Below are 56064 nucleotides of genomic sequence, written 5' to 3'. Positions count from 1 at the left end.
CACGCTATTTCTACTGTTGTTCCGTCCCGTCCGGTATCTCATCACAGCAATAACGCTGGCGGCGGCACTGGTAGTAACTACCATCATGGCAGCAACGCGCAGGGTTCTTCAACGCCGGCGCAGGACAGCGACGAGACCGAATAAGGTTTCGCACTGTTATCCACACGGGGAGCCAGGGATCCTGCGTTCCCCGCTGATCTTTTTAGAGAGGTTTACGCTTGTTTGACCGTTATGATGCCGGTGAGCAGGCGGTGCTGGTACACATCTATTTTTCGCAAGACAAAGATATGGAAGACCTCCAGGAGTTTGAATCTCTGGTCTCTTCTGCCGGTGTCGAAGCAATGCAGGTGATTACCGGTAGCCGTAAAGCGCCGCACCCAAAGTATTTTGTTGGTGAAGGTAAAGCAGTCGAAATTGCGGATGCCGTAAAAGCAACCGGCGCGTCAGTCGTGTTGTTTGATCATGCGCTGTCTCCAGCCCAGGAGCGCAACCTGGAAGCCCTTTGCGAATGCCGTGTTATCGATCGCACGGGATTGATTTTAGATATTTTTGCTCAGCGTGCGCGTACCCACGAAGGTAAGCTGCAGGTTGAACTGGCGCAGTTGCGCCATCTGGCAACGCGTCTTGTGCGTGGCTGGACACACCTTGAAAGACAAAAAGGCGGGATTGGTTTGCGCGGCCCGGGTGAAACCCAGCTCGAAACCGACCGTCGTTTGCTGCGTGGCCGTATTACCCAGATCCTCTCACGTCTGGAAAGAGTTGAGAAACAGCGTGAGCAGGGACGTCGGGCGCGAACGAAAGCCGATATCCCGACGGTGTCGCTGGTGGGGTATACCAACGCCGGTAAATCCACCCTGTTTAACCAGATCACCGAGGCCCAGGTTTATGCCGCTGACCAGCTGTTTGCGACCCTGGACCCGACGCTGCGCCGTATTGACGTTGCTGACGTCGGTGAGACGGTGCTGGCGGATACCGTAGGGTTTATCCGTCATTTGCCGCATGACCTGGTGGCGGCCTTTAAAGCGACGTTGCAGGAGACGCGACAGGCGACCCTGCTGCTGCACGTGATTGATGCGGCAGACGTGCGCGTTCAGGAGAACATCGACGCGGTGAACGTGGTGCTCGAAGAGATCGACGCCCACGAAATCCCAACGCTGTTGGTGATGAACAAGATCGATATGCTGGACGATTTCGAACCGCGTATCGACAGAGATGAAGAGAACAAACCGATTCGGGTCTGGCTTTCTGCCCAGACCGGTATCGGTGTGCCACTGCTTTTCCAGGCTTTGACAGAACGTCTTTCCGGTGAGGTCGCCCAGCACACGCTGCGATTGCCGCCACAGGAAGGCAGGCTGCGCAGCCGGTTTTATCAGCTTCAGGCGATAGAAAAAGAGTGGATGGAGGATGACGGCAGCGTGGGGATGCAGGTGCGTATGCCGATCGTTGACTGGCGTCGCCTCTGTAAACAAGAACCTGCGCTGGCGGACTATATCGTCTGATCAGAAAGGGGAAGCCTGAATAATTCGCCCTTGCATAACAAATATGGAGCATATACATGGCGTGGAATCAGCCCGGTAATAACGGACAAGACCGCGACCCGTGGGGAAGCAGCAATAATCAAGGCGGCAACTCTGGGGGAAATGGCAACAAAGGTGGTCGCGAGCAGGGGCCGCCGGATCTGGATGATATCTTCCGCAAGCTGAGCAAAAAGCTCGGTGGCCTTGGCGGAGGAAAAGGTTCTGGCTCGGGTGGTAATTCCACTCAGAGTCCGCGCCCGCCAATGGGTGGCCGCGTAGTGGGCATTGTGGCCGCTGCGGTGGTAATCATCTGGGCAGCCAGCGGGTTCTACACCATTAAAGAAGCAGAACGCGGCGTGGTCACTCGTTTCGGTAAGTTCAGCCATCTGGTTGAACCGGGCCTGAACTGGAAACCGACCTTCGTTGACAACGTCACCGCGGTTAACGTGGAGTCCGTCCGTGAACTGGCGGCATCTGGCGTGATGCTGACCTCTGACGAGAACGTCGTGCGCGTTGAGATGAACGTGCAGTACCGCGTAACCGATCCTGAGCGTTATCTGTTTAGCGTGACCAGCGCTGATGACAGCCTGCGTCAGGCGACCGACAGCGCCCTGCGTGGCGTGATCGGCAAGTACACCATGGACCGTATTCTGACCGAAGGTCGTACCGTTATTCGTAGCGATACCCAGCGCGAGCTGGAAGAGACCATTCGTCCATACAACATGGGTATCACCCTGCTGGACGTCAACTTCCAGGCTGCGCGTCCGCCGGAAGAGGTGAAAGCCGCATTTGACGATGCGATTGCTGCACGTGAAAACGAACAGCAGTACATCCGTGAAGCGGAAGCGTACACCAACGAAGTTCAGCCGCGTGCTAACGGTCAGGCGCAGCGTATTCTGGAAGAAGCACGCGCGTATAAGACGCAGACCATCCTGGAAGCACAGGGTGAAGTGGCTCGCTTCGCGAAGATCCTGCCGGAGTATAAAGCGGCACCGGAAATTACCCGCGAGCGTCTGTATATCGAGACCATGGAAAAAGTGCTGAGCCACACCCGCAAAGTGTTGGTTAACGACAGCAAAGGCGGAAACCTGATGGTCCTGCCGCTGGATCAGATGCTGAAAGGCGGTTCTGCACCGGCTGCGAAAGACACCAGCGGTGCGAATAACCTGCTGCGTCTGCCACCAGCCTCTTCAGGCAGCGCCAGCGCGAACACAACGCCTTCTTCGAACGATGGTGACATTATGGACCAACGCCGTGCTAACGCGCAGCGTAACGACTACCAGCGTCAGGGGGAATAAGGATGCGTAAGTCAGTTATTGCGATCATCGTCATCGTACTGGTCGTGCTGTATACCTCGATCTTTGTGGTGAAAGAAGGCGAGCGTGGGATCAAATTCCAGTTCAGCAGCGTCGTGCGTGATGGTGACAAACGCCCGGTGATTTACGAACCGGGTCTGCACTTCAAGGTGCCTTTCATTCAGTCAGTGAAAACGCTTGATGCGCGTATCCAGACCATGGATAACCAGGCCGACCGTTTCGTGACCAAAGAGAAGAAAGACCTGATCGTTGATTCCTACATCAAATGGCGTATCAGCGACTTCAGCCGTTACTTCCTGGCAACGGGCGGTGGCGATGTTTCTCAGGCAGAAGTGCTGCTGAAACGTAAGTTCTCTGACCGTCTGCGTTCTGAGATTGGTCGTCTGGATGTGAAAGACATCGTGACCGACTCCCGCGGCCGTCTGACGCTGGAAGTACGTGATGCGCTGAACTCCGGTACAGCGGGCACGGAAGACGAAGTGGAAACGCCAGCAGCGGATGACGCGATTGCTAAAGCCGCTGAACGTGTTCAGGCTGAAACCAACGGTAAAGTGCCGGTGATCAACCCGAACAGTATGGCCGCGCTGGGTATCGAAGTCGTTGACGTGCGTATCAAGCAAATCAACCTGCCAGCGGAAGTGTCCGAGGCGATCTACAACCGTATGCGCGCCGAGCGTGAAGCGGTAGCCCGTCGTCACCGTTCACAGGGTCAGGAAGAGGCTGAGAAGCTGCGTGCCGCTGCGGACTACGAAGTGACCAAGACGCTCGCAGAGTCTGAACGTCAGGGTCGTATCCTGCGCGGTGAAGGCGATGCCGAAGCGGCGAAGCTGTTTGCTGATGCCTTCAGTCAGGATCCAGACTTCTATGCCTTTATCCGTAGCCTGCGTGCTTACGAGAATAGCTTCCAGAGCAACCAGGATGTGATGGTGCTCAGCCCGGACAGCGATTTCTTCCGTTATATGAAGACGCCGACTAACGCAACGCGATAAACTCAGGTCCGTTTGAGTATTCAAACCACCGCTCTCAACGGAGCGGTGGTTTTCTTTTATAAGGACTAAAAATGAATTCAACGATCTGGCTCGCGCTGGCCCTGGTTTTGGTGCTTGAAGGTCTTGGACCGATGCTTTATCCGCGCGCCTGGCGTCGAATGATCGCGACGATGAGCCAACTGCCGGATAATATTTTGCGTCGTTTTGGCGGCGGTCTTGTGGTTGCAGGTATCGTTATCTACTACATGTTGAAGAAAACGATTGGCTGATCAAAAAGTAGGCGCAATCGGCGTATTTTGAGGTCAAAAAGTGCTGTATATCTGAAAAAGCGATGGTAGAATCCATTTTTAAGCAAACGGTGATTTTGAAAAAAATGGGTAACAACGTCGTCGTACTGGGCACCCAATGGGGTGACGAAGGTAAAGGGAAGATTGTTGATCTTCTGACTGAACGGGCTAAATATGTTGTACGCTACCAGGGCGGTCACAACGCAGGCCATACTCTCGTAATCAACGGTGAAAAAACCGTCCTCCATCTTATTCCATCAGGCATTCTTCGCGAAAACGTCACCAGCATCATCGGTAACGGCGTTGTGCTGTCTCCTGCTGCGCTGATGAAAGAGATGAAAGGTCTGGAAGACCGTGGTATCCCTGTTCGTGAGCGTCTGCTGCTCTCTGAAGCCTGCCCGCTGATCCTGGATTATCATGTGGCGCTGGACGTTGCGCGTGAAAAAGCGCGTGGCGCGAAAGCGATCGGTACCACCGGTCGTGGTATCGGCCCGGCTTACGAAGATAAAGTTGCACGTCGCGGTCTGCGCGTGGGCGATCTCTTCGACAAAGTGACCTTCGCTGAAAAACTGAAAGAAGTGATGGAATATCACAACTTCCAGCTGGTGAATTTCTACAAAGCTGACGCTGTTGACTACCAGAAAGTGCTGGATGACGTCATGGCGGTGGCTGATATTCTGACCGGTATGGTTGTGGATGTGTCCGATCTGCTGGACCAGGCGCGCAAGCGTGGCGATTTCGTCATGTTCGAAGGTGCGCAGGGTACGCTGCTGGACATCGACCACGGTACCTATCCGTACGTAACCTCCTCTAACACCACCGCGGGTGGCGTGGCAACCGGCTCTGGCCTGGGTCCACGCTATGTGGATTACGTTCTGGGTATCATCAAAGCGTACTCCACTCGCGTGGGTGCCGGTCCATTCCCGACCGAGCTGTTTGATGAAACTGGCGAGTTCCTGTGCAAGCAGGGTAACGAGTTTGGCGCGACCACCGGTCGTCGTCGTCGTACCGGCTGGCTGGATGCGGTCGCAGTGCGTCGTGCAGTGCAGATCAACTCCCTGTCTGGCTTCTGCCTGACCAAGCTCGACGTACTGGACGGCCTGAAAGAAGTGAAAATCTGCGTTGGCTACCGTATGCCAGATGGCCGCGAAGTGACCACCACTCCGCTGGCTGCTGACGACTGGGAAGGCATCGAGCCAATCTACGAAACCATGCCGGGCTGGTCTGAGACCACTTTCGGTGTGAAAGAGCGTAGCGGCCTGCCGCAGGCGGCGCTGGATTACATCAAGCGCATTGAAGAACTGACCGAAGTGCCGATCGATATTATTTCTACCGGCCCGGATCGTACTGAAACGATGATCCTGCGCGACCCGTTCGACGCATAATCTTCGTGACTGCTGGCCTGCGGGGAGACCCGTAGGCCGGATAAGCGTAGCGCCATCCGGCGACCGCTCCTGGATCTCCGCTTTTTCGCCCCGTCTGTCAAATAAATTAGCCCCTAACTATCTGGCTGGTTTATCATCATTAATGAATATCTCTGCGGTTTCACCGCGTTTTCCCTTTTTCCCTGAGGTTGATGTGCAGTTAACGAGTTTCACCGATTACGGCTTACGCGCCCTGATTTACATGGCGTCGTTACCCGATGGAAAGATGACCAGCATCTCTGAGGTAACAGAGGTCTATGGTGTATCCCGTAATCATATGGTCAAAATAATCAATCAACTTAGCCGTGCCGGATACGTTGCTGCCGTCCGCGGGAAGAATGGTGGGATCCGTCTCGGTAAACCGGCACAGAGTATTCGCGTTGGGGATGTGGTACGTGAACTGGAGCCGTTGTCTCTGGTGAACTGCAGCAGCGAGTTCTGCCACATTACCCCCGCTTGCCGCCTGAAACAGGCGCTTTCTAAGGCCGTGCAAAGTTTTCTCATGGAGCTGGATAACTACACGCTGGCCGATTTGGTTGAAGAGAATCAACCGCTTTATAAATTATTGCTGGTGGAATGAAGAAAATTTCCACCGGAGCTGACAACGGAGGAACCGACATGTCACATGATCCTTTCCAGGAACGCGAAGCCGAAAAATACGCGAATCCTATCCCTAGCCGCGAGTTCATCATTGAACACTTAACAAAACGCGAAAAACCCGCCAATCGTGAAGAACTTGCCATTGAATTAAACATTGAAGGTGAAGAGCAAATTGAAGCCCTTCGCCGCCGCCTGCGCGCGATGGAGCGTGACGGGCAACTGGTCTTTACCCGCCGTCAGTGCTACGCGCTGCCAGAACGCCTCGATCTGCTGAAAGGGACCGTCATTGGTCACCGCGATGGCTTCGGCTTCCTGCGCGTGGAAGGCCGCAAAGACGATCTATACCTCTCATCTGAGCAGATGAAGATGTGTATCCACGGCGATCAGATCCTGGCGCAACCGCTGGGCGCGGACCGTAAAGGCCGCCGCGAAGCGCGCGTGGTGCGTGTGCTGGTGCCAAAAACCAGCCAGATTGTTGGCCGCTACTTTACCGACGCGGGCGTGGGCTTTGTGGTACCGGACGACAGCCGCCTGAGCTTCGACATTCTGATCCCACCTGAAGAGGTGATGGGCGCACGCATGGGCTTTGTGGTGGTAGTAGAACTCACCCAGCGCCCAACCCGTCGCACCAAAGCCGTAGGTAAAATCGTCGAAGTGTTGGGAGATAACATGGGCACCACGATGGCCGTTGATATGGCGCTGCGTACCCATGAGATCCCTTACGTCTGGCCGAAAGCGGTTGAAGATCAGATCGAAAGCCTGCGCGAAGAAGTGCCGGAAGAGTCTAAGGTGGGCCGCGTGGATCTGCGCTCCCTGCCGCTGGTCACTATTGATGGCGAAGACGCCCGCGACTTTGATGATGCCGTTTACTGTGAGAAAAAACGCGGTGGCGGCTGGCGTCTGTGGGTTGCTATCGCTGACGTAAGCTATTATGTCCGTCCGCATACGCCGCTGGATAACGAAGCGCGCAGCCGCGGTACGTCGGTCTACTTCCCGTCTCAGGTTGTGCCGATGCTGCCGGAAGTGCTCTCTAACGGTCTGTGCTCCCTGAACCCGCAGGTTGACCGTCTTTGCATGGTCTGCGAGATGACCATCTCGACCAAAGGGCGCTTAACCGGCTTCAAATTCTACGAAGCAGTGATGAGCTCGCACGCGCGTCTGACCTATACCAAGGTCTGGCATATGCTGCAGGGCGACCAGGATCTGCGCGAGCAGTACGCGCCGCTGGTCAAACACATCGAAGAGCTGCACAACCTCTACAAAACGCTGGAACAGGCGCGCGAAGAGCGCGGCGGGATCTCGTTTGAGAGCGAAGAGGCGAAATTCATCTTCAACGCCGAACGCCGCATTGAGCGTATTGAGCAGACCCAGCGTAACGACGCCCACAAGCTGATCGAAGAGTGTATGATCCTGGCGAACATCTCGGCGGCACGTTTCGTTGAGAAAGCCAAAGAGCCAGCGCTGTTCCGTATTCACGATAAGCCGACCACGGAAGCCATTACCTCATTCCGTTCCGTGCTGGCTGAACTGGGCCTGGAGCTGCCGGGTGGCAACAAGCCAGAGCCGCGCGATTACGCCGAGCTGCTGGAATCCATCGGCGATCGTCCTGATGCAGAAATGCTGCAAACCATGCTGCTGCGCTCCATGAAGCAGGCGATCTACGATCCGGAAAACCGCGGCCACTTCGGTCTGGCGCTGCAGTCTTACGCCCACTTCACGTCGCCGATCCGTCGTTATCCTGACCTTTCCCTGCACCGTGCGATCAAGTATCTGCTGGCGCAGGAGCAGGGCCACAAAGGGAACACCACCGAAACCGGCGGCTACCACTATTCGATGGAAGAGATGCTGCAGCTGGGCCAGCACTGCTCCATGGCCGAACGTCGTGCCGATGAAGCAACACGTGACGTGGCGGACTGGCTGAAGTGTGACTTTATGCTCGATCAGGTGGGTAACGTCTTTAAAGGCGTGATTGCCAGCGTGACCGGCTTTGGTTTCTTCGTTCGTCTGGACGAGCTGTTCATCGACGGTCTGGTGCACGTCTCCAGCCTGGATAACGACTACTACCGCTTTGATCAGGTCGGACAACGCCTGATTGGCGAGTCTGGCGGCCAGACATACCGTCTGGGCGACCGTGTGGAAGTGAAGGTCGAAGCCGTGAATATGGACGACCGTAAAATCGACTTCAGCCTGATCTCCAGCGAACGCGCGCCGCGTAACGTCGGCAAAACCGAGCGTGAGAAAGCGAAAAAAGGCGGTAACGGTAAACCGGGCGGCGGTAAACGTCGTCAGGCGGGCAAGAAGGTAAACTTCGAGCCGGACAGCGCGTTCCGCGGCGAGAAGAAACAGAAGCCGAAGGCGGCGAAGAAAGAAGCTCGCTCAGCGAAAAAACCGTCCGCTAAAACGCAGAAAATAGCTGCCGCCACCAAAGCGAAGCGTGCGGCCAAGAAAAAGCAGGCGGAGTAAATTCTCCCCTCACCCTGACCCTCTCCCCTACGGGGGGAGGGGAAATACTTATTACGAGAACCATCAATGAGTGAAATGATTTACGGCATCCATGCGGTGCAGGCCCTTCTCGAGCGCGCACCGGAGCGTTTTCAGGAAGTCTTTATTCTGAAAGGGCGTGAAGATAAGCGTCTGATGCCGCTGATCCACGCGCTGGAAGCGCAGGGCGTGGTGATCCAGCTGGCAAACCGTCAGTTCCTGGATGAGAAAAGTGAAGGTGCGGTACACCAGGGCATTATTGCGCGCGTGAAGCCGGGCCGTCAGTATCAGGAAAACGATCTGCCGGATCTGATTGCCGAACTGGATAACCCGTTCTTCCTGATCCTCGATGGCGTTACCGATCCGCACAACCTCGGTGCCTGTCTGCGTAGCGCCGATGCGGCGGGCGTACACGCGGTGATTGTGCCGAAAGATCGCTCCGCGCAGCTGAACGCGACGGCGAAGAAAGTGGCCTGCGGCGCGGCGGAAAACGTTCCGCTGATCCGCGTGACCAACCTGGCGCGTACCATGCGTCTGCTGCAGGAAGAGAACATCTGGATCGTCGGTACCGCCGGTGAAGCGGATCATACGCTGTACCAGAGCAAAATGACCGGCCGTCTGGCGCTGGTGATGGGGGCGGAAGGCGAAGGTATGCGTCGTCTGACGCGCGAGCACTGTGACGAGCTTATCAGCATCCCGATGGCGGGCAGCGTGTCGTCCCTGAATGTGTCCGTTGCGACGGGTATCTGCCTGTTTGAAGCGGTGCGTCAGCGAGGGTAGTCTGTTGTGCCGGGTGGCGGCTTCGCCTTACCCGGCCTACAAAGGCACGGTACCGTAGGCCCGGTAAGCGCAGCGCCACCGGGCATTAACCTCACTCCTCCAGCGACCGCAAATGGTCATCCTTTCTCAGCGTCATCAGGGCAAAGATACTCACTACCGCCGTCGCCATCACGTAATACGCCGGAATATCCAGGTTGCCCGTCTGCTTAATCAGCCCGGTAATGATTAACCCTGCACATCCCGAGAAAATCGCGTTCGACAAAGAGTAGGCCAGCCCCAGCCCCGTATAGCGCACGCGTGTCGGGAACATCTCAGATAGCATTGCCGGGCCCGGCCCCGCCAGCATCCCGACCAGACCGCCCGCAATCAACACCACAACAGCCTTCACCGCCAGCGTACTCGACTCCGCCTGCAGGATTTTCAGCAGCGGCAGGGCGAGGATCAGCAAAAGCGCGGTGGCGATAATCATCACCGTGCGGCGCCCGATCCGGTCGCTCAGGATCCCCGACGGAATAATCGTCAGCGCAAACCCAATATTCGAAATCACCGCTATCAGCAGCGCCTGGTTAAACCCGGTGTGCAGCGCCGACTGCAGATAGGTCGGCATAATCACCAGGTAGGTATACCCCGCAGCAGACCAGACCATCACGCGCCCAATCCCCATCACGATGGCCCGGAGCGTGGCGGCAGTATCCGCCTGAGCGACAGCCGGTTTATCCTGCTGCTGCACAAAGCTTGGCGTTTCTTCCATGCTGACCCGAAGCCACAGCGCAACGACGCCCATAGGCAGCGCCAGGAAGAACGGAATGCGCCAGCCCCAGTCGTGGAGGGCTTCCGGCGTGAGGAGGGCGGAGAGCAGCGCCACGATGCCTGCCCCCGCCAGCAGCCCCAGCGCCACGGTAAAGGACTGCCACGCGCCATAGAGTCCACGCTTGCCGCGCGGGGCGAACTCCGTCATCAGCGAGACCGCACCGCCGTACTCGCCCCCCGCGAACAGCCCCTGCAGGATGCGCAGCAGTGTAATAATGAGCGGGGCGGCAATCCCGATGCTGGCGTAGACCGGCACAATGCCGATGGTGGCGGTAGCGAGCGTCATCAGCACCAGCACAATGATTAGCGTCGGCTTACGGCCAATCCGGTCGCCGATGCGGCCAAACACCACCGCACCCAGCGGGCGGAAGAAGAAGGCGATGGCAAACGAGGCGTAGGTGAGGATCAGGCTGGTAAGCCCCGCTTCTCCTTCAAGCTGGAAGAAGTTTTTCGCAATAACGGTCGCCAGAAAACCGTAGACCGCAAACTCATACCACTCGATAAAGTTACCAATGGAGCCTGCAATTAATGCACGCTTGTGCGCGTCCCGTTGCATAACGATCCTCACTGAAAGGGGTAAGAATAAATTATTCAACAAAAGCGAAGTGATGAAATAGTTTATTCTTATGTTATGTGAGCTATTTCACGAATGATATCAGCGGGATCGTGAACGTGTGATTCCCCTCCCATGCAGCGTGCGCGCGGTCTGTCCATACTTATCGTCATTGCCACTGAAGGAGGGAGACAGCATGCACTGGCAGACCCACACCGTTTTCAATCAACCGGCACCGCTTTCCAACAGCAACCTTTTTCTCTCAGACTGCGCCCTGCGCGATGCGGTTACGCGTGAAGGCGCCGAGTGGGATATTGAGTTGCTCGCCAGTATCGGGCAGCAATTAGGTACCGCGGAGTCGCTGGAGCTTGGCAGGCTGGCAAACGTCAACCCGCCCGAGCTGTTACGCTATGACGCCACGGGCGAGCGGCTGGACGACGTGCGTTTTCATCCGGCATGGCATCTGCTGATGCAGGGGCTTTGCGCCAACCGCGTGCATAACCTGGCGTGGGAAGAGGAGGCGCGTAAAGGGGCGTTTGTCGCTCGGGCCGCGCGCTTTGTGCTTCATGCTCAGGTGGAGGCCGGCACGCTGTGCCCTGTCACCATGACGTTCGCCGCCACGCCGCTGCTGCAGCAGGCGCTCCCCAAAATATTTCACGACTGGCTCACGCCGCTGCTCAGCGATCGCTACGATCCGCATCTGGCCCCCGGCGCGCAAAAGCGCGGCCTGCTGATCGGTATGGGGATGACGGAAAAGCAGGGCGGCTCAGACGTGCTCAGCAATACCACCAAAGCGGAAAAATGCAGCGACGGCAGCTACCGGCTGGTGGGGCATAAATGGTTTTTCTCCGTGCCGCAAAGCGATGCACATCTGGTGCTGGCCCAGGCTAAGGGCGGGCTATCCTGCTTTTTTGTGCCGCGCTTTTTACCCGACGGACAACGCAACGCCGTCCGCCTGGAACGCCTCAAGGACAAGCTCGGGAACCGCTCCAACGCCAGCAGCGAGGCGGAATTCCTCGATGCCTCCGGCTGGTTGTTGGGGGAAGAAGGTGAAGGGGTACGGCAGATACTCAAAATGGGCGGTCTGACGCGCTTCGACTGCGCGCTGGGCAGCCACGGACTGATGCGTCGGGCGCTGTCGGTGGCGCTTTATCATGCCCATCAGCGGCAAACCTTCGGTAAAAATCTTATCGACCAGCCGATAATGCGTGAGGTGTTAAGCCGTATGGCGCTGGTGCTGGAGGGGCACACGGCGCTGCTGTTCCGCCTGGCCCGCGCGTGGGACAAGCGTGCCGATCCGCAAGAAGCTGCCTGGGCGCGGCTCTTCACTCCGGCGGCGAAATTTAGCGTGTGTAAAGCGGGCATCCCATTTGTCGCGGAGGCGATGGAGGTGCTGGGGGGGATCGGATATTGCGAAGAGAGCGAACTTCCCCGTCTGTACCGTGAAATGCCGGTCAACAGCATCTGGGAAGGATCGGGCAATATCATGTGCCTGGACGTGCTGCGCGTGCTGGCGAAGCAGCCGGGGATCCACGATCTGCTTGCAGACGAGTTTGCGCAGGTAAAAGGGCAGGACAGACACTTCGACCGCAGCTGGCGCCAGCTGCAGCAAAAACTGCGTAAGCCGCAGGAGGCACAGGGCCGGGAGATTGCTCAACAGCTCTTTTTACTGGGTGCCGGAAGCCAGATGCTGCGACACGCTTCACCGCCCGTGGCGCAGGCGTGGTGCCGCATGATGCTGGATACCCGTGGCGGAACGCTAATGAGCGAGCAGGTGCAAAATGACCTTCTGCTGCGCGCCACGGGCAGAGTCGGTTAGCCTTTTAGCTGGAACAGGCTGACCAGTTGGGTGAGGTGTGAGCCTTTCTCGCGCAGCGTGTGCGCGGTCTGCTCGCTGCGCGAGACGCGGTCGGCGTTGATGTGCGACGCTTCGCCAATGTGCGTCATGGCAAGATTCACCTGCCCAATCCCCGCGGATTGTTCGCGGGAAGCGTGGTTGATCTCGGTAACCAGCTGGCTGATGTTATCGATATGAACAATGATGGCGTCCATAGCCAGACGCGTCTTTTCTGACAGCGCGTGGCCTTCGCTTACCTTGTTCAGCGTATCGCCAATCAGGTGTTCAATCTCCTTCACCGCGTTGGCACTGCGTGCAGCCAGGTCGCGAACCTCCTGCGCCACCACGGCGAAGCCTTTGCCATGTTCGCCCGCGCGAGCCGCTTCGACCGCCGCATTCAGCGCCAGAATGTTAGTCTGGAACGCGATGGACTCAATCACGCGGGTAATGTCCTCAATGCGTTTAGAGGCATCGCGGATATCATCCATAGTCGACACCGCGTGGGTGACTGTCTCACCGCCCTGATGAACCGCGAGCGAGGTTTCACCCACCAGCTGCTGCGTTTGCTCCATGTTGGCGGCATTTTGCTGCACGGTGGCGGCCAGCTGCTCCATGCTGGCGGAAGTCTCTTCCACGCTGCTGGCCTGCTTGTTGATCTGCTCCGAGATTTCTCCGGTGTCGGAAGCCAGCGCATTGGTGCCCAAATGGATCTCGCCCGCGGCCTCACGCACCTGCAGGACAATTTTTTGCAGCCCATCGCCAATACCGTTGATGGCATCAACCAGCTGGCCGACCTCATCCTGACGCGTTACGGGCAGGCTGGCGCGCAGATCGCCTGCGGCATACTGGCGGGCCAGCTCGATCACGTTACGCAGCGGGCGGGTCAGCATCCGGCGAATGAGCATCACAAACAGGCCCGCGAAGAGCACGGAAATCACCACGCCCGCCAGCAAGAACCGGTCACGCATGGCGTTGACGCTTGCGAGAAGGACCGATTTATCCACTTCACCCACGATGGTCCAGTTCCAGCCCGGCAGCGGCGTATAGGCCATTTTCAGCGTGCGGCCGTCGTCGCTTACGCGCTCCAGCGTGCCGGAGGCATCGCTCAGCAGCTGCTGTTGGGTGGCGCTGTCCCACTTCGGCAGTTGCCCCTCTTCACTGCCGTGGAACAGGAACTGCCCGCGCGTTTTGCCGTGGCTGCGATCCAGCACATAGAAGTGCCCGCTCTCACCCAGCCGACGGTTGAGGATTTTCTCTCGCATAACGTTCCAGGAGTGTGTGATATCTACCCCAACAAAGATGATCCCAATCACCTGGCCTTCACCATTCTTAACCGGCTGGTACTGGGTGATGTAGCGTTTACCAAACAGCAGCGCCAGGCCACGGTAAACTTCGCCCCTGGTGACGGCCGCAAACGCCGGGCTGGTGGTATCCAGAAGGGTTCCCATCGCCCGGTCGCCATTCTCCTTGCGCAGAGAGGTGGCAACGCGAATAAAGTCGTTACCGCTGCGAACGAACAGCGTGGAGATTGCGCCCGTACGATTCAGAAAGTCGTCAGAAAAAGCATTGTTTTCATGCAGTTCAGATTCACCGCCTTTCAGCAAAGGCACATTGATCCCGCTAATGGTGCGGGTCTGACTCGTATCGACCGTAAATGGCTGAGGCAGGAAAGTGGTGAACAGTCGGGTATAGCTTTCGACCTCTTCGCTCAGACTGGTATTAAACATCTGCACCATATCGACCATGCCGGTGGACTGGTTATGCAAATCTTCGACGGCAAGCTCTTCAAGCTGCTGGCTGGCTTTATGGCTGAGCAGAAAAGTGAAAAGCAGAAACAGAATGGCGACACTCATACCGGTCAGCAGCGATAGCTTAGTGCCCAGACCCGCACGGCGGAACGAATTGATCATAAATTGCTCATCATTGAAAAGGTATGCCTGTTCAACGGCAGAGCAGCGATAACATTTATGCTATTAATGTAACAAAATGTTATTTGTTTGTTTTTGGATGGTTTTGAAAAAGATAAAAGATTTGCAAAAACGAAAAGCCACTAAAATTAAGTGGCTTTTATCAGGAGGGGTTAAACATAGAGGATGGCTTGTACCCGCCAATGATCGACATGGTTATCTTCCTGCATCTGGATGATGCGATACCAGGAAGCACCTTGTTCATCGGCTTTTAATGCAACGACACGTTCAACGTCTTGCGGGCTCCCCGAAATGTTATTCACGGAGATTTGGCCTATTTCATTCAGGCCAGTCACGCAATCAGCACTGGCAAATTCAGCTGATTGTGCGGTTGTGCTCACAAGGCCAGCTGAGAGCAACAGTGTGGTCAAGGCAAGAGTTCGTTTCATCGTCAGCTCCATTTCACATGTCTCCGGTATCCGCCGGGCAATCCTTCGCAAATAAACTCACTTCCATTGGTGCAGGCATGGAGTTTATTGTGGACAGGAAAATGTCTATGGACGCAAAGCAGTGTAAATGTCGTTCAAACGATCGCCATTACTTACGGTACAAAATCGCCTGCGAGTACCACTGTCCCGTAATGATGGTTTCGTCGATCATAATGATGACGTAATAATCTGCTTTGGCGGCTGCGGCTTGTGCTTCAATAGAGGCTTCCGCGTCATCCGGGGAACCGCGAACCAACGCGGAGACAGTGCCCATTCGCTGTAATCCTTCAGTCTGATTACGACGAATTTCCTGTGGGTGATCGGCGACCGGCGGAGCGGGTTGCGGTGTCCCCTGCAGCGCGCTACAGCCACTGAGCAGAAACACAAACAATAAAGCAGCAAACCTGCGCATAACCATATCTCGTTTCCTGATAGCCATAGTGTAGTTGCCTGTAAATTTAGTTTTGGGGGAATGTTCCCGAAGTGTTATCTGAGGCGAAGATTTCGAATGAAAATATCCAGAAACCGTAATCCAGCTCTCAAACATTATGAATCATTCATCAGTACAGGAGCGACAATGATTGAACTCGAAACGCGACGCCTTGGTGACCGCGAAATATTACATGCTTTCCCCACCGGAAAAAGTGAGCAGCCGCTGCCAGTTGTGGTTTTTTATCATGGGTTTACCTCGTCAAAACTGGTTTATAGCTATTTTGCTGTGGCGCTGGCGCAGGCTGGATTCCGCGTTGTTATGCCGGATGCTCCGGATCATGGCGCGCGATTTTCGGGCAACGAGCAGGCGCGGCTCGGCCAGTTCTGGCAAATCTTGCACGGTAGCCTGACGGAATTCGCAGGGCTGCGCGATGCGCTTTTTGAGACCGGGCTGGTGGAGAACGATCGCCTGGCGGTTGCTGGGGCGTCAATGGGGGGGATGACGGCGCTGGGGATCATGACGCATCATTCGGAGGTGAAATCCGTCGCTTGCCTGATGGGGTCGGGCTACTTCACTTCGCTTTCACAGACGCTGTTTCCTTCGCAGAACCCAAAAGACATTGAGGTGGCGCTGGCGGAATGGGACGTCACCCAAAAGTTACCGCACCTGGCCAATCGCCCGCTGCTGCTGTGGCACGGCGATGCGGATGATGTGGTTCCGCCTGACGGAACTTTCCGTTTACAGCAGTCGTTAAAGAATGAAGGGCTGGACGGCAATTTAACCTGCCTTTGGGAGGCGGGCGTTCGTCATCGTATTACGCCGACGGCGTTGGATGCCACGGTGAGCTTTTTCCGCCAGCACCTTTAAACCCGAAGAATTTTGACCCCTTGATCTTCCAGCTTCTGGAGGATCTCCGGGTTGGCATTTTTACCGGTGATCACCATGTCGATTTGCTCGGCACGGCTGAACAGCATGCCTGCGCGCTCGCCCACTTTGCTGCTGTCGACCAGCACAACAAGCTTGCCTACCACGTTAAGCATGTTTTGCTCCGCCATGGCGGTCAGCATATCGGTTTTATACAGCCCATCCGTGGTCAGGCCTTTACCGCTGGTGAACATCCAGTGTCCGGCGTAGAGGCTATTTTCACTGTCCTGTGGGCTGAGCGTAATGGACTGGCTCTTATTGTACTGACCGCCCATGATCACTACGCTTTCATGCTCCTGGTCAATGAGATAGTTGGCCAGCGGCAAATAGTTAGTGATGATTTGCACCGGTTTGCCACACATCTCCCGCCCCAGTAAAAACGCCGTGGAGCCGCAGTTGATCACAACGCTTTCGCCAGGGTTGACCAGCTGTGATGCTGCTCTTGCAATCCGTACTTTTTCATCGTGGTTCTGCGCCTGATGAATGTTCATCGGCGTCCAGCGCGGACGCTGCTGGCTAATGGCTTCCGCACCGTTACGGACTTTTTTCAGTTTGCCACTTTCATCCAGCTTGTTGATGTCCCGTCGGGCGGTTGCCGGAGAAATGCCTAATCGTTCGATCACTTTCTCAACGGTGATAAACCCTGTTTGCGCCAGGAGTTCCAGTAAAATTTGATGTCGTTGCGCTTCCGTCATGAGCTATTCCGATAAGAATTGATTTGAAAAGATGATATTTGAAATAGCGTGAAATTACTAAAATAAATATGACATCGCCAGACACAAGGTCTGGCGATTTGACTTCACAATCAGAGGAAGGACTTGAACGGCAGGTCAGGCTCAATGGTGAAGCAATCATCGAAACCACGTGGGTAGTGATATTCCAGATTATCTTTGTCCAGTGGCCAGGTGAACTTGCCACCGACCTGCCAGATGAACGGCTTGAAGCCATACTTCAGGCGGTCTTTTTTCATTTCCCACAGCACGCGGATTTCCTGCGGGTCTGCCTGGAAGTTTGACCAGATATCATGGTGGAACGGAATAACCACTTTGGTGTTCAGCGCTTCCGCCATGCGCAGCATATCGGCGCTGGTCATTTTGTCGGTGATGCCGCGCGGGTTCTCACCGTAGGAGCCCAGCGCCACGTCGATCTGATGCTCGTTACCGTGCTTCGCATAGTAGTTGGAGTAGTGGGAGTCACCGCTGTGGTACAGAGAACCGCCAGGGGTTTTAAACAGGTAGTTCACCGCACGTTCGTCCATACCATCTGGCAGCACGCCTGCTGCTTTCTGATCGGCAGGCAGGGTGATCAATGCTGTACGGTCAAAGGCATCCAGCGCGTGGATTTCAATGTCTTTAATTTTTACTACATCGCCCGGTTTCATCACGATGCAGCGCTCTTTCGGCACGCCCCAACCGATCCACAGATCCACGCAGGTCTGCGGCCCAATGAACGGCACATCGTCCGCGCAGTTTTGCATCACCGCTGCAGCCACGTTCACGTCGATATGATCGTTATGATCGTGGGTAGAGAGGACGGCGTCGATCTGACGAATCGCAAATGGATCAAGCACAAACGGTGTGGTACGCAGGTTCGGCTGCAGTTTTTCTACGCCCGCCATGCGCTGCATCTGATGGCCTTTTTTCATCAGCGGGTTGCCGTGGCTCTGCTTGCCGGTGCCGCACCAGAAATCGACGCAGATATTGGCGCCACCTTCTGATTTCAGCCAGATACCGGTACAGCCCAGCCACCACATTGCAAACGTGCCAGGAGCAACCTGTTCCTGCTCGATCTCTTCATTCAGCCAGCTACCCCACTCCGGGAAGGTGCTCAGAATCCATGATTCACGGGTGATGGTGTTCACTTTACTCATCGTTTTGACTCCTGGTTTAATCAAAATTAATCACAATGTGATTTGTTGTGATTGATGCTGGCATCATTTGACGCGTTTTGCAATGGTAAATATGGTGAATTTTATCTGTTCGACTTCACGGATTATCCGTTTTTTACTTGTTAGACTATCCACTATTAATCATTAATTGCATGAATTATAAAGATTAATTTATTTTTCATGTACGGTAGTGAAAATCATTACTAACACCATGGAAATAATTTGCGTGATACGTCACAAATAATCAAATTCAATCTTGTGGTGATTATTTGTGATTACTAGAGTGATGGCACCAACCACACAGGGATTGCCCCTCGTGTTCTCATTTCTGGAGAGAGTTATGGAGATCCTCTACAACGTCTTTACCGTGTTCTTTAATCAGGTAATGACCAACGCCCCGCTGCTGCTGGGTATCGTGACGTGCCTGGGCTATATCCTGCTGCGAAAAAGCGTCAGCGTGATTATCAAAGGCACCATCAAAACCATTATTGGTTTTATGTTGCTGCAGGCGGGTTCAGGCATTCTGACCAGCACCTTTAAGCCGGTCGTCGCCAAAATGTCGGAAGTGTATGGCATCAACGGTGCCATCTCTGACACCTACGCCTCAATGATGGCGACCATCGACCGCATGGGTGATGCCTATAGCTGGGTGGGGTATGCGGTTCTGCTCGCCCTGGCCCTGAACATCATTTACGTTCTGCTGCGCCGCATTACCGGCATTCGCACCATCATGCTGACCGGCCATATCATGTTCCAGCAGGCGGGGCTGATTGCGGTTTCTTTCTATATCTTCGGCTACCCAATGTGGACCACGATTATCTGCACCGCGGTGCTGGTTTCGCTCTACTGGGGTATCACCTCCAACATGATGTACAAGCCAACCCAGGAAGTGACTGACGGCTGCGGCTTCTCCATCGGTCACCAGCAGCAGTTCGCCTCATGGATTGCCTATAAAGTTGCGCCGTACCTGGGCAAAAAAGAAGAGAGCGTTGAAGACCTCAAGCTGCCGGGCTGGCTGAATATTTTCCACGACAACATCGTTTCAACGGCGATTGTGATGACCATCTTCTTCGGCGCCATTCTGCTCTCCTTCGGCATTGACGTCGTTCAGGCGATGGCGGGTAAAACCCACTGGACGGTCTATATCCTGCAGACCGGCTTCTCCTTCGCGGTGGCCATTTTCATCATCACTCAGGGCGTGCGTATGTTCGTCGCCGAGCTGTCGGAAGCCTTCAACGGTATCTCCCAACGCCTGATCCCCGGTGCGGTGCTGGCGATTGACTGTGCTGCTATCTATAGCTTTGCGCCAAATGCGGTGGTCTGGGGCTTTATGTGGGGCACCATCGGCCAGCTGATTGCGGTGGGCATCCTGGTCGGCTGCGGCTCTTCAATCCTGATTATTCCTGGCTTTATCCCGATGTTCTTCTCCAACGCCACCATCGGCGTCTTCGCTAACCACTTCGGCGGCTGGCGCGCAGCGCTCAAGATCTGCCTGGTCATGGGCATGGTTGAAATCTTCGGTTGCGTGTGGGCCGTCAAGCTCACCGGTATGAGCGCCTGGATGGGCATGGCGGACTGGTCAATTCTGGCCCCGCCGATGATGCAGGGCTTTGCCTCCATCGGACTGGTCTTTATGGCCGTCATCATTCTGATTGCACTGGCTTATATGTTCTTCGCTGGCCGTTCTCTGCGAGCTGAAGAAGATGCGGAAAAACAAACAGCAGAAGTGTCTGCTCATTAAGGAGTTTCGATTATGACCGTACGTATCCTGGCTGTATGTGGCAATGGGCAAGGCAGCTCCATGATCATGAAGATGAAAGTGGATCAGTTTTTAACCCAGTCAAACATCGACCACACGGTGAACAGCTGCGCAGTGGGCGAATACAAAAGTGAGCTGAACGGCGCAGACATCATCATCGCTTCTACCCACATCGCCGGTGAGATCACCGTGACGGGCAACAAATATGTGGTGGGCGTGCGCAATATGCTGTCGCCTGCGGATTTCGGCCCAAAACTGCTGGAAGTGATCAAAGAGCACTTCCCTCAAGACGTGAAGTAAGGACGAAACATGAAATTACGTGATTCGCTGGCAGAAAATAACTCCATCCTTTTGCAGGCGGAGGCCAGCACCTGGCAGGAGGCGGTGAAGCTGAGCGTGGATCTGCTGGTTAAGGCTGACGTTGTCGAGCCGCGTTACTACCAGGCCATTCTTGATGGCGTGGCGCAGCACGGTCCTTACTTTGTGATTGCGCCAGGGCTGGCCATGCCGCACGGCCGCCCTGAAGAGGGCGTGAAAAAAACCGGCTTTGCCCTTGTGACGCTGAAAACGCCGCTGGTGTTTAACCATGAAGATAACGACCCGGTCGACATCCTGATCACCATGGCCGCCGTGGATGCCAACACCCACCAGGAGGTGGGCATCATGCAGATCGTCAATCTGTTTGATGACGAAGCCAATTTCGACCGTTTACGCGCCTGCCGTACCGAGCAGGAAGTGCTGGATTTAATTGATAACGCCACTGCGGCGGCAGTCTAAGAGGAATTGAACATGTCATTACCAATGTTGCAGGTTGCGCTGGATAACCAAACGCTGTCCCACGCTTACGAAACCACCCGCCTGATCGCGGAAGAAGTCGACATCATTGAAGTGGGTACCATTCTGTGCGTGGGTGAGGGCGTTCGCGCCGTTCGCGACCTGAAGGCGCTCTATCCGCATAAAATCGTGCTGGCGGATGCCAAGATCGCCGATGCAGGCAAAATCCTTTCCCGCATGTGCTTCGAAGCGAATGCTGACTGGGTCACCGTGATCTGCTGTGCCGATATCAACACTGCGAAAGGCGCGCTGGACGTGGCAAAAGAGTTTAACGGCGACGTGCAGATTGAACTGACCGGCTTCTGGACCTGGGAGCAGGCGCAGGAGTGGCGTGACGCGGGCATTCAGCAGGTGGTTTACCACCGTAGCCGTGATGCGCAGGCTGCAGGCGTGGCGTGGGGTGAAGCGGATATCAGCGCCATCAAACGTCTGGCGGATATGGGCTTCAAAGTGACCGTCACCGGCGGCCTGGCGCTGGAAGATCTGCCGCTGTTCCAGGGCATTCCAATTCACGTCTTTATTGCCGGTCGTAGCATTCGTGATGCGGCGTCTCCGGTGGAAGCGGCGCGTCAGTTTAAACGCTCAATCGCTCAGCTTTGGGGCTAAGGAGCGGGTATGTTGTCAAAACAGGTCCCGCTTGGCATCTATGAAAAGGCACTCCCTGCGGGGGAGTGCTGGCTGGAGCGGTTGCAACTGGCAAAACAGCTGGGCTTCGATTTTGTCGAAATGTCCGTGGATGAGACAGACGAGCGCCTCTCTCGTCTCGACTGGAGCCGTGAACAGCGGCTCGCACTGGTGAGCGCCATTGCTGAAACGGGCGTGCGCGTGCCGTCCATGTGTCTGAGTGCCCACCGCCGTTTTCCGCTCGGTAGCGAAGATGATGCCATACGCGCGCAGGGGCTGGAGATCATGCGTAAAGCTATTCGCTTTGCGCAGGATGTCGGTATCCGCGTGATCCAACTGGCGGGTTATGACGTTTACTATCAGGAAGCCAACGATGAAACGCGCCGTCGTTTCCGCGATGGTCTGAAAGAGAGCGTTGAGATGGCAAGTCGCGCGCAGGTCACGCTGGCGATGGAGATCATGGACTACCCGTTGATGAACTCCATCAGCAAGGCGCTGGGCTACGCGCACTATCTCAATAATCCATGGTTCCAGCTTTATCCCGATATCGGCAACCTGTCGGCATGGGATAACGACGTACAGATGGAGCTGCAGGCTGGCGTCGGTCATATCGTGGCGGTGCACGTCAAAGATACCCGTCCAGGCGTATTCAAAAATGTTCCGTTCGGCACCGGGGTGGTGGATTTCGAACGGTGCTTCGAAACGCTCAAACAGACGGGTTATTGCGGGCCTTACCTGATTGAGATGTGGAGCGAAACGTCAGCCGACCCGGCTGCCGAAGTCGTGAAAGCGCGGGACTGGGTGCGCGAACGTATGGCGCGGGCGGGATTGCTGGAGGCTGAACATGCTTAAGCTTAAACAGCAGGTCTTTGAAGCTAACATGGATCTGCCGCGCTATGGCCTGGTCACGTTCACCTGGGGCAACGTGAGCACTATCGACCGCGAGCAGGGTCTGGTAGTGATCAAGCCGAGCGGTGTGGCGTATGACACCATGAAAGCTGAAGATATGGTGGTGGTGGATCTCGAAGGGCGTGTCGTTGACGGCAAATGGCGGCCTTCATCAGATACCGCCACCCATCTGGCGCTGTATCGGCGTTATCGGTCCCTTGGCGGCGTGGTGCATACCCACTCCACGCACGCGACTGCCTGGGCACAGGCGGGACTGCCCATACCGGCTCTTGGGACGACGCATGCGGACTACTTCTTTGGCGACATTCCCTGCACGCGCGCATTAACGCAGGCTGAAGTGGAAGGCGAGTACGAGCTTAACACCGGGAAGGTCATCATCGAAACGTTGGGCGAAAGTGAACCGCTGCATACGCCGGGGATTGTGGTGTACCAGCACGGCCCGTTCGCCTGGGGTAAAGATGCTCACGACGCGGTACATAATGCCGTGGTGATGGAAGAGGTGGCCAAAATGGCGTGGATTGCCCGCGACATCAATCCACAGCTTCAGGGCATTGATGATTACCTGATGAACAAGCATTTTATGCGTAAGCATGGCCCGAATGCCTATTACGGGCAGAAGTGAATAAGTGCTCTGGAATACCAAAAACAGTTGTAACCGGTGGTATTCCGGAGCCATTCACAAAAAAAGCCCCCGGGCAGGGGGCAAGTCAAACTATGGCTATGTTCTCTTTGTTGGCTTTCCTGGTGCTAGCGTTAAAGCGTTATCGGTAAATATCTGCACTGGCGTGCATGTTGCCGTTGCTGCCGGGCTCACGGGTTAACATCACGTGGTAATAGGTTGCGCCCTGGGCATCGGTTTCTTCGTTTAATGCCTGATCTGCTTCACTTTCCGTGGCGAAATTATGATTGATGTAAATTACGCCCAAGCTTTGCACATCATCCATGTTTCTGGCCTGTCGGCTGTCTATCTTGATGGCTGCCATCGCGTTTGCACTGAGCAAAAGCGCCGCCATTATAGCTAATGCGATTTTTTTCATGATATGCGCTCCACGACTGCGTGCTGTGTGACGGTTTGTCCTGCTCCTTCTCGGTTTAGATGGGCTCTGATAAAAGTGTAATCCCTTATCGCTGCGCGATGAGTGACCATTTCTGATGGTGTTGTTCAAAAAAACAACGCTTCTCGGTGTGATTAATTTTAAATCACCGACTTAGACCCGCTTCGCGCTTTGTGCGAATTATTTGTGCAATCAGCTTGAGTTTCCAGGGGCGCGCAAGTATTATGACGCGTCAATTTTTCAGCCGACCTTTAACACGTTCCTTGCCTCCCCGGGCCTCGGCTGACCCAGACAGGAGGCTGAATAATCCGTAAGGAGCAATTCGATGCGTCATTACGAAATCGTTTTTATGGTCCATCCTGACCAGAGCGAACAGGTTCCGGGTATGATCGAGCGTTACTCTGCTGCCATCACTGGTGCAGAAGGTACGATCCACCGTCTGGAAGACTGGGGCCGCCGTCAGCTGGCTTACCCGATCAACAAACTGCACAAAGCACACTACGTTCTGATGAACGTTGAAGCGCCGCAGGAAGTGATCGATGAGCTGGAAACTACCTTCCGCTTCAACGATGCCGTTATCCGCAGCATGGTTATGCGTACCAAAAACGCAGTTACCGAAGCATCTCCGATGGTTAAAGCGAAAGACGAGCGCCGTGAGCGTCGCGATGATTTCGCAAACGAAACCGCAGATGATTCTGATGCTGGGGATTCTGAAGAGTAATTTCTGATGACCAACCGTCTGGCGTTGTCCGGCATCGTATGCAGGGCTCCCCTTCGAAAGGTCAGTCCATCAGGAATTCCGCATTGCCAGTTCGTGCTTGAGCATCGTTCTGTGCAAGAGGAAGCCGGGTTTCACCGGCAGGCGTGGTGCCAAATGCCCGTTATTATTAGCGGACACGAAAACCAGGCCATTACTCACAGTTTAACGGTCGGTAGCGCAGTAATCGTTCAGGGGTTCATCTCTTGCCACAAGGCAAAGAACGGCCTGAGCAAAATGGTTCTGCATGCCGAGCAGATTGATTTGATAGATTCTGGAGACTAGCCATATGGCACGTTATTTCCGTCGTCGCAAGTTCTGCCGTTTCACCGCGGAAGGCGTTCAAGAGATCGACTATAAAGATATCGCAACGCTGAAAAACTACATCACCGAAAGCGGTAAGATTGTCCCAAGCCGTATCACCGGTACTCGTGCAAAATACCAGCGTCAGCTGGCTCGCGCTATCAAACGCGCTCGCTACCTGTCCCTGCTGCCGTACACTGATCGTCATCAGTAATCGGGCACGGTCCATTAATACGACTTTAAGAGGATAAGGTAATGCAAGTTATTCTGCTTGATAAAGTAGCAAACCTGGGCAGCCTGGGTGATCAGGTTAACGTTAAAGCGGGTTACGCACGTAACTTCTTGGTTCCACAGGGTAAAGCTGTTCCAGCTACTAAGAAAAACGTTGAGTTTTTCGAAGCACGTCGCGCTGAACTGGAAGCCAAACTGGCTGACGTTCTGGCGGCTGCTAACGCTCGCGCTGAAGCAATCAACGCACTGGGCACTGTTACCATCGCGTCTAAAGCTGGCGACGAAGGTAAACTGTTCGGTTCCATCGGTACCCGCGATATCGCTGATGCAGTTTCTGCAGCAGGCGTTAAAGTGGCTAAGAGCGAAGTTCGTCTGCCGAACGGCGTTCTGCGTACCACTGGTGAGCACGAAGTTGACTTCCAGGTTCACAGCGAAGTGTTCGCTAAACTGGTTGTTAACGTAGTAGCTGAGTAATTTTTTACTCTGCTCACGTCGAAGCGCCGGCCTTGTGCCGGCGTTTTGCTTTTCTGAGGGACCAGAATTCATCATTTCTTCTTGTATGGTAGCGATTCCTGTCGCATTCTCTGATAATAAATTGAAACGCAATTTTATTTATGAGATTTGTCATGGATACCGCTCTGCCCACGCCTGTCTTTGCTCGCCGAAATGTGGCCTATGCCTGCGCCACGCTCTGCTGTCTGCTCTGGGGTAGCTCCTACCCGGCCATAAAAAGTGGTTATGAGCTTTTCCAGATCGCAACCGATGATATTCCATCGAAAGTGGTGTTTGCCGGATACCGTTTCCTGTTTGCCGGTGTGTTGCTGCTGCTGTTTGCATTGGCCCAGCGAAAACCGATTGGCAGGCTTACGCCCACACAGTTTGGCCAGCTCACCATCCTCGGCCTGACCCAGACGACTATTCAGTACACTTTCTTCTATATAGGCCTGGCCTACACGACGGGGGTGAATGGTTCAATCATGAACGCCACTGGAACCTTCTTCAGCGTGCTGTTGGCGCACTTTATCTACCACAACGACAAACTCAGCTATAACAAAACGCTGGGCTGTATTCTCGGGTTTGCCGGGGTGATGTTGGTGAACTTCCACAGCGGGTTAAGCGATTTCCAGTTTGTCTGGAATGGTGACGGGTTTGTGGTGCTGGCTGCTTTTATTCTCTCCGCTGCCACGCTTTACGGAAAACGTATCTCCCAGACCGTCGATCCCACGGTGATGACCGGCTGGCAGTTGGCTATCGGTGGACTGGTGTTGGTGGGGGGAGGATATGCAACAGGCGGAACGCTGGAAGTGCACAGTATGAAGGCCATCGCCGTGCTGGGGTATCTGACGCTGCTCTCATCCGTCGCCTTTGCGCTGTGGAGCGTGCTGCTGAAAGTCAACCGCGTCAGTATGATTGCGCCGTTTAACTTCGTTGTGCCGGTGGCAGGCACAGTCTTATCCGCTATTTTCCTCGGGGAAAATATTCTGGATATCAAATATGCGATTGCGCTGGTATTGGTCTGTTCGGGGATCTGGTGGGTGAATAAGCGGAGTGCCTGAGAACAGTGTGCCGGGTGGCGGCTACGCCTTACCCGGCCTGCAGAACTAGCGTACGCGAATAAAACTGCCGTCGGTCTGACGGGTAAACAGCACCTGCTGGCCATTACCGGTATCGATCGTCAGGCCGGTCACCACGCCGCTGGCGTTCTGGCGGATCTGCACCATCTGTCCATTTTGCAGGTTGCTCAGCGGCTTGCCTGCACCTTCCACCTGCGCCATAGCATAGACATCCGTAGCAGGCAGGTTGTGGTCGCGGAACAGCTGCGCGAGCGTTTTACCCGGCTCAACGCGATAGGAACGCCACTGCTGTTCAATGCCTGTCGGTTGCTGAACCTGTGGCGCAGCGGCCTGCTCCTGCGGTTGTTCTTCCTGAACGGGTTCAGGCTCTACAGGTGCGACCTGGCCTGGATCGTTGGATGGCGTCACCAACTGCGTCTGCATGGGCTGCGCGTCCGGCTGCGGTCGCGTTTGCGACTGGATATCCAGTTGCGCATTGCGGGTCACCGGCGCGGTATCAACGTCGTCCCCGCCAGAAGGAAGCAGGAAGCCCACGATCACCAGCAGCGCGCCAATGATAATGCCTCTGCGGTGCATAGGGGGCAGCGGGTCCATAATGCGAAAATTGTCTGGCGCCTGCCAGATTTTCGCCAGGGTAGGTTTCAGTTCAAATCGCCCGGGCATGGCTCTCCTCCTGCTCCGCGTCTTTTTTATCCTGTCCTGAGAAGTGTAGTTTGCTAACTGCCTGATGGGCGTAACAAAGCCAGCTTTCGTGACACATATTTGGGAAAATCCTGACTGGCTCTATTGTTTCTGTTTCGCCGCAGTTTGTCACCTTTACTTAAGACAAAGTTTTACCCATAAGGGCATGGCTGATATGCTGCCCGCTACTTTAAATGTGATGGAAGGAAAACCCATGACCACCCCGACTTTTGACACTATCGAAGCGCAGGCAAGCTACGGCATCGGCTTGCAGGTAGGACAGCAGCTGAGCGAATCCGGCCTGGAAGGTCTGTTACCGGAAGCGCTGGTGGCGGGTATCGCTGACGCGCTGGAAGGCAATCATCCGGCTGTTCCGGTTGACGTGGTGCACCGCGCGCTGCGTGAAATTCACGAACGTGCTGACGCTGTGCGTCGCGCGCGCTTCGAAGAGATGGCAGCAGAAGGCGTGAAATACCTGGAAGAGAACCGCGAGCGCGAAGGCGTGAACAGCACCGAATCGGGCCTGCAGTTCCGCGTGATCAACCAGGGTGACGGCGCGATCCCGGCACGCACCGACCACGTTCGCGTTCACTACACCGGCAAACTGATTGACGGTACCGTGTTCGACAGCTCTGTTGCACGCGGCGAACCGGCTGAATTCCCGGTTAACGGCGTTATCGCGGGCTGGATCGAAGCGCTGACCCTGATGCCTGTTGGCTCCAAATGGGAACTGACCATTCCTCAGAACCTGGCCTATGGCGAGCGTGGCGCGGGTGCGTCCATTCCGCCATTCAGCACCCTGGTCTTTGAAGTCGAGCTGCTGGAAATTCTGTAATCGGCTTTTCTTATTTCCTCTCTCCGTCCGGGGAGAGGAAAATAGTGATAAAACCTATAGTTACGACGCAATCAACATTTTATCTTGCAAACGAAACTGTTGCGTGTATTTTTGTGAGCTGTTTCGCGCTGTATGAGTGATATGACACTCACTTTCAACATATTATTAACATAATATTCAAATCATAGTATTCATCCCGCCGATTCTTACCTAATATCGATTAGCCCTTACAAGGGACCGTCATTCTTTGACGTATTTAAAGGCCAGAAGAGCCTTAACAACACAGACAGGCATAAACAGGAAAATATCACATGGTAGATCAGGTCAAAGTCGTCGCCGACGAAGAGGCGTCGTCTGAACAGTCGCTACGGCGCAATCTCACAAACCGTCATATTCAGCTTATCGCTATCGGGGGTGCCATCGGTACCGGGCTGTTTATGGGGTCAGGCAAAACCATCAGTCTTGCCGGGCCGTCGATCATCTTCGTTTATATGATCATCGGTTTTATGCTTTTCTTCGTGATGCGCGCAATGGGTGAATTGCTGCTCTCGAATCTCGAATACAAATCTTTCAGCGACTTTGCTTCCGACCTTCTGGGGCCATGGGCGGGCTATTTTACCGGCTGGACCTACTGGTTCTGCTGGGTTGTCACCGGTATGGCTGACGTTGTGGCCATCACGGCGTACGCGCAATTCTGGTTCCCCGGCCTCTCGGACTGGGTGGCTTCGCTGGCGGTGATTGTCCTGCTGCTGAGCCTGAACCTCGCCACCGTGAAAATGTTCGGCGAGATGGAGTTCTGGTTCGCGATGATCAAAATCGTCGCTATCGTGGGGCTGATTGTTGTGGGCCTGGTGATGGTACTGACGCACTTCCAGTCGCCAACCGGCGTTCAGGCATCATTTACCCATCTGTGGAATGACGGTGGTTGGTTCCCGAAAGGCCTTAGCGGCTTCTTTGCGGGCTTCCAGATAGCGGTGTTTGCGTTTGTCGGGATTGAGCTGGTGGGCACCACGGCTGCGGAAACCAAAGATCCGGAGAAATCCCTGCCGCGCGCCATTAACTCCATTCCGCTGCGTATCATCATGTTCTACGTCTTCGCGCTGATCGTGATTATGTCCGTGACGCCGTGGAGTTCGGTGGTGCCAACCAAGAGCCCGTTCGTTGAGCTGTTCGTGCTGGTGGGTCTGCCTGCTGCCGCGAGCCTGATTAACTTCGTGGTGCTGACCTCAGCGGCTTCATCTGCAAACAGCGGCGTGTTCTCCACCAGCCGTATGCTGTTTGGTCTGGCGCAGGAGGGCGTTGCCCCGAGCGCGTTTGCCAAGCTGTCTAAACGTGCAGTACCGGCGAAAGGGCTGACCTTCTCGTGCATCTGCCTGCTGGGCGGCGTGGTGATGCTCTACGTCAACCCGAGCGTGATTGGCGCGTTCACCATGATTACCACGGTCTCTGCGATCCTGTTTATGTTCGTCTGGACCATCATCCTGTGCTCGTACCTGGTGTACCGCAAACAGCGTCCACACCTGCATGAGAAATCGATCTACAAGATGCCGCTGGGCAAGCTGATGTGCTGGGTATGCATGGCGTTCTTCGTCTTCGTGCTGGTGTTGCTGACGCTGGAAGATGATACCCGTCAGGCGCTGATCGTCACGCCGCTGTGGTTTATCGCGCTGGGGCTGGGCTGGATGTTTATCGGTAAGAAACGGATGGCTGGCGTAAGGTAAAAGCAAAACGGCAACTTCGGTTGCCGTTTTTAGTTTTTGCACCCTCTCCCCGTGGGAGAGGGCCGGGGTGAGGGCGTCAGGCCGCAGCGGCCTTTTTTATTCCCCGGCCAATGCCCGCGGGAACAGCACGTTATTCTCAAGACTGATGTGTTCCATCAGGTCGTCGATCATCTCGTTAATGCCGTTGTACATCGCTTTCCAGGTCGTGCATGCTTCTGGCGGCGGCGTAACGTTATGGGTGGTGTGCTTGATCACCTCCAGCAGTTCGCCCGCGTCATCGTGCTCGCTTTCCATCACGCTGATAGGCCCCATCGCCTGGCTCCCCATGCCCTGTTTAATCATCGGGAAGAGGATCTGCTCTTCTTTCATCATGTGGCTGGACAGCTCTTCGTGCAGCATGGTCAGGTATTTTGCCAGGCCGCGCGGTACGGAAGGTTTGTCGGCATGAACGCGTTCAACTTTGGTCGCCTGTAAAATCAGCTCCGGCAGCTGTTCACGATGACGGTCATGGTAACGCACGATGATGTGGTCGATGATTTCCGCGAGCGGTGCGGTGCGCCAGTCTTTATCGATGGGCTGCTCGGCCAGCTGTGCCAGCTCGGCTTCAATCACTTCGACATCCAGCTCTTTACGCGACGCGGCGCGCGCCAGCGTTTGCTTACCGCCGCAGCAGTAATCCATATCGTATTTACGAAACAGCGCAGAAGCGCGAGGGATGGAGAGCGCCAGCTCGCCCAGGGGTTGGTCGCGGAAGGCCATAGCAGTTACCTCGTCATGAATAATATAAGATGCATATTAAATGCATCTTTAAGTCGAGGCTATAACCCTTTAGAGGGAAGGGAGAGAATGAGATGTGGATCACAAAAAAATGTCTCATTTAACTCCCTGAATGAACATAAGAAAGTGCTTTAGAAAGTTTTTAAAGGTGTAGAAACAGTAAACAACGCGCCGAGCCTGCCGATAGATACACGTCAGACAATACCTGCATATAAAAAAGGCAACGCATGTTTAAACGTATAAAAGTCATTACCCTTCTGATTTCGGTGCTGCTTGTGCTCGGCATCATGCAGCTGATCTCTGCCGGCATTTTCATCAATGCGCTGAATAACGATAAAGAGAACTTCACCGTTTCTCAGCTTTCCAGCCAAAACGTCGCGGAATTTACCGACGCCTGGATCAGCCTGAACCAGGCGCGCGTGACGCTGAACCGCGGCATGCTGCGCCTGCAAAGCAGCATGGCGTCGCAGATTAACGGCGGTCAGCTGAACGAACTGGTGAACACCGCGAAAAACCTGCTGGCCGATGCCCAGACGCATTACGATAAATACTACGCACTGCCGGAAACCCCGGGTCTGGATGAAAAACTGGCCGATCGGCTGGAGGAGCAGTACCGCATATATTCCGCCACGCTGACGCAAATGAACGTTCTGCTGGGCCAGGGCAATCTGGAAGATATGTTTAAACAGAACGCCGAGCAGAAGCAGACGGCGATGCAAAAGGTCTACCGCGAGTGGCGTGAGGCGCAGGCCGCGCTCACTGATAAAGGCATTCGGGATAACGAAAGCGACTATAAGCGCATCCTGTGGATCCTTTCTGCCGTCATGATTCTCGTCATTGCGGTGATTATCTCCAGCTGGATTGCGATGCGTCGCGTGCTGCTGCTGCCTCTGGAGGACGTCATCAACCATATCCGCGCCATTGCTGCAGGGGATTTGACCCAGCCGATTCAGGCACAGGGTAAAAACGAAATGGCGATCCTGGCCCGCAACGTACAGGAGATGCAAACGTCGCTGGCGAACACCGTGGGCGTGGTGCGTGAAGGCGCAGACACCATTTACACCGGCGCGGGCGAAATCTCTGCGGGCAGCAACGATCTCTCTTCCCGTACCGAGCAGCAGGCCGCGTCTCTGGAAGAGACCGCTGCCAGCATGGAACAGCTGACCGCCACCGTGAAGCAGAACGCCGATAACGCGCGTCAGGCTTCCCGGCTGGCGCTGGATGCCTCCTCAACCGCGAAGAAGGGCGGCAACGTGGTGGAAGGCGTGGTGCGTACGATGGACGAGATCGCCACCAGCTCAAGCAAAATTGCGCAAATTACTAACGTGATCGACGGTATTGCCTTCCAGACCAACATTCTGGCGCTGAACGCGGCGGTGGAAGCGGCGCGCGCGGGCGAGCAGGGCCGTGGCTTTGCGGTCGTCGCGGGCGAAGTGCGTACCCTTGCCCAGCGCAGCGCCCAGGCGGCGAAAGAGATTAAGGCGCTGATTGATGATTCCGGCGAGCGCGTGAATGCGGGTTCTCAGTTGGTGAACGAAGCGGGCGCGACGATGGCAGAGATCGTCAATGCGGTCACCCGCGTCACCGACATCATGGGTGAAATTGCCTCGGCCTCTGACGAGCAGAGCCGCGGTATTGATCAGGTCGGTCAGGCGGTGGCGGAGATGGACCGCGTCACCCAACAGAACGCCTCGCTGGTGGAGGAGTCTGCGGCGGCCGCGGCAGCGCTGGAAGATCAGGCTGCACGCCTGAACGAAGCGGTGGCGGTGTTTAAAATCACCCGCAACCAGGCGGTCAAAGCGGCACCGGTGAAAACCTACGTGCCAAAAGCGCAGCCCGTAGCGGCGGCGTCTGAAGGGAACTGGGAAACGTTTTAAGGGCTTGCCCGGTGGCGGCTACGCCTTACCGGGCCTACGGTTTTGTAGGCCCTGCAAGCGCAGCGCCGCTGGGCAATGCTCACATATCCGACGCCGGAACGACCCTCGGTTTTTCCGGCTTCGCTCTTACCGCCATCACCACCCCCACCACCAGAAGCGCGATCCCGCAGGCCGTGAATAACGGCGGCACACTCTGTCGCATCAGGAAGGTATAAAGCAGTCCGGCCAGAGTTTCGAAAACAATCAGCGGCCCTAAAATCACCGTCGGCAGCTTCTGGCTGGCAATGTTCCAGCACAGCGCGCCCACCCATGAGCACAGCACCGCAATCGCCACCATCAGGCCAATAAACACCCACGGCCTTGGCCCGAAGGGCTGGGCGAAGTCAGGCTGTTGATGGCCTAACCAGATGCACGCCCCGGCATAGCCCACCAGTGAGACGGGCAGCGTGACCAGCGCCTGCGCCGTCGCCCACATCATCGGGTGCTTGTCCGGGTTCTCCCGCAGCCAGCGCGCATTGCGCAGGGCATACCAGGCCCAGCACGCCACGGAAATGAACGCCAGCACAATGCCAGAACCGTAACGCCACAGGTCAACTTCCGCCTGCCCATGACGCAGCTCGGCAATATTGACGCATACCAGACCCACGGCGGTGCAGATCAGTGCCGGCGCCATTTTTGACCACGCCAGTTTGCCATCGCGGTGGCTGTAGAGCAGATTCGCGAACACAGGAATAACGACCGGCAGCGTGCCGATGATCATGGTCGACACCGGTGCACCGGTGCGCTGTATCGCGCTTGCCAGGCAAACGTAATAGATGAGATTGCCCATCATGGTCAGCGCCAGCGCGGTCAGCCAGTCCTGGCGGCTAAGCTGGCGCAAGCGCACCCGCCCCAGCCAGGCCAGAGGAAGGGCAATCAGCCCCAGCGCCAGATAACGCCCCGTGGACTGCAGTATCGCCGGGTATTCCGGCACTATCAGCGGGCCGACAAAAATCAGCCCCCACATCAAACCTGCAAGCAGGGCATACAACACGCCGCTAATCATTTTTCCATCCACATTGATTTACTTTGCACTCAGTGTAGGAGGGCGAAATACGTGCGTATTGTATGAGATTGCGCATTAGCGCTGCGCAACCTGCTTTTGATAACGCACCGGCGTAATGCCGTAGCGGCGGGTAAAGGCGCGGGTCAGATGCGACTGGTCGGTTAGCCCGGTTGCGGCAGCCACTTCGGCGGCGGGCATGCCGTGGGTGAGAAACGCTTTGGCGCGCCACAGGCGGATCGCCATCAGCATTTGATGCGGCGTGATGTGAAAATGGGCCTTGAACTGGCGCTGGAAATGGTACGGGCTGAGCGAGACAACGTTTGCCAGCTCGTCCAGCGTCAGAGGGTGCATATAGTTATCGTGCAGATACTCGCGAACACGTTCGAACCGGTGTGCGCCTTCCTGAATCACCGGCGCGTGATGGGCTAACGGTCGGAACGTCTCAATCAGATCCAGCAGCATTCCTTTTTGTGTCAGCGGGTCGTTCGTATGCCACAGGCCGTAAATCAGCTGGCCGATTTGCAGCGAGCGCTGCGGGTCGTAGCGGGTGACGTCGCTAAACCACCAGTGACGCAGGCCGGTCACCTCTTCCAGCAGGTCGGGTTCGATATAGACCATCCGGTAGCGCCAGCCGCCTTCAGTGGCGGATTCTCCGGTGTGGATCTCGTCCGGGTTCATGGTGACAACGGATTTCTCGGAGGCGAGGTGCTGGGTACCGCGATAGCGGAAGCGTTCGGCGCCGGTTTCAATGGTGCCAATGCCGAAGGCTTCGTGCGTGTGAGGCTCAAAGGCGTAATCAGAGATATGTGCGTGATAGAGTTCCAGGCCAGGCAGCTGCGCCAGATGGCGAAAGCGCGCGCTGTCTCTCTCATCAATGAACTGTTCCGGTACGCCTTGCACGGTGAGCCTCCTCGTGGGTCATCGCTTCATTATCAGAGATGACCCGAGGGGATGCCACAAAAAATAACCAATCCGTAACATTTACAGGATGGATTTGACGCTCTCCGCCAGCGTCGTCGTTGGGCGACCGATAAGCTTGCTCAGGGTACGGCTGTCGTCGAACAGTCCGCCTTTGGATGCGCCGGTGTCTGAATCCGCCAGCATATCCGCCAGCCCGGCAGGCAGGCCAACGCCCTTCAGCGCGGCGGCAAAATCGGCTTCGCTCAGGTTCTGATACGCCACTGGCTTACCGCTCTGCTTGCTCAGTTCAGCCGCCAGTTCGCTCAGCGTCCACGCGCTGTCGCCCGCCAGTTCATACACCTTACCTGCGTGACCGTCCTCAGAAACGACCTTGGCTGCAGCCGCTGCGTAATCTGCACGGGTCGCAGAGGCGATTTTGCCTTCGCCTGCAGCACCAATAAACACGCCATGCTCCAGCGCCGGCGGTGCGCTCGCCAGATAGTTTTCGGTGTACCAGCCGTTGCGCAGCAGGGCATATGGTACGCCAGACTCTGCCAGCGCTTTTTCGGTTTCGACGTGTTCAACGTGAAGGCCGAGCGGCGATGTGTCCGCATGCAGCAGGCTGGTGTAGGCGATAAACTTCACGCCTGCCGCTTTGGCGGCGTTAATGACGTTCTGGTGCTGCGTAGCGCGCTGGCCCACTTCGCTGGAGGAGATCAGCAGCAGTTTATCCACGCCGTTCAGCGCAGTCGTGAACGCCGCCTGGTCGGTGTAATCCCCCTGACGAACCACAATACCCTGGTTGCTCAACGCTTCAGCTTTCGCGGGGTTACGCACAATAGCCACGATCTGGCTGGCTGGAACGGTTTTCAGCAGTTCTTCAATAACGAGCTGGCCAAGCTGGCCGGTAGCGCCGGTAATCGCGATCATGATGAATCTCCTTCGTGTTTGTCTGGTGTTGTGGCACACTAACATTGAAGCTAACTTTTAGTAAGTACGTACAAAAAGGTAAGTATGAAAAAGACCATTCCGACACTCAGCGAGCAAATGCGCGATGGCAATCTCTTCGCGGAACAGTGTCCTTCAAGAGACGTGCTTAAGCACGTCACCAGCCGCTGGGGCGTGCTGATCCTGGTGGCGTTACGCGAGGGTACGCATCGCTTTAGCGACCTGCGCCGCAAGATGGGCGGCGTGAGCGAGAAGATGCTGGCCCAGTCGCTTCAGGCGCTGGAGCAGGACGGATTTGTCGATCGCGTGTCATATCCGGTTGTGCCGCCGCACGTAGAGTATAGTCTGACGCCGCTGGGCGTTGAGGTGAGCGAGAAAGTGGCCGCGCTGGCGGACTGGATTGAACTGAATACGCCGCAGGTGTTGGCGAACCGGGACGAGCGTGCGGCATAAACGCCGGGTGGCGGCTTCGCCTTACCCGGCCTACCCGTAGTTCGTAGGCCGGGTAAGCGAAGCGCCACCCGGCACAATCACCGCTACCTGCTCAAATCCACCTGATAAATCGCGAACCCGATATCATCCATTGCGACCTTCTTCATCGGGTACTGCGCCTTGTTCTTAATGAACGCGGCAGCTTTATCGGACGGCGAGGTTTCAAAGCGGATATCCAGTTTCGTATCGCTGTGGATCGGCGCCAGACGCCAGTTGTTATCCACTGTCGGATGAATTTCGCCCGCCTTCTTCGATTCCGCACTGATCCACGCCGCCAGCACCGAGCGGTTCTCGTCCGGTGAAGCAAAAGCGATGTGGCTGTCACCCGTTCCGGCAAACTTACCGCCGTAGGCGCGGTAGTTATTGGTCACCACCAGGAAGGTGGCATTCGGGTCGATTGCTTTGCCGTTGAAGGTCAGGTTTTTGATACGTTCAGCCTGCGGATTAAGGGTCTGGCACTCGCCGTCGTATCTGGCTGGCTGAGTAACATCAATCTGATACTCCACGCCGTCGATCACGTCGAAGTTGTAGGTGCGGAACCCGTCCCAGTTAATCAGCGACTGCGGCTTGCTGCTGTTCGGGTCAATCTGGTTGAACTGTCCGGCGGAGCATTCCAGCCACTCTTTCACCTCTTTCCCCGTCGCTTTGACGACGACCAGCGTATTCGGATAAAGATAGAGATCGGCGGCGTTACGGAACGTCAGTTGGCCTTTTTCGACTTCCACGTAGCTTGCCGGATCGTTCTTGCGTCCGCCCACCTTGAACGGTGCTGCGGCTGAAAGCACCGGCAGTTTTGCCAGATCCGGATCGCCCTGAACAAAGTGTTCGGCATAGGCTTTTTGCGCCATATTGACCACCTGAACGGTTGGGTCATCCTGCACCAGCGCCAGGAAGCTGTACATGTTGTCGGCGGATTTCCCAATCGGCTTGCCGACGAATTCACGGGTCGCATCGTGGTCATGCTTCAGCACGTCGACCAGCTTTTTATCTTCACCTGCCAGCGATTTTTTAGCCGCAGCGTCGTAAATAGGACGCGCTTCGGCTTTTGACTGCGTCACCTTCCAGCTGCCGCCGTCGTTATTCAGCACCAGATCCACCACGCCGAGATGATCGCCCCACATCCCCGGCATCACCGACGGCACGCCGTTGAGCGTCCCTTTCTCGATATCCGCGCCTTTGATGCTGGCGAAATCTTTGCCCGGGAAGACCGCGTGAGCGTGGCCGAACAGGATCGCGTCAACGCCCGGCACTTCACTCAGGTAGTAAACGGAGTTCTCCGCCATTGCCTGATACGGGTCAGCGGAGAGACCCGAGTGGGCGACAACCACCACCAGGTCAGCGCCTTTCTCGCGCATTTCCGGTACATACTTGCGCGCGGTTTCGGTGATGTCGTTAACGGTCACTTTCCCGTCGAGGTTGGCTTTATCCCACGTCATGATCTGCGGCGGCACAAAGCCGATGTAGCCAATCTTCAGCGTCTGCGTATGACCTTCGCTGTCGACAACCTCGGTCTCTTTAATCAGGTAAGGAGTGAACAGCGGCTTTTGGGTCTTAACGTCGATGATATTGGCGTTAACGTACGGGAATTTCGCACCGGCCAGCGCATCGTGCAGGTATGTCAGACCGTAGTTAAATTCGTGGTTACCGAGGTTGCCGACGGTATAGTCCAGGGTATTCATCGCTTTATAAACCGGATGAATTTCGCCCTTTTTCAGCCCTTTCGCGGCCATGTAATCGCCCAATGGGCTACCCTGAATTAAATCCCCGTTATCGACCAGCACGCTGTTTTTCACTTCACCGCGGGCGGCGTTAATCAAACTTGCTGTGCGTACCAGTCCGAATTTTTCGGTAGGCGTATCTTTGTAGTAATCGAAGTCCATCATGTTACTGTGAAGATCGGTCGTTTCCAGAATACGAAGATCCACCGTTGCCGCCTGAACGCTGGCGGCCACCAACGTCGCCAGGAGCGTTGCGCTAAACTTAATCATCAGAAGAGTCCTTTTTTCGATCCAAGCCACAAAAGATTATGTATGTATATCGCGTTGCTTACAGAAGTGTGAATCCTGCCAGAAATAAGGGTAGTGAAACCGGAATTGCTTCACAGATAGCAGAATTGTTCACATTACGATATAAATAAAACAACGAGTTATGACCACTGCGTTAACGAAGAGGTGGAGAATGTTAGATAAAATTTGTCAGCTCGCACGGGATGCGGGTGATGCCATTATGCAAGTGTACGACGGCGAGAAGCCGATGGACGTTGTCAGCAAAGCTGATGACTCCCCGGTCACAGCGGCGGATATCGCGGCGCATGGCGTGATCCTGAAAGGTTTGCAGGCGTTAACGCCGGATATTCCCGTCCTGTCAGAAGAAGCGCCGCAGGGCTGGGACGAGCGCCAGCACTGGCAGCGTTACTGGCTGGTGGATCCGCTGGACGGAACGAAAGAGTTCATCAAGCGCAACGGTGAGTTTACCGTCAACATCGCCCTGATTGAGAAAGGAAAAGCGGTGCTCGGCGTGGTCTACGCGCCGGTAATGAAAGTCATGTACAGCGCTGCGGAAGGTAAAGCCTGGAAGGAAGAGTGCGGCGTGCGTAAGCAGATTCAGGTGCGTGATGCGCGTCCACCGCTGGTGGTGATCAGCCGTTCCCACAGCGACAGCGAACTGCAGGAGTATTTGCAGCAGCTGGGTGAACACCAGACGACGTCGATTGGTTCATCGCTCAAGTTCTGCCTGGTGGCGGAAGGACACGCGCAGCTCTACCCGCGATTTGGGCCAACCAACGTCTGGGACACGGCGGCAGGGCACGCGGTAGCGGCGGCGGCCGGTGCGCATGTTCACGACTGGCAGGGTAAGCCGCTGGACTATACCCCGCGCGAATCGTTCCTCAACCCTGGCTTCCGGGTTTCAATTTACTGAGCCAGTAGCTTGTGCAGCAGAGCAACCACCTGCTGCACTTCCTCTTGTGTTAATCCGCCGTCCTTCACCCACTGCACGCGTCCCTCTTTATCGAGCACCACAATCGCAGAGCTCTCTTCGTCAAGCTGCCACGCCTTACGCGTCACGCCATTGCTGTCGACGATAAATTGCGACCACGGATAGAGCTTTTTGTTGCTCTCCAGGCTCGAGCGCACAAACATGCCGGAGCCGGGGATGGCATCGTCGGTGTTCACAATGGTGGTGGTCTGGTAGCGATCGTGCGGGAATTTTGCGGCTTTGATCGCTTCCACCAGGGTAGCGTTTTTCTCTTTCGCGGATGTACGACCGGCAATATGCTGTACAACTCTCACTTTGCCCGCAAGCTGCGCGCTATTCCAGACTTTGTAGCTAAACTTATCATTGTCGAGAATCAATTCTCCCCGGTCAGCAATGCCGACTGGCGGTACGCGTTGTCCTTTTTCAATCGTGTGAGCGCAAGCCCACAGGGGCAGCAGCAGGCAGGCTGCTGCAAGGATATTACGTAGGGTCATGGTGTTTCCTTTTTTTGTTAGCAGGTGATCCGACCACTTGGTCTTACGCTTTTAATCATAAGTGCGATCAATGGGGTTTTCCCGCAATCCCGATGCCAGTTTGCGGGTGAACGCACATATCCATGAAAAAACGACGGCTTATACTGCCCTGAGTAACGGTTTGCAAAGATTATTCTGAATAATTGTAATCAAACGGTAAATAAACTTATGCACACTGGGTAACAACGTAGTTCTGGTCTATAGTCATTGGGCAATAAAATTTGCGCTCAGGACAGTCGGGCCGATTGTGGCACCGCAAGAGCGTATGATTCGCAGGAGATACAAGAATGAAAATTTTCCAACGCTACAACCCGCTTCAGGTGGCGAAGTACGTGAAGATCCTGTTCCGTGGACGGTTGTATATCAAGGATGTTGGCGCTTTTGAATTTGATAAGGGCAAAATCCTTATCCCAAAAGTGAAGGACAAACAGCACCTGTCTGTGATGTCCGAAGTCAACCGTCAGGTTATGCGTCTGCAGACTGAGATGGCTTAACCAACGTGCTATGCAGTAGTTAAAAAGACGGCTCCCAATGGGAGCCGTTGATGTATGTGGGGCAGGGACTTTACGCCGACACCTTCTCTTCCGCGTCCGGCAGCTTCGGCACCAGCACGGTCGGTTTGTTATCGATGCGCGTCACCAGCAGCTGGTCGATGCGGTAGTTATCAATATCCACCACTTCAAACTTGTAGCCGGAGAACTTCACCGAGTCGGTACGTTTCGGGATTTTACGCAGCATAAACATCATAAAGCCGCCGATGGTCTCGTAGTTGCCCGACTGCGGGAACTCGTCGATGTCCAGCACGCGCATCACGTCTTCAATCGGCGTACCGCCGTCGATCAGCCATGAGTTTTCGTCACGCTGAACAATCTGCTCTTCCAGCCCCTGGCCCACCAGATCGCCCATCAGCGTGGTCATCACGTCGTTCAGGGTGATGATACCCACCACCAGCGCGTATTCGTTCATGATCACCGCGAAGTCTTCCCCGGCGGTTTTGAAACTTTCAAGCGCTTCTGAGAGCGTCAGAGTGTCCGGCACAATCAGGGTATTGCGGATCTGCACACCGCTGTTGAGCGCCAGACTCTGGTTGGCCAGCACGCGGTTCAGCAGGTCTTTGGAGTCGACATAGCCGATGATGTGGTCAATATCTTCATTACAGACCAGGAACTTAGAGTGCGGATGCTGCGCCACTTTGTTCTTCAGGCTCTGCTCATCTTCGTGTAAATCGAACCAGATAATGTTCTCACGGCCCGTCATGGAAGACGGCACGGTACGGGATTCGAGTTCGAATACGTTCTCAATCAGCTCGTGCTCCTGCTTGCGCAGCACCCCGGCCAGCGCCCCGGCTTCTACAACCGCATAAATGTCGTCAGAGGTGATGTCATCTTTACGCACCATCGGCAGCTTAAAGATGCGGAAAATCACGTTTGCCAGGCCGTTAAAGAACCACACCAGCGGGCGGAACACGTACAGGCAGAAGCGCATCGGGTTGATGATACGCAAAGCCACGGCTTCTGGCGCAATCATACCGATGCGTTTCGGGGTCAGGTCTGCGAAGAGGATGAACAGGCCAGTCACCAGCGAGAAGGAGAGGATAAAGCTCAGCTGTTCGGCCAGCTCGGCGGACATGTACTGCACAAACAGGCTATAAAACGCCGGGGAAAACGCCGCATCACCCACGATACCGCCGAGAATGGCGACCGCGTTAAGGCCAATCTGCACCACGGTGAAGAACATGCCCGGGTTTTCCTGCATTTTCAGGATGCGCGTGGCGTTGATGTTGCCTTCATCGGCAAGCAGCTTAAGTTTGATTTTACGGGACGCGGCCAGCGAGATCTCGGATATCGAGAAAAATGCACTGACGGCAATAAGGCAAAGTATTACTAAAATACTGTTTAACATAGTTTATCCGGCTTCTCGCCAGATCCTCAGAAGGGGAGTTGATACCATTTGTGTGAAGACACATTGAACGTCAGCTCGTAGCGTTGAGCCGATTATTTCAGCGGTAGTATAGCGTAAAGAGATGTAAATCTGCCAGAGGTCACATTTTGGGCAAAAAAAGGCCGGGCAGGCGGGGAGCCTGTCCGGCCGATGTCGCTATTTTACGGTCGACAGCGGGACGTTACCCACTGCACGGCGCGTTGCGTCGCCTCCCCACACCTGGTCATACTCGTAGCCCGTCAGCTGCTTGATCACCACGCGGGTTTTCTCGTCGCAGTCGCGATAATCGCCGCCCAGCTTGCGGCGGGCAATTTCTTTGAGCAGTACCTTGTGTGTCTCACGGGTCAGCTTGAATTTGTATGTCGTGAAGAAGCTGACGGCCAGCAGGGCTGCCGTGGCGAATATCATTAGCCCGATAATGGCACCCAGCGCGCTTTCAGGCTGCGCACCGCTGCCCTTCACGAAACCGGACTCCTGCAGCACCAGGCCGATAATCATAATGGCAATCGCCACGGTACTTTTGCGGGTCAGAACCATCACCCCGGCAAAAATCCCTTCGCGGCGCTGCTGCGTGACCATCTCGTCAATGTCCGGGATAAAACTGTAGATATTCCAGGGGATGTAATACAGGCCGGAACGTGCCGCACCGAGCAGGATAAAGACCGCTGAGAAGAGCAGCGTCGGCACCTGCGTTTTGGTGAGGTAGACCGTAAACAGGAACGCCAGCACCAGGAAGATACAGCCGTACGCGAGCCGCAGGGCGGCAGAAGGCGTCATGTTCAGCCGGTTCAACAGCAGCATAAACCCATAGGTGCCAGGTACCGAGGCAAAGGCCGCAATGCTTAGCCAGCCGGAAACCGCTGAGGCATCCTGGCTGAGGCAATACACTACGTAATAGGTAAAGACTGAACCGAATACATCCATTGCGGTAAAAGAAAAAATATAGATGAGAATATGCAGGCGGAACGCACGGATGCGGAATGACGAAAAGAGATCGAGCACCAGATATTTCAAGTGATTCCCCAGGCCGCCTTTGCGCTGATTATCCACCTTGAAGTTCGACTCCTGATGGACATCTTTTGCTTCCCAGGTGGTGTACCAGGTAATAAATACCGCGATGCAGAACACGCAGGAAAATATCAGTCCGGTGAGGGTATAGGTAAACGGATTATCTTTGCCGGTGAACTGCATAATCACGCCGGGGACCGACACCGCAAGAAAACCGCCCAGCTGTGAGCAGATCATGCGCACGCCGGAGAGGCGGCTACGCTCTTCGTAGCGGTTGGTCATTTCCGCCGCCAGCGTCTCCCAGGGCACCAGCACCATTGCCGACAGCAGTTCGATAGACAGATAGGTGCCCAGGTAGTACCAGTATCCCATGTCCGTCATCCACAGCAGGGCGTACAGAAACATTAACGGGGAGCTGAGTAATAAAAAGAAGCGGCGACGACCAAATTTTCGTCCAAGCCAGGTATCCCCGAAATTATCGGTGATATAACCCATAATCGGACTTAATAACGCATCAATGACGCGGGCAATGGCAAATATTGAGCCCGCTTCAATCACAGAGAGTCCGCAATAGGTGGTGTAAAAAAATAACAGCCAGGTGCCGATAATGGCGAAAGCGCCTCCGCCAAACAGATCGGTTATGCCGTAGCCAAGCGCTACGCCATAACCAACTCTACGTTCAGTTGGTTTGACCATAATAATATCCAGTGTAGGGTAATGTTTAACCTGTATGTCAGGTCGTGTTTTTATTAACGTCTGGATTGCACATTACGTTCTAGTTATTGATCTCTATCCATTGTCGTAATTGAGATGAGCGATAAATGGCCTCCACAAGGGTGAGTGATTTGCCGGCTTCATGGATATCGGTGTAATCCCTGTTTTCCGGATGAATAAGGGCGTGATAAAAGCGACGGATCGCCTGTTGATGACCCAGGCCCCAGTAGCTTTTGACCGAGCCGTCGGGTGAATCGTCGGTTGTCAGTTTGAGGCGTTCACCGGGCGTGATGCGCCAGAGAACGTTGTGTTCCAGCAGCAGTGAACCGTGTTCACAGTGGATCTCCATCAGAAGAGGGGAATCGGTGGTGTGGCAGTTAGTGGCATAAAACAGGCCGCGAGCGCCGTTGGCGAAATGCAGCGTCGCCATCGCGCTGTCTTCCCCTTCGGTCACGTCTGCCAGTTCTCCGCTATCGACTACGCCTTTCAGCCGCGTCACGCCGCCGCCGAACCACTGCATCAGGTCGAGGGTGTGGATTGCCTGGTTGATCAGCAGGCTGCCGCCTTCGGTCGCCAGTCGCCCACGCCACGGGCTGTCGGTGTAGTAGGTGCCGAAGCGTGACCAGGTTAGCACCGCCTTGATGCTGAGCATCTTACCCAGCCCGCCATGGGCTAACTCCTGACGCACGCGCAGGCTGGTGGGGTTGAGTCGGTTCTGGTAACAGACGCCAAACTGCCCCTTCGCCTGCTCAACGGCGCGGGCGATATCGACCAGTTCACTGCCGTTCATGCCCACCGGCTTTTCACAGAAAACGTGCTTCCCGGCGGCCAGCGCCGCCAGGATCATGCTTTTATGTTCAAAGTGAGGCGTGCAGATATGCACCACGTCGATGCTGTCATCCAGCAGCATTTCCCGGTAATCCTGATAAAAGCGGCACTGATAGCCCATCGCCAGCTTCAACCCTTTGACGCTGTCGATATCCACCAGCGCGCGTAGCGCCACGTTAGGAATTTGGCGGAGAGCATTCACATGGCAACGGTGGATCGCGCCGCCGCCAATAATTGCCGTGTTCAGGATCGTCATCGTCGTTCCCCTTATCCGGCTGCGTTGGCCAGCATTTGAGCCTTCACGCACAGTTCGGCAGCCTTGAAAGCGTGTGCCTGCGTCATGGCGTTTTCGGTGCGGTGCAGGCAGTCGAGGATTAGCTCGCCAAAGAACGGGAACCCGACCTGCCCGGCCACCGGATAGCGGAACTCCCCCTCTTTATTGACGAGATACACCACGTCCTGCTCGCCGCGGGTGAGGTCGACATACTTGCGGATTTCGATATACCCGTCGGTCCCAAGTAGCGTCAGGCGGCCATCGCCCCAGGTGGAGAGTCCGTCCGGCGTGAACCAGTCGCAGCGGAAATAGCCGCTAGCCCCGTTTTCGCCTTTGAGCATCGCATCGCCGAAATCTTCAAACGCCGAATACTGAGGATGGTTAACGTTGCGCACCTGGCTGGCGACGACGGTGGCATCGCTGTTGCCCGTATAAAACAGGAACTGTTCTATCTGGTGGCTGCCGATATCGCACAGGATCCCACCGAAGTAGCGACGATCGTAGAACCAGTCCGGACGGCCCGTGCCTTCCCGGTGCGGCCCGGTCCCCAGGGTTTGCACGACGCGGCCAATGGCGCCTTGCTGCACCAGCTGCCCGGCAAAAACCGCGCTCTCTACGTGAAGACGCTCGCTGTAGTACACCGCATATTTCTTGCCGGTCTTTTCGACCATCGCTTTGGCGTCCGCCAGCTGTTCAAGGGTGGTGAGCGGCGCTTTGTCGGTGAAGTAATCTTTCCCCGCCGCCATCGCTTTCAGCCCCAGCGCGCAGCGTTCGGAAGGAATTGCTGCTCCCGCAACCAGACGCACCTCGTCGTCGTTGAGGATCACCTCCAGCGACTCTGCCACTTTTGCCTGCGGGTACTGCTGGATAAATTTATCCACTTTGGCCGGATCGGGGTCGAACACCCATTTCAGCGTGGCTCCGGCTTCTATCAGGCCGTTGCTCATCCCGTAGATATGGCCGTGGTCGAGCGCGGCGGCGGCGAAGACGAATTCACCCTCGCGGACAACCGGCTGCGGTTTGCCCACCGGGGCGTAGTTCATACCGTCATTCTTGTTCATGGTGTCACTCCTTAATCCAGATCTTTGCCGAGGGGAATCGCACCCACTTCGCTGAAGTTGGCGACGCTTGCGGATTTTTCATAAAAACGGGGGGCGAGGGCGTTGGTCCCGCCGGTACGGTAAAACGGATCGTCGCGGCCAATGGGTAATGAGACGACAGCGCGAGTGATGGCTGATTTATAAATGGCGGTAATCAGCTCCAGCGAGCGTTTGCCCTGCACGCCGTCTACCAGCGGCGCGGCGCCGTGCTCAATGGCATAAAGCAGGTCATTGATCTGCCCGGTGTGCAGCGTCCACTCGAGCTTTGGCGTCTCCTGAAAAACGGCGTTGAGCTGTGCTTCTCGCTGCTGGTCGTGGGTTTCCTGCGGGAAGCCGTTATCGGCGCTGACGCTGGCAAAGGCCTGCCACGGCGCAGAGATGCGCGCTTTATCGCCCTGAATGATCATTTTCTGATCTTCGCCGTGGTGTACCACCGAGGCGGTCAACTGCGTGAGCGCGCCGCTGGGGTATTTGAAGATCGCGGCGCTGAGGTCTTCGACTTCAGCGTTGTCGTGCGCCACGTTGGTCATCATCGCCACCACCTCGGACGGGAAGCCAAGCATCCACTGAATGGCGTCGATGTGGTGCACCGCATGGTTAAGGGTGCAGCCGCCACCCTCTTTTTCCCAGGTGCCGCGCCACCACAGGTCGTAGTAGCAGTGACCGCGCCACCAGAAGGAGTCCACCTGCGCATGGCAGACTTTCCCGGCAAGGCCGGAGTCCAGCGCCGCTTTTAAGCGCCAGAAGGCATCGGTAAAGCGGTTCTGGGCAATGATGGAGAGCGTTTTACCGCTGGCCTGCTGTGCGGCGATCATCGCGTCGCACTCCTCCAGCGAGGCGGCCATCGGTTTTTCACACAGCACGTGGCAACCGGCGTTGAGCGCGTCGATACCGATCTCTGCGTGGACGTAGGGCGGCGTGCAGACGTCGACGATGTCGACATTCGGCTCAGATTCCAGCATCTGACGGTGGCTTTCATACACGCGGGCATCTGCCAGGCCGTAGCGTGCTTTTTTCTCTTCCGCTTTTTCCGGGTAGATATCCACCAGCGCAACGATCCGGCAGCGCTGACCAAACTGCAAATAGCCCTGAATATGGTTATGCGAGATATTCCCCGTTCCCACAATGGCGACATTTAACATCGTTTCTTCTCCGGAGTTACCAGGTGCCAGAGGCGTCCAGCGTGACGCTGGCTGTCTCTTTAGCCACTGAGGTGCTGATGCGTTGCTGAAGCAGGCGCAGATACTGTTTTTCGTTGAGCGGCAGCTCGACCCAGTCGTCCGTCCAGGTGGAAAGGTGCATGGCGTTAGAGAGCGTGAGCCCATGGATCCCTTCCAGACCCGGTGCAATCAGCGGTTCGCCGCGCAGGATGGCCGCACAGAAGTTGGCGGTAATGACGTGATGTTCGCTGTATTCAGGGGCGACGGGGATCGAGACTTCCCAGCACTCAGGCTCCCCAAAACCGTTCTCCCAGCGGGCGTTAAAGGCGGTTTCGGATTCGCGCAGTCGCCAGTAGCGCAGTTTCCCCTCCTCGACGACCACTTTGCCGCGATCGCCCGCTATTTCCAGGCGGTTGGTGCCCGGCGTTTCGGCGACGGTGGTGATAAACACGCCGGTGGCACCGTTGGCATACTCGGCGTAGGCGGTGACCTCGTCTTCCACTTCGATATCGCGATGCTTACCGAACTGGCAGAACGCGCGCAGGCGGACCGGCATGCCGACCAGCCACTGCCAGAGATCGAGCTGATGCGGGTCCTGGTTGAGCAGCACGCCGCCGCCTTCACCTTTCCAGGTGGCGCGCCAGCCGCCGGAGTTGTAGTAGCTCTGCGAGCGATACCAGTTGGTGATGATCCAGTTTGAACGGCGGATTTCACCCAGCTCGCCGCTGTCGATCAGATCTTTCACTTTCTGGTAGAGCGGATTCGGGCGCTGGTTGTACATGATGCCGAACACCACGTCGCACGCCTGGGCACAGGCGTTCATCTCCTGAACCTGCGCCGTGTACACGCCCGCCGGTTTTTCACACAGGGTATGAATGCCGTTGCGCATCGCCAGCATCGACAGGCGCGGGTGCTCATAGTGCGGCGTGGCGACAATGACCGCATCGATAAGCCCGCTCTGGAGCATCTCCTGCGCATCGCTAAACAGTGGGAGGGTGCCGACCATCTGACGAATGGCAGGATGCTTTTCCAGCGCGTTATCACAAACTGCCGCCAGGCAGGCGTCGCTGACGGTACCCGCCAGTAAATAGCGCGCGTGGACCGTGCCAATATTACCTATACCAATAATGCCAAAACGTACCTTCTCCATGTCTCACCTTAATTTCAGTCAAAAAGAGTGATGACCGGAAAATAGGAAAGCTCAGGCGCAGCGACAATGTGTTTTTGTGAGAATACTCGCAAGGTCAATAAGTAAACTCTAACCATTTTGAAATTTAGTTTTAAAATCAATGCGCTGTTTCTGCAAATATTTGCAAAAACTGATTGGGAGCGAGGTCACACTATGGCGGGTAAGTTAAAAATGGAGGAAATTTCCTCCCTGACGGGCTATTCCGTTAGCACTGTCTCAAGGGTGCTAAGCGGGAAGTCGTATACCAGCGATAAGGCCCGGGAAGCGATTGTTCGCACCGCGCGGGAATTAGGTGTCCTTGAATCCATGGCAAGCGGGCGGCTATTAATTAACGGTATCGCTGTTTTTGCGCCGGAAAGAACCTTTCAGGGCCGCGGCGATATTTTTTATCTCGAAGTGACCAAAGGAATCGCCGAAGCCAGCGCGCCGCATAATGTCTGGGTCAGCTATTGCGGATTAGAAGAACAGCACGCCGATGTAAAACTGTTTCTGGAAAAGGCCAGTCATAAAAATATCAACGCGATAATTATCATTGGCACGGATGATTCCACCATATTTAAACTGGCCAGCACGCTCAATAAACCCTGCGTTTTAATTAATTCCGTCGACAGGGATCGGGTGCTGGACTCCGTTTCGCCCGACCATCGGGCCATTGGTTTTACCGCCATGCAGCACCTTTTTGAGCAGGGACACCGCCGGGTGCTGACCTTAACGTGTCTGCGGCGGGATACGCTCTATGCTCGCCTGGATGGTATCAAAGAGGCGTACCGCCATTTTCACATTGCCTTTGAGCCACGACGTGATTTGTTAGTGACGGAGTGGTTTACCGCGGAGGAGGCCGAACAGGCGCTGGATGAGTGGCTGTCGAGTCATGATAAAGCGCAGTGGCCGGAGGTGATTTTCCCCAACAGTACCAGCATGGTGGAGGGGGTGATCAGCGCGTTGACGCGTCACGGGCTTCGTATCCCGGAAGACATTTCACTCATCACCACCGATTTTGCCTGGAATTTAGCGCACCGCCTGGAAAAACCGGTCACCGGCGTCACGGTGCCCTGTCGTGAACTGGGGATAGAAGCGGTGCATTTGCTGCAAACACGGCTCAACCGACCTCAGGCGCCGGTTTATAATTTGCTGTTGCAGGGGAAGGTGATGGATTTTGGTTCGGTGAGTAATGCGACGCGCCACGCGGCTCGCGTGGCGCTAGACCAGTGATCAGGCCAGCTGTGGCGGCAGGCAGACGCCGATGCCTCCGATTCCGCAGTAGCCATACGGGTTTTTATGCAGATATTGCTGGTGATCGTCCTCGGCATAATAGAACGGCTTCGCGGTGGTGATTTCCGTGGTCACTTCGCGCGTATCGCCCGCGTCATGCATGGCTTTCTGAAAACGCTCAAGGCTGGCGCGCGCGGCAGCATCCTGCTCGGGTGTGAGCGGATAAATGGCCGAACGGTACTGGGTGCCGTGATCGTTACCCTGACGCATGCCCTGCGCCGGGTCGTGATTTTCCCAGAACACCTGCAGCAGTTGTTCGTAGCTGATGATGGCCGGGTCATACACCACGCGAACCGCTTCCGCGTGACCGGTATCGCCAGAGCACACTTCGCGGTAGGTTGGGTTTGGCGTGTAACCGCCAGTATAGCCTGCTGCGGTACTGTAAACGCCGGGCAGTTGCCAGAACAAACGTTCAACTCCCCAGAAGCAGCCCATGGCGAACAGGGCGATCTCCATTCCATCAGGAACGTTTGTCATTGAATGGTTGTTTACGGCGTGTAAGGTCGCCACAGGCATAGGGGTGTTGCGTCCCGGTAATGCATCTGCTTGTGAAACCAGATGCTTTTTGTCGAATAAACTCACGATGGTGCCTCCCGGGTAGCGATGTTTCGGTTAAGGTTGTCACGAAGCGTTTAATTGAACACAATAAATGCGCTGAATGAGTCTAGATTTAATCATAAGAAATATTTGGGTGTTACACCCATTTTCAACCCACGATTTGGGTTTTTGGCTAACAGGCCGTTTTTTTGCCGCAGAGCGGCATTTCATTTGCTTCCAGGGTGGAAACAGGGATATTCAGGAGAAAACGTGACAAAAATCCGCCAGTTATGTTTGGTCAGTGTATTGCTGACAAGCGGGGTTGCCAGCGCGGCGAATGTCCGTTTGCAGGTTGAGGGGTTATCCGGGGCGCTGGAAAAAAACGTGCGCGCGCAGTTATCGACGATCCAGAGTGACGAAGTGACGCCGGACCGGCGTTTTCGCGCGCGCGTGGATGACGCGATCCGCGAAGGACTGAAAGCGCTGGGGTATTACGAACCCACCATTGATTTCGACCTCCGCCCGCCACCAAAGAAGGGGCGTCAGGTGCTGATTGCCCGCGTCTCAGCGGGTGAGCCGGTATTGATTGGCGGTACCAACGTGGTGCTGCGCGGCGGCGCGCGTACGGATCGGGATTACCTGGATCTGCTGAGTACCCGTCCTAAAGTTGGCACCGTTCTGAATCACGGCGACTACGATCATTTTAAAAAATCCTTAACCAACGTCGCGCTACGTAAAGGCTATTTCGACAGCCAGTTTAATAAAAGCCAGCTTGGCGTAGCGCTGGAGAGGCGTCAGGCCTTCTGGGACATCGACTACGACAGCGGTGAACGCTATCGTTTTGGCGATGTGACGTTCGAAGGATCGCAGATCCGCGAGGAGTACCTGCAAAACCTGGTACCGTTTAAAAAAGGCGACTATTACCAGTCGAGCGACCTGGGCGAACTCAACCGCCGTTTGTCGGCAACCGGCTGGTTTAACTCGGTGATTGTCGCGCCGGAATTTGAAAAGTCCCGTAAAACGAAAGTCTTGCCGCTGCATGGCGTGGTCTCTCCGCGCACCGAGAACACCATTGAAACCGGTGTCGGCTACTCCACGGACGTTGGCCCACGCGTGAAAACATCGTGGAAAAAACCGTGGATGAACTCCTACGGCCACAGCCTGACCACAAGTCTGAGCCTCTCTGCGCCTGAGCAGCAGCTGGATTTCAGCTACAAAATGCCGCTGCTGAAAAATCCGCTTGAGCAGTATTACCTTCTGCAGGGCGGCTTTAAGCGCACCGACCTGAACGACACCGAGCAGGACTCAACGACGCTTGCCGTATCGCGTTTCTGGGATCTTTCAAGCGGCTGGCAGCGCGCCATTAACCTGCGCTGGAGCCTCGACCACTTTACCCAGGCCAACGTCACCAACACCACCATGCTGCTTTATCCGGGCGTGATGATCAGCCGCACCCGCTCGCGCGGGGGCCTGATGCCGACCTGGGGCGACTCACAGCGCTACTCCATCGATTATTCCAACACCGCCTGGGGCTCCGACGTGGACTTCTCCGTCTTTCAGGCGCAAAACGTCTGGATCCGCACGCTGTACGACAAACACCGCTTTGTGATGCGCGGCAACCTGGGCTGGATTGAAACGGGCGATTTCGAACGCGTGCCGCCCGATCTGCGCTTCTTCGCCGGGGGCGACCGCAGCATTCGCGGGTATAAGTACAAATCGATCTCACCTGAAAACGAAAAAGGCCAGCTGACCGGGGCATCAAAACTGGCGACCGGCTCGCTGGAGTATCAGTACAACGTCAGCGGCAAGTGGTGGGGAGCCATGTTCGTGGACGGCGGTGAAGCGGTGAACGACATCCGCCGCAGCGATTTCAAAACCGGCGCGGGCGTAGGCGTGCGCTGGCAGTCTCCCGTCGGGCCCATCAAGCTCGATTTCGCCGTTCCGGTGGGCGACAAAGACGAACACGGTTTACAGTTTTACATCGGTCTGGGGCCTGAATTATGAGTTTATGGAAGAAGATAAGCCTCGGCGTACTGATTTTTATCGTGCTGCTGCTCGGTACGGTGGCGTTTCTGGTGGGCACCACCACCGGCCTGCATCTGCTGTTTAACGCGGCTAACCGCTGGGTGCCGGGGCTGGAAATTGGCCAGGTGACGGGTGGCTGGCGCGACCTGCGTTTGAAGAACATTCGTTATGAGCAGCCGGGTGTGGCCGTTAATGCAGGCGAATTCCATCTGGCCGTGACGCTGGGCTGTCTGCGGGACAGTAAGCTCTGCGTGAACGACCTGTCGCTAAAAGATGTGAACGTGGCGATAGATTCAAAAAAAATGCCGAAGTCTACGCCGGTCGAGGAAGAGGATAGCGGCCCGCTGAATCTGTCCACACCGTACCCGATTGCGCTCTATCGGGTGGCGCTGGATAACGTCAATATCAAAATCGACGACACCACCGTGTCCGTGATGGATTTCACCTCCGGCCTGCGCTGGCAGGAGAAAAACCTTACCCTGACGCCAACGTCCCTGCAGGGGCTGCTGATTGCGCTACCGAAAGTGGCCGACGTGGCGCAGGAAGAGATTGTTGAGCCGAAGATCCAGAACCCGCAGCCGGAAGAAAAGCCGCTGGGTGAAACGCTGAAAGATCTCTTCTCGAAACCGGTTCTGCCGGAGATGACCGACGTGCATCTGCCGCTGAACCTCAACATTGAGGAATTCAAAGGCGAACAGCTGCGTCTGACGGGCGATACCGACCTGACGGTCTATAACATGCTGCTGAAAGTCAGCAGCATTGACGGCAACATGAAGCTCGACGCGCTGGATATCGACACCAATCAGGGCTCTGTCAATGCGTCAGGGAATGCCCTGCTGCGCGACAACTGGCCGGTGGATATCACCCTCAACAGCGCCCTGAACATCGACCCGCTGAAAGGCGAAAAGGTGAAGGTCAAAGTAGGCGGGGCGCTGCGCGAGAAGCTGGACGTCGGGGTCAATCTCTCCGGCCCGGTGGACATGGTCCTGCGCGCGCAAACGCAGCTGGCGGAGGCCGGGCTGCCGCTCAATCTTGAGATTGTCAGCAAGCAGCTTTACTGGCCGTTTACTGGCGAAAAACAGTTCCAGGCCGATGACCTGAAGCTGAAGCTGAGCGGCAAGATGACCGATTACACGTTGTCGTTCCGCACCGCGGTGAAGGGGCAGGGCGTGCCGCCCGCGAACATTACGCTGGATGCAAAAGGCAACGAACAGCAGGTTAACCTCGACAAGCTGACCGTCGCGGCGCTGGAAGGCAAAACCGAGCTGACCGCGCTGCTTGACTGGCAGCAGGCAATCAGCTGGCGCGGCGAGCTGAAGCTGACGGGCATTAATACTGCCAAAGAGGTGCCGGACTGGCCGTCGAAACTGGACGGTCTGATTAAAACCCGCGGTAGCCTGTACGGCGGCACCTGGCAGATGGACGTACCGGAAATCAAGCTCACCGGGAACGTGAAGCAGAACAAGGTTAACGTTGAAGGCTCGTTGAAAGGCAACAGCTATCTGCAGTGGATCATCCCGGGGCTGCACGTGGCGCTGGGCCGCAACACGGCGGATATCAAAGGCGAGCTGGGCGTGAAGGATCTCAACCTGGATGCCACCATCGACGCGCCGAATCTGGATAACGCCCTGCCGGGTCTTGGCGGCACGGCGAAAGGGTTGGTGAAGGTGCGCGGTACGGTGGAGGCGCCGCAGCTGCTGGCGGATATCACCGCCAATAACCTGCGCTGGCAGGAGCTGAGCGTTGCCCGCGTTCGCGTTGAAGGGGATGTAAAATCCACCGATCAGATCGGCGGCAATCTGAACCTGCGCGTGGAGCGTATCTCCCAGCCGGATGTGAACATCAATCTGGTGACGCTGGAAGCCAAAGGCAACGAGAAGCAGCACGATCTCCAGCTGCGCGTGCAGGGCGAACCGGTGTCCGGCCAGCTCCATCTGACGGGAAGCTTCGACCGCAAAGCGGAACGCTGGAAGGGGCAACTGGATAACACCCGTTTCAGCACGCCGGTTGGGCCGCTGGCGCTGTCGCGCTCCATTGCGCTGGACTACCGCAACGCCGAGCAGAAGATCAGCATCGGACCGCACTGCTGGACCAACCCTAACGCAGAACTTTGCGTACCGCAGACTATTGATGCGGGGGCAGAAGGGCGCGCGCAGATTAACCTCAACCGCTTCGATCTGGCGATGCTAAAGCCGTTTATGCCGGACACGACCCAGGCCAGCGGCGTCTTCAGCGGTAAAGCGGATGTCGCATGGGACACCACCAAAGAGGGGCTGCCGCAGGGCAGCGTGACGCTCTCCGGGCGTAACGTGAAGGTGACGCAAGAAGTCAACGACGCGCCGCTGCCGGTGGCGTTCGACACCCTGAACCTGAGTGCCGATCTGCATAACAACCGTGCTGAGCTGGGATGGACGATCCGCCTGACCAACAACGGTCAGCTGGACGGGCAGGTGCAGATTACCGATCCGCAAGGGCGGCGTAATCTCGGCGGTAACGTGAATATCCGCAATTTCAACCTGGCGATGGTGAACCCCATTTTCGCGCGCGGGGAAAAAGCCGTGGGACTGCTCAATGCCAATCTGCGTCTGGCTGGCAACGCGGAAAGCCCGCAGCTGTTTGGTCAGATGCGGCTCAGCGGGCTCGATATTGACGGTAACTTTATGCCGTTCGACATGCAGCCGAGCCAGATAGCACTGAACTTCAACGGCATGAGTTCGACGCTGAACGGCTCGGTGCTGACCCAGCAGGGGCAAATTAATCTGAGCGGTGATGCTGACTGGAGCCAGCTTGATAACTGGCGCGCACGCATCGCGGCGAAGGGGAGCCGGGTACGCATCACCGTACCGCCGATGGTGCGTCTGGATGTCTCACCTGACGTCGTCTTTGAGGCGACACCGAGCCTGTTCACTCTGGACGGTCGTGTCGACGTGCCGTGGGCGCGTATCGTGGTTCACGAGGTACCGGAAAGTGCAGTCGGCGTCTCCAGCGATGAAGTTATGCTCAGTGAAAATCTGAAACCTGTTGAACAACAGAGCGCAGGCATACCAATCAATAGTAATCTTATCGTGCACGTGGGGAATAACGTGCGGTTGGATGCGTTTGGGCTGAAGGCGAGGCTCACGGGCGATCTGAAAGTGGCGCAGGACAGTCAAGGGCTGGGCCTTAACGGGCAAATCAATATTCCTGATGGGCGTTTCCACGCCTACGGTCAGGATCTGATTGTGCGTAAAGGCGAGCTGTTGTTCTCCGGTCCACCGGATCAGCCGGTGCTCAATATCGAAGCCATTCGTAACCCTGAAGCGACTGAAAACGATGTGATTGCTGGCGTGCGTGTCACCGGCTCTGCCGACGAACCCAAAGCGGAGATCTTCTCCGACCCGGCCATGTCGCAGCAAGAAGCACTTTCTTATCTCCTGCGTGGACAGGGACTGGATAGCGCACAAGGCGATGGTGCTGCGATGACATCAATGTTAGTGGGTCTGGGGGTTGCACAAAGTGGTCAGGTTGTGGGTAAAATCGGCGAGACGTTCGGCGTAAGCAATCTGGCGCTGGACACCCAGGGCGTGGGCGACTCCTCGCAGGTGGTGGTCAGCGGCTATGTACTGCCGGGTCTGCAGGTAAAATATGGTGTGGGGATCTTTGACTCACTGGCAACACTCACGCTACGCTATCGCCTGATGCCTAAGCTATATCTGGAAGCAGTGTCCGGCGTAGACCAGGCACTTGATCTGCTCTATCAGTTTGAGTTTTAGCAATGCGAATATTTGTGTACGGCAGTTTACGAACCAAGCAAGGCAACAGTCACTGGATGACCAATGCCCTGCTGCTGGGGAATTACAATATCGAGAACTACCAGTTGTACAGTCTGGGCCACTATCCAGGCGCGGTTCCGGGGGAAGGAACAGTACAGGGTGAAGTTTATCGTATTGACAATGCTACGCTTGCCGAACTTGATGCCTTGCGCACCAGGGGCGGTGAATACGCTCGCCAGTTGATCCAGACGCCATACGGAAGTGCGTGGATGTACGTTTATCAGCGTCCTGTTGATGGGCTAACGCGGATTGAAAGCGGTAACTGGTTAGACAGAGACCAGTACTGAAAAAAAAAGCAACGCCACCGAAAGGTGGCGTTGCTTTTTTTGTTCCTTCAACTCTCTTCTGTATCCCGGCGCCGGGTTAAAAACAGAGGAACGAACAGCATGATGTACGGGGCAATAAGCCATAACAAACACAGGGCTCGTGAACGGCCATAGTAGTTTATGCACCGCGTATTGCTTGAAATCACGGGCAGGAAAAACAGTAAAAACAGCAGAATCGCATAATCGCTTCGATAAGGGAGCCATAAGTAAAACAAAAACCAGGCAAGCTGGAATGTCATGATGCAGAGATACTGCCATTTGCTGTCTTTTCCGTAACAGTCAAACGCCTTTATGTAGCCCATCTTTATGCTTTGAAGAAAGAAACTTAGCATGTATAACGCTCACGATCGCGACGGTCAGGAGTGTGCTCGTCAGCAACGCCCCTAAAAAATAGCTGTGGGTGATATCAGTAGCACCCGAGCTTAAAGTATGTAATTTACTATATCCTCTATCTACTGCAACAAAAAGCGTATATAGCCCGATGTTAATACAGAATTGAAGTAGGCAAGAAGTGACAATATTCGCTGGAATTCTTTTTAATAGAGTGAGTAATGCATAAATAATACTTGCTGATAGAGCGAAGTAAAACCCGTTAAATAAACTTGATAGTAAGGAACTGTTTATTTCGCTGAATATTAAATTATCGCTTCCATAGTACCATGACAGATATTCAACATACGTACCTCTGCCAAATATAAAGGAGGCAATAATAAGGACGAATAGGCTCACGGTATGGTTTTTCTTGCTCATGATTTTGCTCCCTTAGATAGCAGTTCCTTCATCGTTTTACTGGCTTCTAGCTGATCTTTGATT

Annotated in this window: 56 protein-coding genes (2 of these 56 cut by a window edge); 32 read left to right on the top strand and 24 right to left on the bottom strand. The window is 55.6% G+C overall.

Annotation, left to right across the window (positions count from 1 at the left end; translation table 11 throughout):
- The 9 genes from hfq to rlmB all read left to right on the top strand — a co-directional run.
- Nucleotides 1–144 carry the end of an RNA chaperone Hfq gene (hfq, locus tag AC2T6E_RS12565; protein ID WP_008502919.1) on the top strand. The gene continues 168 nt to the left of window position 1, outside the view, so the window shows 144 of its 312 coding nt (coding positions 169–312); the start codon falls outside the window, past its left edge; its stop codon occupies nucleotides 142–144.
- Between the two features lie 74 nt (nucleotides 145–218).
- On the top strand, nucleotides 219–1499 hold the full coding sequence (gene hflX / locus AC2T6E_RS12560) for a ribosome rescue GTPase HflX (protein WP_010427502.1): 1281 nt from the start codon (nucleotides 219–221) through the stop codon (nucleotides 1497–1499).
- A gap of 56 nt (nucleotides 1500–1555) precedes the next feature.
- Nucleotides 1556–2815, top strand: a complete 1260-nt coding sequence (gene hflK, locus AC2T6E_RS12555) for an FtsH protease activity modulator HflK (protein ID WP_042713437.1) — start codon at nucleotides 1556–1558, stop codon at nucleotides 2813–2815.
- Between the two features lie 2 nt (nucleotides 2816–2817).
- Entirely contained in the window at nucleotides 2818–3822 is a 1005-nt protein-coding gene (hflC, locus tag AC2T6E_RS12550; protein ID WP_010427498.1) for a protease modulator HflC, read from the top strand.
- Nucleotides 3823–3893: 71 nt separating this feature from the next.
- On the top strand, nucleotides 3894–4091 hold the full coding sequence (locus tag AC2T6E_RS12545) for a DUF2065 domain-containing protein (protein ID WP_010427497.1): 198 nt from the start codon (nucleotides 3894–3896) through the stop codon (nucleotides 4089–4091).
- A 104-nt stretch (nucleotides 4092–4195) separates the two neighbouring features.
- Complete coding sequence (locus AC2T6E_RS12540) at nucleotides 4196–5494, top strand: adenylosuccinate synthase (protein WP_325839720.1); 1299 nt, start codon at nucleotides 4196–4198, stop codon at nucleotides 5492–5494.
- 193 nt (nucleotides 5495–5687) lie between these two features.
- Nucleotides 5688–6113, top strand: a complete 426-nt coding sequence (gene nsrR, locus AC2T6E_RS12535) for a nitric oxide-sensing transcriptional repressor NsrR (protein WP_010427492.1) — start codon at nucleotides 5688–5690, stop codon at nucleotides 6111–6113.
- Between the two features lie 38 nt (nucleotides 6114–6151).
- The gene (gene rnr, locus AC2T6E_RS12530; protein WP_458667498.1) at nucleotides 6152–8596 is read left to right on the top strand and encodes a ribonuclease R; all 2445 of its coding nucleotides are present in this window, start codon (nucleotides 6152–6154) and stop codon (nucleotides 8594–8596) included.
- A gap of 66 nt (nucleotides 8597–8662) precedes the next feature.
- On the top strand, nucleotides 8663–9394 hold the full coding sequence (rlmB, locus tag AC2T6E_RS12525) for a 23S rRNA (guanosine(2251)-2'-O)-methyltransferase RlmB (protein WP_023334255.1): 732 nt from the start codon (nucleotides 8663–8665) through the stop codon (nucleotides 9392–9394).
- A gap of 91 nt (nucleotides 9395–9485) precedes the next feature.
- On the opposite strand, the gene AC2T6E_RS12520 is transcribed toward rlmB, so the two are convergent.
- The gene (locus AC2T6E_RS12520; RefSeq protein WP_108417894.1) at nucleotides 9486–10760 is read right to left on the bottom strand and encodes an MFS transporter; all 1275 of its coding nucleotides are present in this window, start codon (nucleotides 10758–10760) and stop codon (nucleotides 9486–9488) included.
- A 193-nt stretch (nucleotides 10761–10953) separates the two neighbouring features.
- Between AC2T6E_RS12520 and AC2T6E_RS12515 the strand changes: the two genes are divergently transcribed.
- On the top strand, nucleotides 10954–12576 hold the full coding sequence (locus AC2T6E_RS12515) for an isovaleryl-CoA dehydrogenase (protein ID WP_454539726.1): 1623 nt from the start codon (nucleotides 10954–10956) through the stop codon (nucleotides 12574–12576).
- On the opposite strand, the gene AC2T6E_RS12510 is transcribed toward AC2T6E_RS12515, so the two are convergent.
- The 3 genes from AC2T6E_RS12510 to bsmA form a co-directional block, all read right to left on the bottom strand.
- On the bottom strand, nucleotides 12573–14504 hold the full coding sequence (locus AC2T6E_RS12510) for a methyl-accepting chemotaxis protein (protein ID WP_486691999.1): 1932 nt from the start codon (nucleotides 14502–14504) through the stop codon (nucleotides 12573–12575). The genes AC2T6E_RS12515 and AC2T6E_RS12510 overlap by 4 nt on opposite strands.
- A gap of 170 nt (nucleotides 14505–14674) precedes the next feature.
- Nucleotides 14675–14950 carry a DUF1471 family protease activator YjfN gene (yjfN, locus tag AC2T6E_RS12505; RefSeq protein ID WP_139157912.1) on the bottom strand — a complete coding sequence of 92 codons (276 nt, stop codon included), beginning with the start codon at nucleotides 14948–14950 and terminating at the stop codon, nucleotides 14675–14677.
- 148 nt (nucleotides 14951–15098) lie between these two features.
- A complete protein-coding gene (gene bsmA / locus AC2T6E_RS12500; RefSeq protein WP_071985399.1) occupies nucleotides 15099–15428 on the bottom strand; it encodes a biofilm peroxide resistance protein BsmA in 330 nt (109 codons plus the stop codon).
- A gap of 138 nt (nucleotides 15429–15566) precedes the next feature.
- On the opposite strand from bsmA, the gene yjfP reads away from it, so the two are divergent.
- A complete protein-coding gene (gene yjfP, locus AC2T6E_RS12495; RefSeq protein ID WP_454539727.1) occupies nucleotides 15567–16289 on the top strand; it encodes an esterase in 723 nt (240 codons plus the stop codon).
- On the opposite strand, the gene ulaR is transcribed toward yjfP, so the two are convergent.
- On the bottom strand, nucleotides 16286–17041 hold the full coding sequence (ulaR, locus tag AC2T6E_RS12490) for an HTH-type transcriptional regulator UlaR (protein ID WP_042713424.1): 756 nt from the start codon (nucleotides 17039–17041) through the stop codon (nucleotides 16286–16288). The two genes, yjfP and ulaR, sit on opposite strands and share 4 nt — an antisense overlap.
- A gap of 110 nt (nucleotides 17042–17151) precedes the next feature.
- A complete protein-coding gene (gene ulaG / locus AC2T6E_RS12485; protein WP_010427455.1) occupies nucleotides 17152–18216 on the bottom strand; it encodes an L-ascorbate 6-phosphate lactonase in 1065 nt (354 codons plus the stop codon).
- Between the two features lie 358 nt (nucleotides 18217–18574).
- Between ulaG and ulaA the strand changes: the two genes are divergently transcribed.
- From ulaA to AC2T6E_RS12455, 6 genes are read left to right on the top strand one after another with little or no spacing between them, the layout of a single operon-like run.
- Nucleotides 18575–19975: a PTS ascorbate transporter subunit IIC gene (gene ulaA, locus AC2T6E_RS12480; protein WP_182403226.1), complete on the top strand. Its 1401-nt coding sequence runs from the start codon at nucleotides 18575–18577 to the stop codon at nucleotides 19973–19975.
- A gap of 12 nt (nucleotides 19976–19987) precedes the next feature.
- Nucleotides 19988–20293 (top strand): PTS ascorbate transporter subunit IIB, encoded by a 306-nt coding sequence (gene ulaB, locus AC2T6E_RS12475; protein WP_000218355.1) that lies wholly within the window; start codon nucleotides 19988–19990, stop codon nucleotides 20291–20293.
- Between the two features lie 9 nt (nucleotides 20294–20302).
- Nucleotides 20303–20770 (top strand): PTS ascorbate transporter subunit IIA, encoded by a 468-nt coding sequence (gene ulaC, locus AC2T6E_RS12470; protein WP_013095304.1) that lies wholly within the window; start codon nucleotides 20303–20305, stop codon nucleotides 20768–20770.
- Nucleotides 20771–20782: 12 nt separating this feature from the next.
- Nucleotides 20783–21433, top strand: coding sequence for a 3-keto-L-gulonate-6-phosphate decarboxylase UlaD (gene ulaD, locus AC2T6E_RS12465; RefSeq protein WP_023334265.1), 651 nt, complete (start codon nucleotides 20783–20785; stop codon nucleotides 21431–21433).
- A 9-nt stretch (nucleotides 21434–21442) separates the two neighbouring features.
- Nucleotides 21443–22303 (top strand): L-ribulose-5-phosphate 3-epimerase, encoded by an 861-nt coding sequence (locus AC2T6E_RS12460; protein WP_010427449.1) that lies wholly within the window; start codon nucleotides 21443–21445, stop codon nucleotides 22301–22303.
- Nucleotides 22296–22982, top strand: a complete 687-nt coding sequence (locus AC2T6E_RS12455) for an L-ribulose-5-phosphate 4-epimerase (RefSeq protein ID WP_126816391.1) — start codon at nucleotides 22296–22298, stop codon at nucleotides 22980–22982. Before AC2T6E_RS12460 ends, AC2T6E_RS12455 begins: the two co-directional genes overlap by 8 nt.
- A 139-nt stretch (nucleotides 22983–23121) precedes the next feature.
- Here the strand turns inward: AC2T6E_RS12455 and yjfY are convergent, their stop codons facing one another.
- Nucleotides 23122–23397 (bottom strand): DUF1471 family protein YjfY, encoded by a 276-nt coding sequence (gene yjfY / locus AC2T6E_RS12450; RefSeq protein WP_010427445.1) that lies wholly within the window; start codon nucleotides 23395–23397, stop codon nucleotides 23122–23124.
- Nucleotides 23398–23740: 343 nt separating this feature from the next.
- Here yjfY and rpsF point away from each other — a divergent pair, with 343 nt between their 5' ends.
- The 5 genes from rpsF to AC2T6E_RS12425 all read left to right on the top strand — a co-directional run bounded on the left by rpsF (nucleotide 23741) and on the right by AC2T6E_RS12425 (nucleotide 26262).
- Nucleotides 23741–24136 (top strand): 30S ribosomal protein S6, encoded by a 396-nt coding sequence (gene rpsF, locus AC2T6E_RS12445; RefSeq protein WP_014068637.1) that lies wholly within the window; start codon nucleotides 23741–23743, stop codon nucleotides 24134–24136.
- A 6-nt stretch (nucleotides 24137–24142) separates the two neighbouring features.
- Nucleotides 24143–24457, top strand: a complete 315-nt coding sequence (gene priB, locus AC2T6E_RS12440) for a primosomal replication protein N (RefSeq protein WP_008502895.1) — start codon at nucleotides 24143–24145, stop codon at nucleotides 24455–24457.
- 4 nt (nucleotides 24458–24461) lie between these two features.
- Nucleotides 24462–24689 (top strand): 30S ribosomal protein S18, encoded by a 228-nt coding sequence (rpsR, locus tag AC2T6E_RS12435; protein WP_000135199.1) that lies wholly within the window; start codon nucleotides 24462–24464, stop codon nucleotides 24687–24689.
- 41 nt (nucleotides 24690–24730) lie between these two features.
- The gene (gene rplI / locus AC2T6E_RS12430; RefSeq protein WP_008502894.1) at nucleotides 24731–25180 is read left to right on the top strand and encodes a 50S ribosomal protein L9; all 450 of its coding nucleotides are present in this window, start codon (nucleotides 24731–24733) and stop codon (nucleotides 25178–25180) included.
- Between the two features lie 152 nt (nucleotides 25181–25332).
- Complete coding sequence (locus tag AC2T6E_RS12425) at nucleotides 25333–26262, top strand: DMT family transporter (RefSeq protein ID WP_089599118.1); 930 nt, start codon at nucleotides 25333–25335, stop codon at nucleotides 26260–26262.
- 45 nt (nucleotides 26263–26307) lie between these two features.
- Here the strand turns inward: AC2T6E_RS12425 and AC2T6E_RS12420 are convergent, their stop codons facing one another.
- A complete protein-coding gene (locus AC2T6E_RS12420) occupies nucleotides 26308–26943 on the bottom strand; it encodes an OapA family protein (protein WP_108417885.1) in 636 nt (211 codons plus the stop codon).
- A gap of 232 nt (nucleotides 26944–27175) precedes the next feature.
- Here AC2T6E_RS12420 and bamJ point away from each other — a divergent pair, with 232 nt between their 5' ends.
- Both bamJ and cycA read left to right on the top strand, forming a co-directional pair.
- The gene (bamJ, locus tag AC2T6E_RS12415) at nucleotides 27176–27796 is read left to right on the top strand and encodes a BamJ family beta-barrel-assembly machinery protein (protein ID WP_172411118.1); all 621 of its coding nucleotides are present in this window, start codon (nucleotides 27176–27178) and stop codon (nucleotides 27794–27796) included.
- 311 nt (nucleotides 27797–28107) lie between these two features.
- Nucleotides 28108–29517, top strand: coding sequence for a D-serine/D-alanine/glycine transporter (cycA, locus tag AC2T6E_RS12410; protein ID WP_325828338.1), 1410 nt, complete (start codon nucleotides 28108–28110; stop codon nucleotides 29515–29517).
- Nucleotides 29518–29613: 96 nt separating this feature from the next.
- Here cycA and ytfE read toward each other — a convergent pair whose 3' ends face one another.
- A complete protein-coding gene (gene ytfE / locus AC2T6E_RS12405; RefSeq protein ID WP_108417883.1) occupies nucleotides 29614–30276 on the bottom strand; it encodes an iron-sulfur cluster repair protein YtfE in 663 nt (220 codons plus the stop codon).
- A 245-nt stretch (nucleotides 30277–30521) separates the two neighbouring features.
- Here ytfE and AC2T6E_RS12400 point away from each other — a divergent pair, with 245 nt between their 5' ends.
- Nucleotides 30522–32171, top strand: coding sequence for a methyl-accepting chemotaxis protein (locus AC2T6E_RS12400; RefSeq protein ID WP_211448519.1), 1650 nt, complete (start codon nucleotides 30522–30524; stop codon nucleotides 32169–32171).
- A 79-nt stretch (nucleotides 32172–32250) separates the two neighbouring features.
- Here AC2T6E_RS12400 and AC2T6E_RS12395 read toward each other — a convergent pair whose 3' ends face one another.
- From AC2T6E_RS12395 to AC2T6E_RS12385, 3 genes are all read right to left on the bottom strand, one after another.
- Nucleotides 32251–33216, bottom strand: coding sequence for a DMT family transporter (locus AC2T6E_RS12395; protein WP_211448517.1), 966 nt, complete (start codon nucleotides 33214–33216; stop codon nucleotides 32251–32253).
- A gap of 75 nt (nucleotides 33217–33291) precedes the next feature.
- A complete protein-coding gene (locus tag AC2T6E_RS12390; protein WP_211448515.1) occupies nucleotides 33292–34116 on the bottom strand; it encodes an AraC family transcriptional regulator in 825 nt (274 codons plus the stop codon).
- A gap of 81 nt (nucleotides 34117–34197) precedes the next feature.
- Nucleotides 34198–35046, bottom strand: coding sequence for an SDR family oxidoreductase (locus AC2T6E_RS12385; protein ID WP_126816386.1), 849 nt, complete (start codon nucleotides 35044–35046; stop codon nucleotides 34198–34200).
- Nucleotides 35047–35130: 84 nt separating this feature from the next.
- Here AC2T6E_RS12385 and AC2T6E_RS12380 point away from each other — a divergent pair, with 84 nt between their 5' ends.
- Complete coding sequence (locus tag AC2T6E_RS12380; RefSeq protein ID WP_172411117.1) at nucleotides 35131–35517, top strand: winged helix-turn-helix transcriptional regulator; 387 nt, start codon at nucleotides 35131–35133, stop codon at nucleotides 35515–35517.
- 83 nt (nucleotides 35518–35600) lie between these two features.
- On the opposite strand, the gene AC2T6E_RS12375 is transcribed toward AC2T6E_RS12380, so the two are convergent.
- The gene (locus AC2T6E_RS12375; protein WP_348573163.1) at nucleotides 35601–37544 is read right to left on the bottom strand and encodes a bifunctional 2',3'-cyclic-nucleotide 2'-phosphodiesterase/3'-nucleotidase; all 1944 of its coding nucleotides are present in this window, start codon (nucleotides 37542–37544) and stop codon (nucleotides 35601–35603) included.
- Between the two features lie 190 nt (nucleotides 37545–37734).
- On the opposite strand from AC2T6E_RS12375, the gene cysQ reads away from it, so the two are divergent.
- Nucleotides 37735–38475 carry a 3'(2'),5'-bisphosphate nucleotidase CysQ gene (gene cysQ / locus AC2T6E_RS12370; RefSeq protein WP_010427426.1) on the top strand — a complete coding sequence of 247 codons (741 nt, stop codon included), beginning with the start codon at nucleotides 37735–37737 and terminating at the stop codon, nucleotides 38473–38475.
- Here the strand turns inward: cysQ and AC2T6E_RS12365 are convergent.
- A complete protein-coding gene (locus AC2T6E_RS12365) occupies nucleotides 38469–39026 on the bottom strand; it encodes a YtfJ family protein (RefSeq protein ID WP_486691981.1) in 558 nt (185 codons plus the stop codon). The two genes, cysQ and AC2T6E_RS12365, sit on opposite strands and share 7 nt — an antisense overlap.
- Before the next feature lie 326 nt (nucleotides 39027–39352).
- On the opposite strand from AC2T6E_RS12365, the gene AC2T6E_RS12360 reads away from it, so the two are divergent.
- The gene (locus AC2T6E_RS12360; protein ID WP_003856054.1) at nucleotides 39353–39559 is read left to right on the top strand and encodes a DUF1107 domain-containing protein; all 207 of its coding nucleotides are present in this window, start codon (nucleotides 39353–39355) and stop codon (nucleotides 39557–39559) included.
- Between the two features lie 70 nt (nucleotides 39560–39629).
- Here the strand turns inward: AC2T6E_RS12360 and paeA are convergent, their stop codons facing one another.
- From paeA to AC2T6E_RS12330, 6 genes are all read right to left on the bottom strand, one after another.
- Complete coding sequence (gene paeA, locus AC2T6E_RS12355; protein ID WP_486691978.1) at nucleotides 39630–40967, bottom strand: polyamine export protein PaeA; 1338 nt, start codon at nucleotides 40965–40967, stop codon at nucleotides 39630–39632.
- A 195-nt stretch (nucleotides 40968–41162) separates the two neighbouring features.
- A complete protein-coding gene (locus AC2T6E_RS12350; protein WP_336667108.1) occupies nucleotides 41163–42710 on the bottom strand; it encodes an MFS transporter in 1548 nt (515 codons plus the stop codon).
- 79 nt (nucleotides 42711–42789) lie between these two features.
- On the bottom strand, nucleotides 42790–43812 hold the full coding sequence (locus tag AC2T6E_RS12345; protein ID WP_108417876.1) for a Gfo/Idh/MocA family protein: 1023 nt from the start codon (nucleotides 43810–43812) through the stop codon (nucleotides 42790–42792).
- An 11-nt stretch (nucleotides 43813–43823) separates the two neighbouring features.
- Nucleotides 43824–44891 (bottom strand): Gfo/Idh/MocA family protein, encoded by a 1068-nt coding sequence (locus AC2T6E_RS12340; RefSeq protein ID WP_486691974.1) that lies wholly within the window; start codon nucleotides 44889–44891, stop codon nucleotides 43824–43826.
- 11 nt (nucleotides 44892–44902) lie between these two features.
- A complete protein-coding gene (locus AC2T6E_RS12335; protein ID WP_486691972.1) occupies nucleotides 44903–46072 on the bottom strand; it encodes a Gfo/Idh/MocA family protein in 1170 nt (389 codons plus the stop codon).
- Between the two features lie 16 nt (nucleotides 46073–46088).
- Nucleotides 46089–47240: a Gfo/Idh/MocA family protein gene (locus tag AC2T6E_RS12330; RefSeq protein ID WP_010427410.1), complete on the bottom strand. Its 1152-nt coding sequence runs from the start codon at nucleotides 47238–47240 to the stop codon at nucleotides 46089–46091.
- A gap of 192 nt (nucleotides 47241–47432) precedes the next feature.
- Here AC2T6E_RS12330 and AC2T6E_RS12325 point away from each other — a divergent pair, with 192 nt between their 5' ends.
- Complete coding sequence (locus tag AC2T6E_RS12325; RefSeq protein ID WP_108417873.1) at nucleotides 47433–48491, top strand: LacI family DNA-binding transcriptional regulator; 1059 nt, start codon at nucleotides 47433–47435, stop codon at nucleotides 48489–48491.
- On the opposite strand, the gene msrA is transcribed toward AC2T6E_RS12325, so the two are convergent.
- On the bottom strand, nucleotides 48492–49133 hold the full coding sequence (msrA, locus tag AC2T6E_RS12320; RefSeq protein ID WP_010427407.1) for a peptide-methionine (S)-S-oxide reductase MsrA: 642 nt from the start codon (nucleotides 49131–49133) through the stop codon (nucleotides 48492–48494). It abuts the gene before it with no gap.
- A gap of 225 nt (nucleotides 49134–49358) precedes the next feature.
- On the opposite strand from msrA, the gene tamA reads away from it, so the two are divergent.
- Genes tamA through AC2T6E_RS12305 form a run of 3 tightly spaced genes read left to right on the top strand, consistent with a single transcriptional unit; the run spans nucleotide 49359 to nucleotide 55212 of the window.
- Entirely contained in the window at nucleotides 49359–51092 is a 1734-nt protein-coding gene (gene tamA / locus AC2T6E_RS12315) for an autotransporter assembly complex protein TamA (protein WP_120159586.1), read from the top strand.
- Nucleotides 51089–54865 (top strand): autotransporter assembly complex protein TamB, encoded by a 3777-nt coding sequence (gene tamB / locus AC2T6E_RS12310; protein ID WP_486691966.1) that lies wholly within the window; start codon nucleotides 51089–51091, stop codon nucleotides 54863–54865. The genes tamA and tamB overlap by 4 nt, the downstream gene beginning before the upstream one ends.
- 2 nt (nucleotides 54866–54867) lie before the next feature.
- Nucleotides 54868–55212 (top strand): gamma-glutamylcyclotransferase family protein, encoded by a 345-nt coding sequence (locus tag AC2T6E_RS12305; RefSeq protein ID WP_010427401.1) that lies wholly within the window; start codon nucleotides 54868–54870, stop codon nucleotides 55210–55212.
- Here AC2T6E_RS12305 and AC2T6E_RS12300 read toward each other — a convergent pair.
- The 3 genes in view from AC2T6E_RS12300 to AC2T6E_RS12290 are tightly spaced (at most 21 nt apart) and all read right to left on the bottom strand, a layout consistent with a single transcriptional unit that may run on beyond the window.
- On the bottom strand, nucleotides 55192–55509 hold the full coding sequence (locus AC2T6E_RS12300; protein WP_486691963.1) for a hypothetical protein: 318 nt from the start codon (nucleotides 55507–55509) through the stop codon (nucleotides 55192–55194). The genes AC2T6E_RS12305 and AC2T6E_RS12300 overlap by 21 nt on opposite strands.
- 21 nt (nucleotides 55510–55530) lie before the next feature.
- Complete coding sequence (locus AC2T6E_RS12295; RefSeq protein WP_126816379.1) at nucleotides 55531–56001, bottom strand: hypothetical protein; 471 nt, start codon at nucleotides 55999–56001, stop codon at nucleotides 55531–55533.
- Nucleotides 55998–56064: the end of a hypothetical protein gene (locus AC2T6E_RS12290; RefSeq protein WP_486691961.1), read on the bottom strand. The gene runs 518 nt beyond the window's last position; 67 of the gene's 585 nt are visible here — the last part of the coding sequence; the start codon falls outside the window, past its right edge; its stop codon occupies nucleotides 55998–56000. The genes AC2T6E_RS12295 and AC2T6E_RS12290 overlap by 4 nt, the downstream gene beginning before the upstream one ends.

This window comes from Enterobacter sp. B79-1, from assembly GCF_057444735.1.
The sequence above is the reverse complement of the archived record's forward strand: the minus strand, read 5'-3'. Positions and strand labels throughout refer to the sequence as shown.

Excerpts from the sequence above, each read along its gene's own strand:
- rlmB (WP_023334255.1), top strand. The coding sequence starts at position 8,663 with ATGAGTGAAATGATTTACGGCATCCATGCGGTGCAGGCCCTTCTCGAG.
- rplI (WP_008502894.1), top strand. The coding sequence starts at position 24,731 with ATGCAAGTTATTCTGCTTGATAAAGTAGCAAACCTGGGCAGCCTGGGT.
- AC2T6E_RS12360 (WP_003856054.1), top strand. The coding sequence starts at position 39,353 with ATGAAAATTTTCCAACGCTACAACCCGCTTCAGGTGGCGAAGTACGTG.
- rpsR (WP_000135199.1), top strand. The coding sequence starts at position 24,462 with ATGGCACGTTATTTCCGTCGTCGCAAGTTCTGCCGTTTCACCGCGGAA.
- AC2T6E_RS12455 (WP_126816391.1), top strand. The coding sequence starts at position 22,296 with ATGCTTAAGCTTAAACAGCAGGTCTTTGAAGCTAACATGGATCTGCCG.
- AC2T6E_RS12420 (WP_108417885.1), bottom strand. The coding sequence starts at position 26,943 with ATGCCCGGGCGATTTGAACTGAAACCTACCCTGGCGAAAATCTGGCAG.
- AC2T6E_RS12305 (WP_010427401.1), top strand. The coding sequence starts at position 54,868 with ATGCGAATATTTGTGTACGGCAGTTTACGAACCAAGCAAGGCAACAGT.
- AC2T6E_RS12385 (WP_126816386.1), bottom strand. The coding sequence starts at position 35,046 with ATGATCGCGATTACCGGCGCTACCGGCCAGCTTGGCCAGCTCGTTATT.
- ulaB (WP_000218355.1), top strand. The coding sequence starts at position 19,988 with ATGACCGTACGTATCCTGGCTGTATGTGGCAATGGGCAAGGCAGCTCC.
- AC2T6E_RS12515 (WP_454539726.1), top strand. The coding sequence starts at position 10,954 with ATGCACTGGCAGACCCACACCGTTTTCAATCAACCGGCACCGCTTTCC.
- AC2T6E_RS12545 (WP_010427497.1), top strand. The coding sequence starts at position 3,894 with ATGAATTCAACGATCTGGCTCGCGCTGGCCCTGGTTTTGGTGCTTGAA.
- hflK (WP_042713437.1), top strand. The coding sequence starts at position 1,556 with ATGGCGTGGAATCAGCCCGGTAATAACGGACAAGACCGCGACCCGTGG.
- yjfY (WP_010427445.1), bottom strand. The coding sequence starts at position 23,397 with ATGAAAAAAATCGCATTAGCTATAATGGCGGCGCTTTTGCTCAGTGCA.
- yjfP (WP_454539727.1), top strand. The coding sequence starts at position 15,567 with ATGATTGAACTCGAAACGCGACGCCTTGGTGACCGCGAAATATTACAT.
- ytfE (WP_108417883.1), bottom strand. The coding sequence starts at position 30,276 with ATGGCCTTCCGCGACCAACCCCTGGGCGAGCTGGCGCTCTCCATCCCT.
- AC2T6E_RS12375 (WP_348573163.1), bottom strand. The coding sequence starts at position 37,544 with ATGATTAAGTTTAGCGCAACGCTCCTGGCGACGTTGGTGGCCGCCAGC.
- priB (WP_008502895.1), top strand. The coding sequence starts at position 24,143 with ATGACCAACCGTCTGGCGTTGTCCGGCATCGTATGCAGGGCTCCCCTT.
- AC2T6E_RS12340 (WP_486691974.1), bottom strand. The coding sequence starts at position 44,891 with ATGAACAAGAATGACGGTATGAACTACGCCCCGGTGGGCAAACCGCAG.
- cycA (WP_325828338.1), top strand. The coding sequence starts at position 28,108 with ATGGTAGATCAGGTCAAAGTCGTCGCCGACGAAGAGGCGTCGTCTGAA.
- AC2T6E_RS12325 (WP_108417873.1), top strand. The coding sequence starts at position 47,433 with ATGGCGGGTAAGTTAAAAATGGAGGAAATTTCCTCCCTGACGGGCTAT.
- bamJ (WP_172411118.1), top strand. The coding sequence starts at position 27,176 with ATGACCACCCCGACTTTTGACACTATCGAAGCGCAGGCAAGCTACGGC.
- AC2T6E_RS12295 (WP_126816379.1), bottom strand. The coding sequence starts at position 56,001 with ATGAGCAAGAAAAACCATACCGTGAGCCTATTCGTCCTTATTATTGCC.
- ulaD (WP_023334265.1), top strand. The coding sequence starts at position 20,783 with ATGTCATTACCAATGTTGCAGGTTGCGCTGGATAACCAAACGCTGTCC.
- AC2T6E_RS12345 (WP_108417876.1), bottom strand. The coding sequence starts at position 43,812 with ATGACGATCCTGAACACGGCAATTATTGGCGGCGGCGCGATCCACCGT.
- hflC (WP_010427498.1), top strand. The coding sequence starts at position 2,818 with ATGCGTAAGTCAGTTATTGCGATCATCGTCATCGTACTGGTCGTGCTG.
- ulaG (WP_010427455.1), bottom strand. The coding sequence starts at position 18,216 with ATGAGTAAAGTGAACACCATCACCCGTGAATCATGGATTCTGAGCACC.
- yjfN (WP_139157912.1), bottom strand. The coding sequence starts at position 14,950 with ATGAAACGAACTCTTGCCTTGACCACACTGTTGCTCTCAGCTGGCCTT.
- ulaR (WP_042713424.1), bottom strand. The coding sequence starts at position 17,041 with ATGACGGAAGCGCAACGACATCAAATTTTACTGGAACTCCTGGCGCAA.
- rnr (WP_458667498.1), top strand. The coding sequence starts at position 6,152 with ATGTCACATGATCCTTTCCAGGAACGCGAAGCCGAAAAATACGCGAAT.
- AC2T6E_RS12365 (WP_486691981.1), bottom strand. The coding sequence starts at position 39,026 with ATGACCCTACGTAATATCCTTGCAGCAGCCTGCCTGCTGCTGCCCCTG.
- AC2T6E_RS12395 (WP_211448517.1), bottom strand. The coding sequence starts at position 33,216 with ATGATTAGCGGCGTGTTGTATGCCCTGCTTGCAGGTTTGATGTGGGGG.
- cysQ (WP_010427426.1), top strand. The coding sequence starts at position 37,735 with ATGTTAGATAAAATTTGTCAGCTCGCACGGGATGCGGGTGATGCCATT.
- AC2T6E_RS12510 (WP_486691999.1), bottom strand. The coding sequence starts at position 14,504 with ATGATCAATTCGTTCCGCCGTGCGGGTCTGGGCACTAAGCTATCGCTG.
- AC2T6E_RS12335 (WP_486691972.1), bottom strand. The coding sequence starts at position 46,072 with ATGTTAAATGTCGCCATTGTGGGAACGGGGAATATCTCGCATAACCAT.
- AC2T6E_RS12300 (WP_486691963.1), bottom strand. The coding sequence starts at position 55,509 with ATGGCAGTATCTCTGCATCATGACATTCCAGCTTGCCTGGTTTTTGTT.
- AC2T6E_RS12400 (WP_211448519.1), top strand. The coding sequence starts at position 30,522 with ATGTTTAAACGTATAAAAGTCATTACCCTTCTGATTTCGGTGCTGCTT.
- AC2T6E_RS12460 (WP_010427449.1), top strand. The coding sequence starts at position 21,443 with ATGTTGTCAAAACAGGTCCCGCTTGGCATCTATGAAAAGGCACTCCCT.
- AC2T6E_RS12425 (WP_089599118.1), top strand. The coding sequence starts at position 25,333 with ATGGATACCGCTCTGCCCACGCCTGTCTTTGCTCGCCGAAATGTGGCC.
- AC2T6E_RS12330 (WP_010427410.1), bottom strand. The coding sequence starts at position 47,240 with ATGGAGAAGGTACGTTTTGGCATTATTGGTATAGGTAATATTGGCACG.
- paeA (WP_486691978.1), bottom strand. The coding sequence starts at position 40,967 with ATGTTAAACAGTATTTTAGTAATACTTTGCCTTATTGCCGTCAGTGCA.
- ulaC (WP_013095304.1), top strand. The coding sequence starts at position 20,303 with ATGAAATTACGTGATTCGCTGGCAGAAAATAACTCCATCCTTTTGCAG.
- rpsF (WP_014068637.1), top strand. The coding sequence starts at position 23,741 with ATGCGTCATTACGAAATCGTTTTTATGGTCCATCCTGACCAGAGCGAA.
- AC2T6E_RS12350 (WP_336667108.1), bottom strand. The coding sequence starts at position 42,710 with ATGGTCAAACCAACTGAACGTAGAGTTGGTTATGGCGTAGCGCTTGGC.
- AC2T6E_RS12520 (WP_108417894.1), bottom strand. The coding sequence starts at position 10,760 with ATGCAACGGGACGCGCACAAGCGTGCATTAATTGCAGGCTCCATTGGT.
- bsmA (WP_071985399.1), bottom strand. The coding sequence starts at position 15,428 with ATGGCTATCAGGAAACGAGATATGGTTATGCGCAGGTTTGCTGCTTTA.
- ulaA (WP_182403226.1), top strand. The coding sequence starts at position 18,575 with ATGGAGATCCTCTACAACGTCTTTACCGTGTTCTTTAATCAGGTAATG.
- AC2T6E_RS12540 (WP_325839720.1), top strand. The coding sequence starts at position 4,196 with ATGGGTAACAACGTCGTCGTACTGGGCACCCAATGGGGTGACGAAGGT.
- tamB (WP_486691966.1), top strand. The coding sequence starts at position 51,089 with ATGAGTTTATGGAAGAAGATAAGCCTCGGCGTACTGATTTTTATCGTG.
- AC2T6E_RS12380 (WP_172411117.1), top strand. The coding sequence starts at position 35,131 with ATGAAAAAGACCATTCCGACACTCAGCGAGCAAATGCGCGATGGCAAT.